48 protein-coding genes and 1 pseudogene are annotated in these 57,671 nt (G+C 63.6%); 19 read left to right on the top strand and 30 right to left on the bottom strand.

Going from position 1 to position 57,671, the window contains the following annotated elements; all coding sequences use genetic code 11:
- Nucleotides 1-64: 64 nt before the first annotated feature.
- Together ACNJX8_RS02615 and ACNJX8_RS02610 are read left to right on the top strand one after the other, a co-directional pair.
- On the top strand, nucleotides 65-988 hold the full coding sequence (locus ACNJX8_RS02615) for a polyprenyl synthetase family protein (protein WP_128930779.1): 924 nt from the start codon (nucleotides 65-67) through the stop codon (nucleotides 986-988).
- Between the two features lie 171 nt (nucleotides 989-1,159).
- On the top strand, nucleotides 1,160-1,843 hold the full coding sequence (locus ACNJX8_RS02610; RefSeq protein WP_091896586.1) for a DUF1345 domain-containing protein: 684 nt from the start codon (nucleotides 1,160-1,162) through the stop codon (nucleotides 1,841-1,843).
- 157 nt (nucleotides 1,844-2,000) lie between these two features.
- Here the strand turns inward: ACNJX8_RS02610 and ACNJX8_RS02605 are convergent, their stop codons facing one another.
- Together ACNJX8_RS02605 and ACNJX8_RS02600 are read right to left on the bottom strand one after the other, a co-directional pair.
- Nucleotides 2,001-3,818, bottom strand: a complete 1,818-nt coding sequence (locus ACNJX8_RS02605; RefSeq protein WP_439359465.1) for a caspase family protein — start codon at nucleotides 3,816-3,818, stop codon at nucleotides 2,001-2,003.
- A gap of 170 nt (nucleotides 3,819-3,988) precedes the next feature.
- A pseudogene (locus ACNJX8_RS02600) lies at nucleotides 3,989-4,416 on the bottom strand (GFA family protein).
- Between the two features lie 91 nt (nucleotides 4,417-4,507).
- Here ACNJX8_RS02600 and ACNJX8_RS02595 point away from each other — a divergent pair.
- The 3 genes from ACNJX8_RS02595 (at nucleotide 4,508) to ACNJX8_RS02585 (ending at nucleotide 7,615) form a co-directional block, all read left to right on the top strand.
- Nucleotides 4,508-4,882 (top strand): nuclear transport factor 2 family protein, encoded by a 375-nt coding sequence (locus ACNJX8_RS02595; protein WP_128930775.1) that lies wholly within the window; start codon nucleotides 4,508-4,510, stop codon nucleotides 4,880-4,882.
- A gap of 222 nt (nucleotides 4,883-5,104) precedes the next feature.
- The gene (gene bla, locus ACNJX8_RS02590) at nucleotides 5,105-5,959 is read left to right on the top strand and encodes a class A beta-lactamase (protein WP_439359463.1); all 855 of its coding nucleotides are present in this window, start codon (nucleotides 5,105-5,107) and stop codon (nucleotides 5,957-5,959) included.
- A gap of 48 nt (nucleotides 5,960-6,007) precedes the next feature.
- Nucleotides 6,008-7,615, top strand: coding sequence for a Na+/H+ antiporter (locus tag ACNJX8_RS02585; RefSeq protein ID WP_439359461.1), 1,608 nt, complete (start codon nucleotides 6,008-6,010; stop codon nucleotides 7,613-7,615).
- Nucleotides 7,616-7,713: 98 nt separating this feature from the next.
- Here the strand turns inward: ACNJX8_RS02585 and ACNJX8_RS02580 are convergent, their stop codons facing one another.
- The 5 genes from ACNJX8_RS02580 to ACNJX8_RS02560 form a co-directional block, all read right to left on the bottom strand.
- Nucleotides 7,714-8,412 (bottom strand): N-acetylmuramoyl-L-alanine amidase, encoded by a 699-nt coding sequence (locus ACNJX8_RS02580; RefSeq protein WP_439359459.1) that lies wholly within the window; start codon nucleotides 8,410-8,412, stop codon nucleotides 7,714-7,716.
- Nucleotides 8,413-8,522: 110 nt separating this feature from the next.
- Complete coding sequence (locus ACNJX8_RS02575; RefSeq protein ID WP_439359457.1) at nucleotides 8,523-9,419, bottom strand: TauD/TfdA dioxygenase family protein; 897 nt, start codon at nucleotides 9,417-9,419, stop codon at nucleotides 8,523-8,525.
- A gap of 260 nt (nucleotides 9,420-9,679) precedes the next feature.
- Nucleotides 9,680-10,963, bottom strand: coding sequence for a flavodoxin-dependent (E)-4-hydroxy-3-methylbut-2-enyl-diphosphate synthase (gene ispG / locus ACNJX8_RS02570; protein WP_249759137.1), 1,284 nt, complete (start codon nucleotides 10,961-10,963; stop codon nucleotides 9,680-9,682).
- A 12-nt stretch (nucleotides 10,964-10,975) separates the two neighbouring features.
- On the bottom strand, nucleotides 10,976-11,929 hold the full coding sequence (locus ACNJX8_RS02565; RefSeq protein WP_439359456.1) for a DMT family transporter: 954 nt from the start codon (nucleotides 11,927-11,929) through the stop codon (nucleotides 10,976-10,978).
- Nucleotides 11,930-11,964: 35 nt separating this feature from the next.
- The gene (locus tag ACNJX8_RS02560) at nucleotides 11,965-12,459 is read right to left on the bottom strand and encodes a Fur family transcriptional regulator (protein WP_439359454.1); all 495 of its coding nucleotides are present in this window, start codon (nucleotides 12,457-12,459) and stop codon (nucleotides 11,965-11,967) included.
- 157 nt (nucleotides 12,460-12,616) lie between these two features.
- Between ACNJX8_RS02560 and ACNJX8_RS02555 the strand changes: the two genes are divergently transcribed.
- The 3 genes from ACNJX8_RS02555 to ACNJX8_RS02545 are packed head-to-tail and all read left to right on the top strand — an operon-like array spanning nucleotide 12,617 to nucleotide 15,824.
- Complete coding sequence (locus ACNJX8_RS02555) at nucleotides 12,617-13,099, top strand: MarR family winged helix-turn-helix transcriptional regulator (RefSeq protein ID WP_091896610.1); 483 nt, start codon at nucleotides 12,617-12,619, stop codon at nucleotides 13,097-13,099.
- Nucleotides 13,092-14,255, top strand: coding sequence for an HlyD family secretion protein (locus tag ACNJX8_RS02550; RefSeq protein WP_439359452.1), 1,164 nt, complete (start codon nucleotides 13,092-13,094; stop codon nucleotides 14,253-14,255). Before ACNJX8_RS02555 ends, ACNJX8_RS02550 begins: the two co-directional genes overlap by 8 nt.
- 12 nt (nucleotides 14,256-14,267) lie before the next feature.
- A complete protein-coding gene (locus ACNJX8_RS02545) occupies nucleotides 14,268-15,824 on the top strand; it encodes an MDR family MFS transporter (RefSeq protein WP_439359450.1) in 1,557 nt (518 codons plus the stop codon).
- 169 nt (nucleotides 15,825-15,993) lie between these two features.
- Here the strand turns inward: ACNJX8_RS02545 and ACNJX8_RS02540 are convergent, their stop codons facing one another.
- From ACNJX8_RS02540 to ACNJX8_RS02510, 7 genes are all read right to left on the bottom strand, one after another.
- Complete coding sequence (locus ACNJX8_RS02540) at nucleotides 15,994-17,085, bottom strand: phosphotransferase (protein WP_439359449.1); 1,092 nt, start codon at nucleotides 17,083-17,085, stop codon at nucleotides 15,994-15,996.
- A gap of 49 nt (nucleotides 17,086-17,134) precedes the next feature.
- The gene (locus tag ACNJX8_RS02535; RefSeq protein WP_439359448.1) at nucleotides 17,135-18,823 is read right to left on the bottom strand and encodes a methyl-accepting chemotaxis protein; all 1,689 of its coding nucleotides are present in this window, start codon (nucleotides 18,821-18,823) and stop codon (nucleotides 17,135-17,137) included.
- Between the two features lie 201 nt (nucleotides 18,824-19,024).
- The gene (gene pcaG / locus ACNJX8_RS02530) at nucleotides 19,025-19,627 is read right to left on the bottom strand and encodes a protocatechuate 3,4-dioxygenase subunit alpha (RefSeq protein WP_128930763.1); all 603 of its coding nucleotides are present in this window, start codon (nucleotides 19,625-19,627) and stop codon (nucleotides 19,025-19,027) included.
- Nucleotides 19,628-20,329, bottom strand: a complete 702-nt coding sequence (pcaH, locus tag ACNJX8_RS02525; protein ID WP_439359447.1) for a protocatechuate 3,4-dioxygenase subunit beta — start codon at nucleotides 20,327-20,329, stop codon at nucleotides 19,628-19,630.
- A gap of 252 nt (nucleotides 20,330-20,581) precedes the next feature.
- Nucleotides 20,582-22,045 carry a trehalose-6-phosphate synthase gene (locus ACNJX8_RS02520; protein ID WP_128930761.1) on the bottom strand — a complete coding sequence of 488 codons (1,464 nt, stop codon included), beginning with the start codon at nucleotides 22,043-22,045 and terminating at the stop codon, nucleotides 20,582-20,584.
- Nucleotides 22,046-22,276: 231 nt separating this feature from the next.
- A complete protein-coding gene (gene otsB, locus ACNJX8_RS02515) occupies nucleotides 22,277-23,098 on the bottom strand; it encodes a trehalose-phosphatase (protein ID WP_128940946.1) in 822 nt (273 codons plus the stop codon).
- 3 nt (nucleotides 23,099-23,101) lie between these two features.
- Nucleotides 23,102-24,586 carry an MFS transporter gene (locus ACNJX8_RS02510; protein ID WP_439362057.1) on the bottom strand — a complete coding sequence of 495 codons (1,485 nt, stop codon included), beginning with the start codon at nucleotides 24,584-24,586 and terminating at the stop codon, nucleotides 23,102-23,104.
- A gap of 182 nt (nucleotides 24,587-24,768) precedes the next feature.
- Here ACNJX8_RS02510 and ACNJX8_RS02505 point away from each other — a divergent pair, with 182 nt between their 5' ends.
- Entirely contained in the window at nucleotides 24,769-25,143 is a 375-nt protein-coding gene (locus ACNJX8_RS02505; RefSeq protein ID WP_439359446.1) for a DUF3175 domain-containing protein, read from the top strand.
- Nucleotides 25,144-25,374: 231 nt separating this feature from the next.
- On the opposite strand, the gene ACNJX8_RS02500 is transcribed toward ACNJX8_RS02505, so the two are convergent.
- Both ACNJX8_RS02500 and ACNJX8_RS02495 read right to left on the bottom strand, forming a co-directional pair.
- Nucleotides 25,375-27,408: a methyl-accepting chemotaxis protein gene (locus ACNJX8_RS02500; protein WP_128940948.1), complete on the bottom strand. Its 2,034-nt coding sequence runs from the start codon at nucleotides 27,406-27,408 to the stop codon at nucleotides 25,375-25,377.
- Between the two features lie 417 nt (nucleotides 27,409-27,825).
- Nucleotides 27,826-29,865: a methyl-accepting chemotaxis protein gene (locus ACNJX8_RS02495; protein WP_439359445.1), complete on the bottom strand. Its 2,040-nt coding sequence runs from the start codon at nucleotides 29,863-29,865 to the stop codon at nucleotides 27,826-27,828.
- 258 nt (nucleotides 29,866-30,123) lie between these two features.
- Between ACNJX8_RS02495 and ACNJX8_RS02490 the strand changes: the two genes are divergently transcribed.
- Nucleotides 30,124-31,290 carry an FIST N-terminal domain-containing protein gene (locus ACNJX8_RS02490; protein ID WP_439359444.1) on the top strand — a complete coding sequence of 389 codons (1,167 nt, stop codon included), beginning with the start codon at nucleotides 30,124-30,126 and terminating at the stop codon, nucleotides 31,288-31,290.
- Nucleotides 31,287-32,645, top strand: a complete 1,359-nt coding sequence (locus ACNJX8_RS02485) for a hybrid sensor histidine kinase/response regulator (RefSeq protein WP_439359443.1) — start codon at nucleotides 31,287-31,289, stop codon at nucleotides 32,643-32,645. The genes ACNJX8_RS02490 and ACNJX8_RS02485 overlap by 4 nt, the downstream gene beginning before the upstream one ends.
- Before the next feature lie 147 nt (nucleotides 32,646-32,792).
- Here the strand turns inward: ACNJX8_RS02485 and ACNJX8_RS02480 are convergent, their stop codons facing one another.
- The 5 genes from ACNJX8_RS02480 to ACNJX8_RS02460 form a co-directional block, all read right to left on the bottom strand.
- Nucleotides 32,793-33,485, bottom strand: coding sequence for a response regulator (locus ACNJX8_RS02480; RefSeq protein ID WP_439359442.1), 693 nt, complete (start codon nucleotides 33,483-33,485; stop codon nucleotides 32,793-32,795).
- A gap of 103 nt (nucleotides 33,486-33,588) precedes the next feature.
- Nucleotides 33,589-34,275, bottom strand: a complete 687-nt coding sequence (locus tag ACNJX8_RS02475) for a response regulator (protein WP_439359441.1) — start codon at nucleotides 34,273-34,275, stop codon at nucleotides 33,589-33,591.
- Between the two features lie 123 nt (nucleotides 34,276-34,398).
- Entirely contained in the window at nucleotides 34,399-35,589 is a 1,191-nt protein-coding gene (locus ACNJX8_RS02470; RefSeq protein ID WP_439359440.1) for a c-type cytochrome, read from the bottom strand.
- A gap of 139 nt (nucleotides 35,590-35,728) precedes the next feature.
- Nucleotides 35,729-37,444: a PQQ-dependent methanol/ethanol family dehydrogenase gene (locus ACNJX8_RS02465; RefSeq protein WP_439359439.1), complete on the bottom strand. Its 1,716-nt coding sequence runs from the start codon at nucleotides 37,442-37,444 to the stop codon at nucleotides 35,729-35,731.
- Between the two features lie 413 nt (nucleotides 37,445-37,857).
- Entirely contained in the window at nucleotides 37,858-37,956 is a 99-nt protein-coding gene (locus ACNJX8_RS02460) for a hypothetical protein (RefSeq protein WP_439362056.1), read from the bottom strand.
- A 560-nt stretch (nucleotides 37,957-38,516) separates the two neighbouring features.
- On the opposite strand from ACNJX8_RS02460, the gene ACNJX8_RS02455 reads away from it, so the two are divergent.
- The 5 genes from ACNJX8_RS02455 (at nucleotide 38,517) to ACNJX8_RS02435 (ending at nucleotide 44,011) form a co-directional block, all read left to right on the top strand.
- Nucleotides 38,517-39,017: a (2Fe-2S)-binding protein gene (locus tag ACNJX8_RS02455; protein ID WP_439359438.1), complete on the top strand. Its 501-nt coding sequence runs from the start codon at nucleotides 38,517-38,519 to the stop codon at nucleotides 39,015-39,017.
- A gap of 83 nt (nucleotides 39,018-39,100) precedes the next feature.
- Nucleotides 39,101-41,443 carry a xanthine dehydrogenase family protein molybdopterin-binding subunit gene (locus ACNJX8_RS02450; protein WP_439359437.1) on the top strand — a complete coding sequence of 781 codons (2,343 nt, stop codon included), beginning with the start codon at nucleotides 39,101-39,103 and terminating at the stop codon, nucleotides 41,441-41,443.
- 15 nt (nucleotides 41,444-41,458) lie between these two features.
- Entirely contained in the window at nucleotides 41,459-42,259 is an 801-nt protein-coding gene (locus ACNJX8_RS02445; protein ID WP_128930750.1) for an FAD binding domain-containing protein, read from the top strand.
- A 210-nt stretch (nucleotides 42,260-42,469) separates the two neighbouring features.
- A complete protein-coding gene (locus ACNJX8_RS02440) occupies nucleotides 42,470-43,594 on the top strand; it encodes a CaiB/BaiF CoA transferase family protein (protein WP_128943425.1) in 1,125 nt (374 codons plus the stop codon).
- 105 nt (nucleotides 43,595-43,699) lie between these two features.
- Nucleotides 43,700-44,011, top strand: a complete 312-nt coding sequence (locus tag ACNJX8_RS02435) for a DUF1272 domain-containing protein (RefSeq protein WP_128930748.1) — start codon at nucleotides 43,700-43,702, stop codon at nucleotides 44,009-44,011.
- Between the two features lie 122 nt (nucleotides 44,012-44,133).
- Here the strand turns inward: ACNJX8_RS02435 and fahA are convergent, their stop codons facing one another.
- From fahA to ACNJX8_RS02410, 5 genes are all read right to left on the bottom strand, one after another.
- On the bottom strand, nucleotides 44,134-45,408 hold the full coding sequence (gene fahA, locus ACNJX8_RS02430; RefSeq protein ID WP_439359436.1) for a fumarylacetoacetase: 1,275 nt from the start codon (nucleotides 45,406-45,408) through the stop codon (nucleotides 44,134-44,136).
- A gap of 178 nt (nucleotides 45,409-45,586) precedes the next feature.
- Nucleotides 45,587-46,933, bottom strand: coding sequence for a homogentisate 1,2-dioxygenase (gene hmgA, locus ACNJX8_RS02425; protein ID WP_439359435.1), 1,347 nt, complete (start codon nucleotides 46,931-46,933; stop codon nucleotides 45,587-45,589).
- Between the two features lie 2 nt (nucleotides 46,934-46,935).
- The gene (locus ACNJX8_RS02420) at nucleotides 46,936-47,892 is read right to left on the bottom strand and encodes an MBL fold metallo-hydrolase (protein WP_439359434.1); all 957 of its coding nucleotides are present in this window, start codon (nucleotides 47,890-47,892) and stop codon (nucleotides 46,936-46,938) included.
- Between the two features lie 24 nt (nucleotides 47,893-47,916).
- On the bottom strand, nucleotides 47,917-48,141 hold the full coding sequence (locus ACNJX8_RS02415) for a DUF2783 domain-containing protein (RefSeq protein ID WP_128930744.1): 225 nt from the start codon (nucleotides 48,139-48,141) through the stop codon (nucleotides 47,917-47,919).
- Between the two features lie 8 nt (nucleotides 48,142-48,149).
- Nucleotides 48,150-49,763 (bottom strand): FAD-dependent oxidoreductase, encoded by a 1,614-nt coding sequence (locus ACNJX8_RS02410; RefSeq protein ID WP_439359433.1) that lies wholly within the window; start codon nucleotides 49,761-49,763, stop codon nucleotides 48,150-48,152.
- Nucleotides 49,764-49,873: 110 nt separating this feature from the next.
- Here ACNJX8_RS02410 and ACNJX8_RS02405 point away from each other — a divergent pair, with 110 nt between their 5' ends.
- Nucleotides 49,874-50,416, top strand: a complete 543-nt coding sequence (locus ACNJX8_RS02405) for a MarR family winged helix-turn-helix transcriptional regulator (protein WP_439359432.1) — start codon at nucleotides 49,874-49,876, stop codon at nucleotides 50,414-50,416.
- A 112-nt stretch (nucleotides 50,417-50,528) separates the two neighbouring features.
- Here the strand turns inward: ACNJX8_RS02405 and ACNJX8_RS02400 are convergent, their stop codons facing one another.
- From ACNJX8_RS02400 to ACNJX8_RS02390, 3 genes are all read right to left on the bottom strand, one after another.
- The gene (locus ACNJX8_RS02400) at nucleotides 50,529-50,969 is read right to left on the bottom strand and encodes a hypothetical protein (protein WP_439359431.1); all 441 of its coding nucleotides are present in this window, start codon (nucleotides 50,967-50,969) and stop codon (nucleotides 50,529-50,531) included.
- Between the two features lie 189 nt (nucleotides 50,970-51,158).
- A complete protein-coding gene (locus ACNJX8_RS02395; protein ID WP_439359430.1) occupies nucleotides 51,159-51,821 on the bottom strand; it encodes a phytochelatin synthase family protein in 663 nt (220 codons plus the stop codon).
- A 287-nt stretch (nucleotides 51,822-52,108) separates the two neighbouring features.
- On the bottom strand, nucleotides 52,109-54,670 hold the full coding sequence (locus ACNJX8_RS02390; RefSeq protein ID WP_439359429.1) for a GAF domain-containing protein: 2,562 nt from the start codon (nucleotides 54,668-54,670) through the stop codon (nucleotides 52,109-52,111).
- Nucleotides 54,671-54,896: 226 nt separating this feature from the next.
- Between ACNJX8_RS02390 and ACNJX8_RS02385 the strand changes: the two genes are divergently transcribed.
- Both ACNJX8_RS02385 and ACNJX8_RS02380 read left to right on the top strand, forming a co-directional pair.
- Complete coding sequence (locus ACNJX8_RS02385) at nucleotides 54,897-55,295, top strand: hypothetical protein (protein WP_439359428.1); 399 nt, start codon at nucleotides 54,897-54,899, stop codon at nucleotides 55,293-55,295.
- A 284-nt stretch (nucleotides 55,296-55,579) separates the two neighbouring features.
- On the top strand, nucleotides 55,580-56,053 hold the full coding sequence (locus ACNJX8_RS02380) for a hypothetical protein (protein WP_128942590.1): 474 nt from the start codon (nucleotides 55,580-55,582) through the stop codon (nucleotides 56,051-56,053).
- Nucleotides 56,054-56,566: 513 nt separating this feature from the next.
- On the opposite strand, the gene ACNJX8_RS02375 is transcribed toward ACNJX8_RS02380, so the two are convergent.
- Nucleotides 56,567-57,373: an N-acyl homoserine lactonase family protein gene (locus ACNJX8_RS02375; RefSeq protein WP_439359427.1), complete on the bottom strand. Its 807-nt coding sequence runs from the start codon at nucleotides 57,371-57,373 to the stop codon at nucleotides 56,567-56,569.
- Nucleotides 57,374-57,671: the final 298 nt, after the last annotated feature.

The raw sequence follows: 57,671 nt of genomic DNA, 5'->3' as shown, positions 1-57,671 counted from the left end.
CGATTGACTGAGGCGGGCGCATAAAGGATTGTCCCGCCGAATTTTAGTTCTGGAGCCCTTCTTGATGACCGGCACGTCCCCGTCCGATTTCGCCAAACGTCTGGACAAGACCGCTGATGACACCGAGGCCCTGCTCGGGCGCCTGCTGTCGGACGACATCCTGCACGACGAGATCGCCCGGCCCAAGCGACTGATGGACGCAATGCGCTATTCGAGCCTGAACGGCGGCAAGCGCCTGCGGCCGTTCCTTGTGGTCGAGAGCGCGACCGTGTTCGGCGTTCCGCGCGAAGCGGCACTGCTCGTGGGCGCCGCGCTCGAATGCATTCACTGCTATTCGCTGATCCATGACGATCTGCCGGCCATGGACAATTCGGACCTGCGCCGCGGCCGCCCCACCCTGCACAAGCAGACCGACGACGCCACCGCGATCCTTGCCGGCGACGGCCTGTTGACGCTCGCCTTCGACATCGTCACCCGCGACGAGATCCATCGCGATGCCAATGTGCGGCTGCTGTTGACGCGCGCGCTGGCGCGTTGCGCCGGCATTGGCGGCATGGTCGGTGGCCAGATCCTCGATCTCGCCGGCGAAGGCCGCTTCGGCGGCAACGAACCGATCGATGTCGCCCGTATTCAGCAGATGAAGACCGGCGCACTGCTGCGCTATGGCTGCATCGCCGGTGCGATCCTCGGCCAGGCCTCGCAGAAAGAATACCAGGCGCTCGACGATTACGGCCGTGCGCTCGGCGAGGCCTTCCAGATCGCGGACGACCTGCTCGACGTCGAAGGCGATGCGGCAGCGCTCGGCAAGCCTTCGGGCCAGGACGCCGCGCTCGGCAAGACCACCTTCGTCACCCAGCTCGGCATCGAAGGCGCCAAGCAGCGCGTGCGCGACCTGCTCGCGCGCGCCGACAGCGCCGTGTCGATCTTCGGCGACCGCGCCGCCGTGCTGCAAGCCGCGGCGCGCTTCGTCGCCGAACGGAAGAACTGACGTTGGGTTTTCACCTCTCCCGCTTGCGGGAGAGGTCGCGCCGAAGGCGCGGGTGAGGGCTCTCTCCTCTCGGGGTTTTCGCTTGTGGAGACACCCTCTCCCCAACCCTCCCCCGCAAGCGGGGGAGGGAGCGCACCAGCGATGTCGCTCAGGACTTACCGGACGATCTGCATGCAAAAAGAAGATCCCGTCCTCGTCCGCTTCCGCCAGATGTCGCGGCCGATGCGGCTGCTTTATGCCCGGCCGCGAACGTTCATCGCGCTCGCTGTCGGCGTCCTCGTCTGCCTGCTGCTGCCGGGCACGCACCGACTGGTGACGCGGCTCTTGTTCGGCTGGGACGCGCTGATCGCGGTCTATCTCGTGCTGGTCTATGCGATGATGCTGTGCAACGACCACCAGCACATCCGCCGCGCCGCCGCGATGCAGGACGACGGCCGCTTCGTGATCCTGCTGGTGACGGCGACCGGCGCCTTCGCCAGCATCGCCGCGATCGTCTCCGAGCTCGGCACGTCGCATCGCGGCGTCCTGGAGCTGACGATCGCGATCACCACGATCGCGCTGTCATGGGCTGCGGTGCACACGACCTTCGCGCTGCATTACGCGCATGATTATTATCGGCACGGCACGGCAGGAGGCCTTCAGTTTCCGAGCGGCGACAAGGAAGACCACGCCGATTATTGGGATTTCGTCTATTTCTCGTTCGTGATCGGCATGACCGCGCAGGTCTCCGACGTCGGCATCACCGACAAGACCATCCGCCGTACGGCGACGGCGCACGGCATCGTGTCCTTCATCTACAACACGGCGTTGTTGGCGCTGACGGTGAACATCGCTGCAAGCGCGATTGCGACCTGAACTCACTCCAGGGAGTCGTCCTGGCGAAAGCCAGGACCCATTACCCCAGGGAGAAGTTGCTGCGCTGAGTTGCCAACCACAAGTCTTCGCAAAACCAAGGCCGGTGGTAATGGGTCCTGGCTTCGCCAGGACGACCATGTGGGGGACACCGCGATCCCTAGTAACAGACCTCGGCATTGGCGTCGTTGCCGGGGCCGCCGCCGCCGCGATATTCGAGACGGCAGCCGCGATGCACCGGACGGCAGCCACCGCTATTGCAGTAGACCTGCCCGCCACCCGTCGCGCGGCCGGCGCCAGCGGCAGCAGCAACGCCGGCAGCGGCGCCATAACCGCCTGCTGCGCCGGCGGACTGCCGACGCGGTCGTGCCGGACGCTCATCGCCGTCGTCGCGCTTGGCAGTTACACGCTTGGCCGTTGCGGGCTTGGCGGCACGCTGCTTCTCGCACTCATTATCGTCGTTGACCGCATAGCCGTCACGACAGACGATCTTGCTGCACTTGTCGCCGTCGGCCTTGAAGCCGTGCTCACAGACCAGTGGGCAGACACGCGACGGCTTCGACTTGACCGCATCGAGCGCATCGGTGCTCGCCACCTTCACGTCGAGCTTGGTGCCGGCATACCGGTTGAACTGCGACAGCGACCGCTGCGACGACGCATTCCAATTGCCGTCGGCCTGCCCGGAGAAGCAGCCGACGCGACCGAGCTCGGTCTGCACCGAGCGGCTGAGATCGGCCGGTGCAGTCGCAGGCGTCAGCGCGGCGACATTGGTGCCGGCCGGAGCGACCGTGCTGGCCGGCGCTGCGCCCGGTGCCGCAGCGGCGAGGTCGACGCGCTGCTGCTCAGCCACGGCGGCCTGCTGCTGCGCCTGCTCCTTCGCTTTCTGGGCGGCAAGCTGCGCCTGTTCGGCGGCTTTCGCATCGGCCGCAGCCTTGGCCTGCGCATCCTTCTGCGCGCCGAGGGCGGCGAGACGATCGCGCTCGGCCTCGGCCTGCTTCGCCTTCGCGATCGCCGCGGCATGAGCCTGCTCGGCGCCGATCTTCTCGACCTGAAGCTTGGCAAGGCTCGCATAGAAACCGTCGGGATGCTGGGCGAGGAAGGCATCCCACGCCGCTCTGTTGCCGACCTGGAGCGCGAGTTCGTAATCGCGGCGGATATCGGCCTGCGGGTTCGCAGCAGGCGCGGCCGCCGCAGCCGTCATCTTCACCGGCACCAGCGGAACATCCTCGCCGCCGAGCGAGCCATAGACGAACGGCTCCTGCTTGTTGCCGGTCGACTTGAGCACGTCGTCGCGCACGAAACCGAAGGCGCGGCGGACGTCGAGGCCCGGCGTCGTCAGATGCTTCGACAGCGCGACCGTGAACGGGCTGTTGGCGCCGTCACCGTCCTGCGCCGTGAAACCGGCCTTGGCCGAATAGGCGATCAGCGTATTGGGGCTGGTCGGCTCGACCTGAGCGAGGCCCCGGCCAATGCCGCGCGAGGCAATCGTGCGCTTCATCCTCTTGCCGAACGGATTGTCGCGGCAGGCATCCAGGATCACCAGACGGAGCTGCTTTGCGGGCTCGACCGCGACCAGGATGCGATCGAGCGAAAGCGCCTCGTCGTAGACGTCGGTGTCGCGCTCGAGCTTGGCATCGACCGGGATCAGATAGTTGGAGCCTTCGACCTCGATGCCGTGGCCGGCATAGTAGACCACGGCGATGTCGGCATCGCGGGTTGCATCCGCGAAGTCGCGGAGCACGCGCCGCGTATCCAGCGCCGACAAATCGTGCCGGGAATCGACGACATCGAAGCCGGCCTCCTTTAGCGTCTTCGCCATCACCGAACCGTCATTGACGGGATTGGCCAGCGACGGCGCGTACTGATAGGCCGAATTGGCGAGCACCAGCGCAACGCGCTTGCCGGCGAAAGCAGGTTGGGCGCCGAGCAGCAGCGCGAGGGCGAGGAGAAGCGGACAAAGTCTGAGCAAATTGCGCATGACACGACTTCCGAAATTCGGGGCCGCTTGAGGCCATTTGGGACCGCTTTAGCAAGATCCGCCGCGGGCGCTTGTGATGGAGGTCACGAAGGGTACCAACGACAAGCGGAAAGGCCACTTTTGTTTGTCGCACCAGCGGGATCGCGGTTCGCCGGGAGGATCGGGTTCCCTCAGACAACCCCGATGTGCTCCCGATATTGCGGCAGATTGTCCGTAATTTCATGCCAGGGCGCCTTCGAGCCCACGAAAATGTGGGCGCTCGGCCGGATCGAGGGGGTATCGACCAGGGTTCCCATGGCAACATGGACCCATCCTCCTCCACGCACCCGGGAATAGAGCAGCGAGCCGCATCGGGCGCAGTGCGCGTCAGGGTGGTCTCGTCACCGAAAATGATTCGCTGGTCGCCGCCGCTGACGATGCGGAGCTGGTCCTGGGCGATGCCCGCGAACGGCTTGAAGGCGGCGCCGGTGGTGCGGCGACAGTTCGAACAGTGGCAGTTCATCGCATAGGAGAACGCATCCGTCACCTCGAAGCGCACGGTGCGGCAATAGCATTCGCCGATCAGGATACGGGCGTTCGATTTCTCTGATGCGGTCATTTCAGCGTCCTCGCAATTGGCGAGACACCCATAGCGCATTTTGATGCGCACGACTAAGTTCACCCCAAGCCATCATTCGAAGGGATGACCCATGAGCCCAAATCGTTCAAGTGTCGAAGCCGTCGTGCAATCCTATTTCGACGGCCTCTATGAGGGCGACGCCGAAAAGCTCGGCGCCATCTTCCATCCCTCCGCCGACCTGCGCTGGGTCGAGAAGGGCGAATTGCAGGTGCTGACCGTGCCGGACTGGCTCGACCGCGTGCGCAAGCGCCCCTCCGGCAAGGCCGAAGGCAAGCCGCGCGAGGATTTCATCGTCACCATCGACCGTTCGGACGACAACACCGCCTTCATTAAGGTCCGGTGCCAATTGCCGCCGCGCTATTTCACCGACTATTTGGTGGCGATGAAGCTAGCCGACGGCTGGCAGATCGTGTCGAAGTCGTACCGGTACGACCTGAGGGAGTGAAGGGTCTCTCGACCCTCCGCTGCCCGAAATTCGGACTCGCTCTCTTCCATTCTCCGTCAGGCGAGCCCAACTCTCGCCACACGTCATTGCGAGGAGCCCTTGCGACGAAGCAATCCAGAATCCCTCCGCGGAGAGACTCTGGATTGCTTCGCTGCGCTCGCAATGACGGTGCGGATGGAGCATAGGCTACATCTCCCTGCCACACTCGCCCGAAAGTCCCCCATGCTGCTCGATCGTCGCTCCCTGCTCGCCTCGCTGTGCTGGATGGCCGCTTCTCCCGCGCTTGCCGCGGATGGGCCGCCTGAGCTCGAAACCTACGAACGCGAGAGCGGCGGACGGATCGGGGTCTATGCAGAAAATCTCGCAACCGGCGCAAAACTCGCCTGGCGCGCCGACGAACGGTTCGTCATGTGCTCGACATTCAAGGCCTCGCTCGCCGCCTGTGTACTGGCGCGGGTCAATCGCGGCGAGGAGCAGCTTGCGGCCATGATTCCTTACGGCCAGGCCGACCTCTTGGAGTACGCGCCGGTTGCCAAGCAAAATCTCGCGGCCGGCGCAATGTCGGTCACTGAGATGTGCAAGGCGATCGTCGAGCTCAGCGACAACACCTGCGCCAATCTGCTGCTGGCGCGGATCGGCGGGCCGGCCGCCCTCACCGCGTTCTGGCGATCGATCGGCGATACCACCTCGCGGCTCGACCACAACGAGCCCGAACTCAACCGCTCCCGGCCGGGCGATCCCCGGGACACCACGACGCCGGCGGCGATGGCCGGAAACCTGCGCCGCCTCGTGCTGGGGGAAGCATTGTCACCGACCTTGCGCGCGCAGCTCACCGAATGGATGGTGAACTGCAAGACCGGCGCAAACCGGCTGCGCGGCGGCCTGCCGGCAGGCTGGAGGATCGGCGACAAGACCGGCAACAACGGCAAGGACGCATCGGGCGATATTGCGGTGGTGTGGCCGCGGCCGGATGCCCCGATCCTGATCGCGGCCTATACCCAGGGCGGCACGCCGAGCGCCGCACAGATCGCGGCGGCGTTCGCGCGGATCGGGCGGATGGCCGAGCGGCTGGCGTGAGCCGCGCGCATTGACGCAGCAGTCGCTTCCGGGTCAAGACAGACCGTCATGGAAGCGAAGTTTCAGACCTTTCTCATCCTGCTGGCCGTGCTGGCAGGCGTGGCGCTGACCGCACGCCGCTTCAACGTCGCCCCCGCCATCCTGCTAATGCTGGCCGGCGTCGGCCTCGCCTTCGTGCCGGGGATGCCGTCGGTGGAACTGCCGCCGGAGTTGGTGCTTCTGCTGGTGCTGCCACCGCTGATCTACTCGGCAAGCGTCGCCATGAGCTGGCGCGAGTTCAAGAAGAATTTGCGTCCGATCGTGCTGCTCGCGGTCGGCGCGGTGATCTTCACTGCGGCCATGGTGGCGGCCGCCACGCATTACATGATCGGCCTGCCGTGGACCATCGGCTTCCTGCTGGGGGCCATCGTCGCGCCGCCCGACGTGGTGGCGCCGCTCGCGATCGCGCGCCGGCTGCACATGCCGCGCCGGATCCTGGTCGTGCTCGAGGGCGAAGGGCTCGCCAACGACGCCACCGCGTTGATCCTCTACCGCTTTGCGCTCGCCGCGATCATGGTCGGGCATTTCTCGCTGCCGCTGGCGGCCGGCGAATTCCTCCTCATCATCGCCGGCGAGATCGCCTTCGGCATCGGCGTCGGGTGGCTTTCCCTGCGTTTCCGCAAATGGTCGGGGGATCCGCAGGTCGAGCTCACGCTGTCGCTGATCACGCCTTACGTCTCCTACTGGCTGCCCGAGCATGTCGGCGGCTCCGGAGTGATCGCAACGGTCGCCTGCGGGCTTTATGTGAGCTGGAACGGCCCGCTGCTGATTTCTTCCGCGACGCGCCTGCAGGGCATCTTCTTCTGGGACCTCGTGATCTATTTGATCGAGGGCCTCTTGTTCCTGCTCACCGGCTTCCAGATGCGCGCGCTTTACGAGAAGTCGAAGGCCTTTCCGCTCGACGACATCCTGATCGCGACCGCCGTGGTTCTGGTGATCGTCGTGATCGCGCGCTTCGCCTGGCTCTATCCCGCGACCTATCTGCCGCGGATGCTCAGCAAATCGCTGCGCGAGCGCGATCCGTCGCCGCCCTGGCAATGGGCGTTCACGCTCGCCTTCACCGGCGTGCGCGGCGCGGTGTCGCTGGCGGCGGCACTGGCGCTGCCGTTCACGCTTCCGGACGGCGAAGCATTTCCGTACCGTGACCTGATTCTGTTCGTCGCCTTCGGCGTCATCTTCATCACGCTGATCGGCGTCGGCCTGACGCTGCCGCCAGTGGTGCGCTGGCTCGGCATTGCCGAGGCCGGCCGCAACGAGCATGTCAGCGAGCACGAGGCCGAGATCGCAGCACGCCGCCAGGCGCTCGAGGCCGCGCTGAAGTCGCTCGATGCGTTGACCGCGGAAAAGGAGATCTCCGACGAGGTGATGCGGCTCCTGCGCGCCCGCCACGAGATCCGCGTCAACCAGCTGCCCGATTCACTCGATCCGACCCATCACGACGTCTCCGCCGCAGGCACCGCGCTGACCCGCAGCCTGATCGAGGCCGAGCGCAAATTCATCCACGACCTTCTCCGCGACGGCCAGATCACCGACGAGACGCGGCGGCGGATCGAGCGCGATCTGGATCTGGAGGAAGCGAGTCTGGCGAATAGGGAGTATCGGGGCGGGCCGCTATAACCTCTCGTCATTGCGAGCGCAGCGAAGCAATCCAGACTGCCTCTGCGGAAAGATTCTGGATTGCTTCGCTGCGCTCGCAATGACGAACGCCGAAACAGCTACCGCCTCTCGCAAAACTCCCCCACCGCCGCAGCCACCGCTCCTGCGATCAGCTCCTGCCGCTCCGCCGAGTTCATCTCCATCTCTTCGTCGCGATTGATGATCGAGCCGGCTTCGAGCAGCACGGCGGCGCTCCGCGTCCGCGACAGCACGACGAGCCCGTCATAGCGGTAGACGCCGACATCTTTGTCGAGCAACTGGCGCCGGTAGCGGCCCATCACCGGCAAGGTGTATTGGCTGGCATAGTGCAGGCCCTGCTCCTTCAGCCGTCGGCCGATCATCCGGGCCAGCTTCAGGCTGGTGGCGAAGTGCGGATTGCGCTCGGAGACGAACAGCGAGTGGCCGGAAAAACGATCGCTGAAATAGCTCTTTGCGCCGTCGAACTCCCAGGTTTCGAGCAGCTTGTCCGGCACCGAATCGTGATGGACCGAGAGGAACAGATCGGTCCGGCCGTCATTCGCGGCACTGACGCGCTTGAACAGGCTCGCCCTCGCCTTGCCGTCCGTGACGAGCAGGCGGGTTGCGGCAAAGCCTTCGGACTTGAGCTTTGCTGCGATCAGACTTGCGAGACGGAAGTTGAAGCCGAACTCCGGATCATTGCGCGCGCTCAACGCGCCGTAGGAGTCCGGGGTGTGTCCGACATCCACGACGATCCGGAATTTCGGCATCTCGCATTTGGCCGGCGCTGCCGCCATCATTTGCGTCTTTGCAGCCTTCCGCGTCCTGGCCGCCTGGCTATCGTCAACCGACAAGAGCAAGAACGGGATCAGCGAAATGGCGATAGCGGCGATGGAGCGCCACGACCTCCTCACACCGGCCGCTCCCCCTTCACCGTCACCCGCGTGCCGGAGCGCGTATGCGGCCAGTAGTCCCACATCGCGCGGTGCTGGGTGCAGCGGTTGTCCCAGAAGGCGATGGCATTCTCGGTCCAGCGGAAGCGGCACTGGAACAGCGGGTTCTCGGCGTGCTGGTAGAGATAGGCGAGCATCGCGTCGCTCTCGTCGCGCGGGATGCCGTTGATGTGGCGGGTGAAGCCGCGGTTGACGTAGAGCGCCTTCCTGCCCGTGACCGGATGCGTGCGCACCACCGGGTGCTCGGCATGCGGATAGGAGGGACGGTCGGCGACGCCGTAATTGGCGTAGAGGCCGCGATAGATCGGCTCGCCGTCATGCAGCGCGGTGAGCCCGTCGAGATAGGCCTTCATGCGTTCCGAGAGAGCGTCATAAGCCGCGTACATGTTGGCGAACAGCGTGTCGCCACCGCGCGGCGGACATTGCTTGATGTAGAGGATCGAGCCCATCGGCGGCTCGAGATCGCAGGACACATCCGAATGCCAGCCCTCGCCATTGGCGCGCGGCGAGTCCTTGTCGGCGTAGATCTTCATCAGCGCCGGGTCTTCGTCCTCGTGCGGTGCGGCCGGATGAAAATGCAGCTCGCCGAACTTGCGGCCGAAGGCGAGATGCTGTTTGGGCGTGATGTGCTGATCGCGGAAGAAGATCACGAGGTTTTCGGCGAGCGCGCGGTGGATTTCGTCCATCTGCCGGTTGGAGCGGCTATCGCCCTCGACGAGCCTGCCGATGTCGACGCCGGAGATTTCCGCGCCGATGATGGGCGTGAGCTTTTCGACCGCGATGGTCTCATAAGGGGCGCCGTCATCGGCCATGTGGCGATAGCGCGGACCTTGCTTGCCGGCGAGTGAGCTCATGGCGTGTCTCCCGATCATTTTGATTGAGAGCATGGTAGCGCGCGGCGATGGATGTGCAATCTGCACTGCAAACACGGCCGTCGTCCCGGACAGCGTAAGCGCAGATCCGGGACCCATAACCAAAGGGTTAGGTTTGGCGAAGACTCGGAGTGACGACCTGCCATAACCACAGACTCTGTGGTTATGGGTCCCGGATCTGCGCGCGCTTGAGGCGCGCTTGTCCGGGACGACGGAGGTGTGTGGGGCGAGAGTAGAGAAAACTACTCCGCCGCCGTCACCGGCACCTTGGCGCCCTGGCCGTAGCGCTGGTCGATGTAGTCGATCACCAGCGCCTTGAAGTCGGCGGAGATCGTGGGCCCGCGCAAGGTGCGGAACTTCTTGCCGTCGACGAACACCGGCGCGGCCGGCGCTTCGCCGGTGCCGGGAAGCGAGATGCCGATATTGGCGTGCTTGGATTCGCCGGGACCGTTGACGATGCAGCCCATCACCGCGACGTTGAGCTCTTCCACGCCGGGATATTTCGTCTTCCAGGTCGGCATCTCGTCGCGGATGAAATCCTGGATCGAGCGGGCCAGTTCCTGGAACGTGGTCGAGGTGGTGCGGCCGCAACCGGGACACGCCGCGACCAGCGGCACGAAGGTGCGGAAGCCCATGGTCTGCAACAGCTCCTGGCCGACCTGCACCTCACGGGTACGGTCGCCGCCGGGCTCCGGCGTCAGCGAGATGCGGATGGTGTCGCCGATGCCCTGCTGCAGCAGGATGCCGAGCGCGGCCGAGGACGCCACGATGCCCTTCGAGCCCATGCCGGCCTCGGTCAGACCGAGATGGATGGCATAGTCGGAACGGGAGGCGAGATCCTGGTAGACCGCGATCAGATCCTGCACCGCCGAGACCTTGGCCGACAGGATGATGCGGTTCTTCGGCATGCCGAGCTCTTCGGCGCGCGCGGCTGACAAGAGCGCCGACTGCACCATGGCCTCGCGCGTCACCGCGCGCACGTCGCGCGGATCGGCCGAGGCCGCGTTCTCGTCCATCAGCTTGGTGAGCAGTTCCTGGTCGAGTGAGCCCCAATTGGCGCCGATGCGCACCGGCTTGTTGTTCTTGTTCGCGATCTCGATGATGTCGGCGAACTGGGTGTCGCGCTTGTCCTTGAAGCCGACATTGCCGGGATTGATGCGGTATTTGGCGAGCGCCTCGGCGCAGGCCGGATAGGCCGCAAGCAGCTTGTGGCCGATATAGTGGAAGTCGCCGATCAAGGGCGTGGTGATGCCGCGCTTGGCGAGGCCGTCGCGGATATGCGGAACGGCGGCAGCGGCTTCCTCGCGGTCCACGGTGATGCGAACCATTTCGGAACCGGCGCGCGCGAGCGCTGCGACCTGGGCGATGGTGCCGTCGATGTCGGCGGTGTCGGTGTTGGTCATCGACTGCACGACGATCGGTGCACCGCCGCCCACTGAGACGTCACCGACCTTGACCTGGGTGGTCTTGTGCCGGGGCGCGGGGCCCGCGAGGTCGGAATCGATGGTGTTTTCGAGCTTGTTCATGGGGTCCAAATATCAGGTTTTGGTGACGTTCAGCAATGCATCGCGCGGCGCCGCAGCCGTTTGGCTCGGACGGTTAACCAGAAAAAGCCCAACAATTACAAGGACCGCAGCGGCCCCGAATGTCAGGCTTAAGGTGTCGTGCATGATGAAATAGCTACCGACCACGCCAAACAAAGGGGTGATGAAGGTAAAAGCCGACAATTTGCTGGCCGAATAAGCCTTCACCAGCGCGAACCAAAGCGTGAACGTGGTTCCCACCACCCAGATCGCCTGGAAGGCCATGAGGGCGAGCGATAGTGGCGCCGGCGTGTGCGTGATGGATTCGCCGAACAGCCAGGCTGCCAGCCCCAGGATCGGGATCGAGGTCGCGACCTGGTAGCCCAGCGCCTTCTCGGGCGCGGCGAAGCGCAGCCGCGTGCCCTTGGCGACCAGCGTGGTCGCCGCCCACAACGCCGCGCCGCCGACGATCATGAGGTCGCCGAGCAACACCTTGGCATCGACATCCGGCTGCGGCACGCCGATGGCGAGTGCGACGCCGGCAAAGCTCACGGCGAGCCCCAGCCATTGCGTGGCACCGAGCCGCTCGCCGAGCACTTGGTAGGAGCCGAGCGCGACGAAGAACGGGGCGGTGTAGAGGAACACGACCGCGCGCGACGCCGGCGTGAAGCGCAGGCCCTGGAAGATCAGAACGAACTCGATGCCGAACATCAGTCCGGCGATGAGGCCGGGCTTCCAGGTGCCGTCACGTTCGAAGAAATTGACGCCACGCAGGGTGCCGATGATGAACAGCACCGGCAGCGCGCCCATTGAGCGGATCGTGGCCTGGAGCATCGGCGGGATGTCCGGCAGCACCAGCTTCACCGCAATCTGGTTGAACCCCCAGGTCAGGCACAGCATCAGCATCAGGGCGATGGCGCCGGCACTGAGGGGACGTGCGGCGGATGGTATGGCTTGTGGCGAGGACATCTCTTCCCGAATACCGGCTTTGTGCCGTTGTTGCTTTAAGCAGCTTTCTGACAATGGGTGCAGACGCCCGTGATCTCCACCACGGACAATTTGGGGGCGAAGCCTGAGCTGCGCGCGGCGGCATTGAGATCCTTGGCGAAGGAGGTCGACGGGATCTCGCCGACCAGGCCGCAGCGCTCGCAGATCAGGAACGCGACGGCCGAGGTCGCGTCGTGGTCATGGGCGGCGCAGGCGAGATAGGCATTGCGGCTCTCGATGCGATGCACGAGGCCGTTGGCCATCAAGAAATCGAGGGCACGATAGACCGTGATCGGCGCCGGTCGCGCCATCGACTTGGCGAGCTCGTCAATCACCTCATAGGCGCCGAGTGGACGGTGGCTGGAGAGCAGCGCCCCGAGCACCTGACGGCGTATCGGCGTGAATTTCTGCGCGCGCTGCTCGCAGACCTGTTCGGCATGCGCCAGCGCATCCGCAGTGCAGCGGCCGTGATCGTGGTCAGGCGCGGGGAATGCCGGCTTTGCGAGGGTCATGCGGCCCATCTTCTAGCATTTCGGCGAGGGAACCCAAAGCGCGACACTTCGGATGGCTGTCAGCCATGCTCTCGCTGCGGGACAGCGTCGCATCAATCTGCGCTGGAATAATCATAAGCTTGCTTATTATATTGCAGGCTCATTGGAGATTAAGCTCATGACCCGCGGGTCTGTCGACCAGAACTTCCTGTTCACGCTCGCCGAGCTCTATCGCCTGCTGCGCGTCTATGCCGACAAGGAGGCGTCGCGCTTCGGCATCACTCGCGCGCAATGGGCGGTGCTGGCCAAGGTGGAGCGCAGCGAGGGCATGAAGCAGTCGGAGCTCGCCGAGCTCCTGGAGGTGCAGCCGATCACGCTGACGCGCCTGATCGACAAGCTCTGCGACAATGATTGGATCGAACGCCGCAGCGACGCCTCGGACCGCCGGGTCAAGCGCCTGTACCTGAAGAAGGCCGGCCGGCAGCTGCTCGGCCGGATGAGCGGGCTCCGGTCCGAAATCACCGCCAACGCGCTCGATGGCATCGCCCCGGCTGATGCGCACCGCCTCCTCACCCAACTCGAAACAATCAAGGAAAACGTGCGGAACGCGACCCAGACCAGCGGCGCGGAGCAAGCGCGTAGGGAGCAGCGCTATGGCTGATCAGGTTCTCAAGTTCCAGCCCGAGCAGAAGAGCGACAGCGGCAAGCCGACCAAGAAAGCCGGCAGCGATCCGCGCCGCCGTCTGGTGGCGGGCCTGCGCCGCTATCGCCGCTTCCTGCTTCTGGTCGTCCTGCCTGTCATCGTCGCCATCGGCGGCATCACCTTCTATCTGAACGGCGGCCGCTATGTCGGCACCGACGACGCCTATGTCGGCGCGCAGAAGGTGCTGGTGACGCCCGACATCTCCGGCAAGATCCAGAAGGTGGTCGTGAAAGAAGGTCAGGTCGTCAAGCAAGGCGACGAGCTGTTCGAGATCGACCCCGTTCCCTTCCGCCACGCGGTAGATGAAGCCAAGGCACAGCTTGCCCAGGCCCGCACGACCTACGACAACCTCGTTGCCAACATCAAGATCTATGGCGACATGCTCAACCTTGCCCAACAGGGCGTCGACCTCAAGCAGCGCGACGTCGAGCGCAAGCAGGCGCTGGTGAAGAACAATTACGGCTCCCAGCTCGATCTCGACAACGCGGCGAATGCGTTGGTCACCGCGGGCGCGCAGGCGCAATTCATCAAGCAGCAGCTCTCCAATGCCAAGACGCAATTGCTCGGCGATCCCGCGTTGCCGCTGGAGCAGTTCCCGCCCTACGCGCAGGCGAAAGCCAAGCTGGACGACGCCCAGCGCAACCTCGACCACACCGTGCTGCGCGCGCCGATGGACGGCGTGGCGACGCAGGTCGAGCAGATTCAGCTTGGCCGTTACGTTGCCGCCGGCGCGCCCGTGTTCTCCATCATCGACGTCGCGCATCCCTGGGTCGACGCCAATCCGAAGGAGAGCGACCTCACCTATGTGGCGGAAGGACAGCCGGTCACGCTCGAGGTCGACGCGTTCCCGAACCACGTCTTCAAGGGCAAGATCGGCTCGCTCTCGCCCGGCACCGGCGCGCAATTCGCGATCCTGCCGCCGCAGAACGCCACCGGCAATTTCGTCAAGGTGGTGCAGCGCGTGCCGGTCAGGATCTATTTCGACGAGACCGACAAATACGTGCGGAAGCTGAAGGCCGGCATGAGCGTCTACGCCACCATCGACACCGGCCACCGGCGCTCACTCGCCGGCCTGTTCGGCCTGTCGGCGACAGCGGGCCAGGACAAGGACTAAGGATCCGCCACGATGTCCGGCCCCAACGCCAACCTGATGGTCCCCGGCCTGCGCCGGAACATGGTGACGATCTGCGCCATGACCGCGACCATCATGCAGGCGTTGGACACCACCATCGCCAATGTCGCTTTGCCCTACATGCAGGGCACGCTCTCGGCCTCGCAGGACCAGATCAACTGGGTGCTGACCTCCTACATCGTCGCCGCCGCGATCATGACGGCGCCGGTGGGCTGGATCGCCAACCGCTTCGGCCGCAAGCGCATTTTCATCATCTGCTCGGCCGGCTTCACCATGGCGTCGGTGCTGTGCGGCCTCGCGCAGGACATCAACCAGATGGTGCTGTTCCGCCTGCTGCAAGGCGTGTTCGGCGCCGCCCTGGTGCCGCTGTCGCAATCGGTGATGCTGGATTATTACACGCTCCAGGAACGCGCCAAGGCGATGTCGATCTGGGGCATGGGCGTGATGATGGGCCCGATCATGGGACCGTCGCTGGGCGCCTGGCTCACCGAGACCTATTCCTGGCACTGGGTGTTCTTCGTCAATCTGCCGTTCGGCGCCATCACCGTCCTCGGGCTGATCGTCTTCATGGACGAGACCCGGAAGGATTTCAGCCTCAAATTCGACTGGTTCGGCTTCGCCGCGCTGGCGATCGCGATCGGCGCGCTCCAGCTCGCGCTCGACCGCGGCGAGCAGCTGGGCTGGCTGGAATCCAACGAGATCCTGGCGGAGTTCATCGTCTCCGCCATCGCCTTCTACTTCTTCCTCGCACATTCCTTCACGACTTCGACGCCGTTCATCCGCTTCGCGCTGTTTCGGGATCGCAACTTCGTCACCGGCTGCGTGTTCATGATCGTGATGGGACTCGTGCTGTTCTCGACCATGGCGCTGGCCTCGCCTTACATGCAGAACGTGATCGGCTATCCCATCATCACCGCCGGCCTGCTGCTGGCGAGCCGCGGCTTGGGCACCTTTTTCGCCATGATGCTGGTCGGCCGCATGATGCGCTATTTCGAGGCGCGCACGCTGATCATCACAGGGCTGGCGCTGACTGCAGGCTCGCTGTTCCAGATGACCGGCTGGACCGACCTGACCCAGGTGCCGGAGATCGTCACCGTCAGCGTCATCCAGGGCTTCGGCTTCGGCCTCGTCTTCGTGCCGCTCTCGACCGTGGCGTTCCTGACGCTGTCGAATGATCTGCGCACCGACGGCACCGCGATGCTGACCCTGATGCGCAACGTCGCGAGCTCGGTCGGCATTTCCGTCGTCATCGCCGAGTTGACGCAGGGAACACGGCGGACCTACGCGATCCTCTCCGAGCACATCAACCCGTTCAACCACGCGCTCCAGATGCCCAGCGTCAGCGGCATGATCAATCTCTCCACCGACGCCGGCCGCGCCATGGCCGACAGAATGGTCAGCGTGCAGGCGCAGATCATCGCCTTCGCGCACGATTACCAGCTGGTGATGATCTTCATCCTCTGCACCATCCCGCTCGCTTTGCTGATCGGCTCGACCAAGGCCACACTGCGCAAGCAGGCCGCGGGACCGGAGCACGCGGTGATGGAGTAGGCAGCTATAGTTTCCGCTGTCGTCCTGGACAAGCGAAGCGCAGATCCAGGACCCATTACCCCCGGCGGAAATTTGGCAAAGACTCGCGGTTGCCAGCTCGTGCCACAACCTCTCCCTGGGGTAATGGGTCCTGGCTTTTGCCAGGACGACATCGGATTTGCGGGACGAGTTACCCCAACAACTCCTCGCACCCCAGATCCTCGACCGCCATCATGATCCGCTCCAGATGGTGCCACCAGATCACCGGCGGGATGTTGATGGCCCATTGCCAGACCGGCTTAGTGATGTGCCAGAGCACCGACAAGCGGTAGTCACGATCGAGCGCGCCGCGCGTGTATCCGGTGACGCCGCTTGCGAGCAATGCCTCGTGATAGAGATTGAGCAGGGGGCGCTCGAGCGCCTGCCGGCGCTCCGGAAACCAATGAAGCGCCATCATGTAAGCGAGGTCGTTGGTCGGGACATTGACGCCCCACAGGTCGAAATCGAAGATGCGCACGGTGTCGGCAACGCCAGCGCGCGGCAGGAAAAAATTCCAGGTATGGGCATCGCCATGGGTGATGCTGAGGTTACGGCGCGAATGGTAGCGCTCGGATAGCCGGGCCGACTGGTCGATCAGGCGACGATAGAGGAGCCGGCGTTCTTCGCTGAGGCGATCGCCGAGCAGATCGGCGAACCGGTCGTAATGGCCGGCAAAGGTCTCCATGTGCTGCGCGCTGTCTTCGGGGCTCGCCCAGGTGCCGATCGTGTCGCCGAGATCGGGATGGTCCCACCAGGCCGCATGCCAACGCGCGAGCGTGGTGACGATCGCGACTATTTGCTCGCGCGACGGCGGCAGTGGCCATTGGGTTGCGATCTCATGGCTATCGGTGAGGTCCTCGAGCAGGAGATGCCAGGTCCCGCCCGGCTCGTCGAAACGTCCGTCGAAGCAGCGCGGCACCAACCCCCACGGCATGTTCGGAGCGAGCTTCGTATAGAAGGCCACCTCGTGCCGGCCGCCATCGGCGAGCGTCTTGGCAAAATCGGCATGTGGCGTCTTGAGGATCAGCGATTGCGGCGCGCCGGCCGATTCGCCGACATAGCGCAGTCCAAGGCGGGCAATGTGCGACACCACGGTGTCACGCTGATGCAGCACCTTCACCTCGCGGACTGCGCCAGCGTCCAGCACGCCGCCTCTGCGTAGCGCGGCCGTCAGTCGGGCGGGCTCAATGACCGCCGGCAATTGTGGGGATGTCATAACCACGATGCCCCTGTCCCGCGCCATACTGCACGATCATAACCCCACACACCAGCGGCCGAGTTGATGCCGGGCGTCAAGCAGCGGCGGTCGAGTCCCGTACGGTCCGCACCACCACCGACCGCAGCTGTTCGAGATTGGCCGCCATGCCGGCGATCGCCTGCCTGACCTCTGCGGCGCGCTCGTTCACCGCGGCGGCGTCGCGGCTGACATTGCCGATCTTGGCCGAGACCTCCTGTGCCGCGGACGCCGATTCGGAAATCGACCGCGTGATCTCCCGCGTCGCGGCATCCTGTTCTTCCATCGCGGCGGCAACCGAGGTCGCGACGCCGTCGATCTCGACGATGTGGCCTCCCATGGTCTCGACGGCATCGACCGCGGCCTGCGTCGAGGTCTGGATTTCGGCAATCAGCCGCCCGATCTCCTCGGTGGACTTGGCGGTCTGATCGGACAGGGATTTCACCTCGGCGGCGACCACCGCGAAGCCGCGGCCGGCCTCGCCGGCGCGCGCCGCCTCGATCGTGGCGTTGAGCGCGAGCAGGTTGGTCTGGCCGGCGATGCCGCCGATCAGATCGGAGACCTCGGCGATCTTCTTCACCGAACCGGCCAGCGCCTGGATGGTCGAGCGCGCCTGCTCGCGGCCGGCGACCGCAGATTTGGTAACCGTGCTGGTCCGCGCGACCTGGCTCGCGATCTCGCGGATCGATGCGCTCAGCTCTTCCGCCGCAGCCGAGACGGTCTGCGAGCTGCCGAGGGCCTGGGTGGAGGCCGCGGCGACCGCCTGCGATTGCGCGGAGAGCGAACTTGCGATCTCGGACAGGCTGGTGGCGGCGCGCTCCACGCCATGCGTCGCCGCGCTCGCGGTGTCGACCGACCGGCCGGTCTCGCGCTCGACGGTTTCGGCCATCTGCTGCAGGGCGCCGCGTTTGGCGAGTGCGGCTTCCTGTTCCTGCCGCAACTGCTCCTCGCGCAGGCGGGAATTTTCGACCGCCGCCTGCTTGAACACCAGGAGTGCACCGGCCATCGAGCCGACCTCGTCCCGGCGGTGCGCGAAAGGAATGTCGGCGGCGAGATCGCCGGTCGCGAGCTTCTGCATCGTGTCAGTCATGCGCACGATCGGGCGGACCACGCCGAGTGCAACGCCGAGCAGGCCTGCGGCAATGAAGGCGAGGACAGCGGCGGAGACGCCGAGGAGGATGTAGAGCATCGAGCTGTCGCGATCCGCGGCCAGCTTCTCCATGGCGGCATTCTGCTTGTTGGCGTTCTCGACGATGCTGTCGATGACGGTGCGATGCGCGGTGTAGGCGTCCTTGAGCTGCGCATAGGCGCGCTCAGAAGCGGCCGCGTCCTTGGCCTTGAGGGCCGGCAGGAGCTGGTCGGACGCCTTCCAGAATTTCTGCACCTCGGCATCGGATTTCGACACCAGCGCGGTCTTCAGATCAGCCGAGAGGCTGGAGGAGACCCAGAATGCCTTGCGCTCGTCGTAATCCTTGCGGAGCTGAACCAGGCGCTCGCCATGGGCCGCGAGCTGGTCCGGCTCGCGCATGGCGAGGGTGGCCTCGAGATAGGCTTCGATGACGTATTCCGGCGGCGGCAGGATGTCGGCGATGAGGTCGTTGCCGAGCTTGATGTCGGAATAGAGCGGGCCGCCGACCTTGAGCTCGCGCAGCGCATAGAGACTGGTGGAGACCACGGCCGTGAAACCGAGGGCCAGGACGATGCCGAATGCAATGATCGCAGAAGAAAGCGAAAGACGAATTTTCATGGAACAATCCAATGCCGCACGTCAAAATCCAAATGGATCCTAAACGACTGCGGTAAACACGGGATTGCTACGCGCGGAAATTGCACCGCGCGAACTCCGGGAAACTACGGGAAAACGGTCGGGAGGCTTCCGATATCCCGCTCGGCCGTCGTCCCGGACAAGCGCGCCTCGGGCGCGCACAGATCCGGGACGACGCGGGAGTTAAACGTCGAAGAACACTGTCTCGTCGTCGCCCTGGAGCCGCAGGTCGAGGCGGTAGACCGCCTTGCCGCCCTCGCGCGTCGCAACCAGCGTGGCGCGCCGCTCAGTGGGCACCAGCGCCAGCACGGGATCGGCGGCGTTGCCGGCCTCGTCGCTGAAATAGATGCGAGTATAGAGATGCCTGAGCATGCCGCGCCCGAACACCGCAAGCAGGATGTGCGGCGCCTGCGGCTTGCCCTCGGGATCGGGCACCGCGCCCGGCTTGATGGTGTCGAAGGAATAATTGCCGTCCTTATCCGTGCCGCAGCGGGCAAAACCGCGGAAGCTCGCATTCGGCAGCGCACGCTTATCCTGCGGGTCGGCAAAGCGGCCCTGCGCGTCCGCCTGCCAGATCTCCAGCATGCAATCCGGCACGGCGATGCCGTCGCCGTCGAACACCCGGCCCTCGATGCGGACACGGTCACCCGTGACGTCGGGCGTCAGCGTCGAGTTGGTGAACGCGTCGTTCCAGGCGTATTCGCCGTTTGGCGTCAGCCCGTATTTGAAGAACGGTCCGACGGTTTGCGATGGGGTGATACCGTTTGGCTTCACAGAATCCTGCACTTAATGGTTCTCCATAGGCGTGGCGTTCTGGCCGCGCAGCACGATGTCAAAGCGGTAGCACAGCGCCCATTCGGGCTTTGTGTTCTCGAGATCGAACGAGGAGACCATCCGCGCCCGCGCCTTCTCGTCCGGCACCGAATTGAAGATCGGGTCGAACGGGAATAGCGGATCGTTCGGGAAATACATCTGCGTCACGAGGCGCGTGACGAAGGAATGGCCGAAGACCGACAGGTGGATGTGCGCGGGCCGCCACGCATTGTGATGATTGCCCCAGGGGTAGGCGCCCGGCTTGATGGTGACGAAGCGGTAGTAGCCAGAGGTATCGCTCACGGTGCGGCCGGCGCCCGTAAAATTTGGATCGAGCGGCGCCGGGTGCTGGTCGCGGACATGGACATAGCGGCCGCAGGAATTGGCCTGCCAGATCTCGACCAGCGAGCTCGGCACGCCGCGGCCGTCCTCGTCGCGGACGTGGCCGTGCACGATGATGCGTTCGCCGAGCGGCTCGCCACTGTGCTGACGGGTGAGATCATTGTCGCCCTGGCGCACCGTCTCATGACCATAGACCGGACCGGTCAGCTCCGACAGGGTGTGGCGCATCGGGATCAAAGGCTTGTTCGGCGCGCGCTTGATCGAGCTCTTGTACTCGGGCGACAGCGGCAGCGGATGCGCCTTGTTGCTGTCCGTGGGATAGATGAATGTCATTTGGCGAACTCCTCCCCGGCCATTGTGGACCGGCCGGTCAACGCTTCCGCCAATCATTATAGGATATAACTAATTTGGGGAAGCGGGTTTCGCGGGCTTCCTTTCTTCACCTCGCCCGCAAGCGGGGACGGGTCGGATCGTCCCGGCGATGCGAAGCATCGTCCGGCGCGATCCGGGTAAGGGGGGGTACAGCCCCCTTCGACAAATCGCGTGCAGACCCTCTTCCCGTAAAAACCGGGCGAGGGAGCAAAACTAGATCAACCGCACACCTGATATCGCCGACTTCAGCCAGCGTAGCGCCTGCGGCGGCTGCGCTGCGAGCGGAGCGACGACGGCCTTCTCGGTCCGGCATTTCTCGAGCTCAGCCACGAAGTCGGTCGACCATTGCTGGATGGTGTGGCCGCGCAGCTTCTTCATCATTGCGTCCCAGCGCATCTTGCGTTCGGTGAGCGGCATTGAGGCCGCGACCGCGATCGCGCGCGCCATGCCATCGATGTCGTGCGGATTGACCATCAAGGCGGTGTCGAGCTCATTGGCCGCGCCGGCGAACTTCGACAGTACCAGCACGCCGGGATCGGCCGGGTTTTGCGCGGCGACGTATTCCTTGGCGACGAGGTTCATGCCGTCATGCAGCGGCGTCACCACGCCGATTTGCGCCGTGCGGTAGAGCCCCGCGAGCACGGTCTGGCTAAAACCCTTGTTCAAATAGCGGATTGGCGTCCAGTCCACTTCGCCGTGACGACCGTTGACGTCGGTGACGAGGCGCGCGACCTCGTTCTGGAGATTGCCATAGGCCTCGATGCCACCTCGCGAGGGGTTCGCGATCTGGAGCAGCGAGATGCTGCGCGCAAACTGCGGCTGCTCCGTCCAGAGCCGGTCGAATGCACTGATGCGGTTGACGAGGCCTTTCGAATAGTCGAGGCGGTCGACGCCGATCGCGAGGCGCTCGCCATTGAGGCTGCGCCGCAGCCGCGACACGTCGGGATGCGAGGCCGACTTCGCCGCATATTGCGCGAACTTTTCCGCATCGATGCCGATCGGAAACACTTCACAGCGCGTGCGGCCATGCTGAGAGATCGCAACACCGTCCTCGATGGCGAGGCCGAGCTCGCCGCCGACATAAGCGAGGAAGTTCTGGCAGTCCTCATTGGTCTGGAAACCGAGCAGATCGTAGGCCAGCATCGCCGTGATCAGCTCGCGATGATTGGGCACGCCCTGCACCACCGCGGCGACCGGCCACGGCGTATGAAGAAAGAAACCGATGGGATCGCCGACGCCGAGACTACGCAGTTCTGCGCCGAGCGCCAGGAAGTGATAATCCTGCACCCAGAACGCAGTTTTTGTTTTTCGAAAACGCATCAAGGCGCGCGCCATGAAGGCGTTGACCTCGCGATAGCTGACATAATCTTCGCGCGAGACCCGGATCAGATCGCTGCGCGAATGCAGTGCCGGCCACAACGCTGAATTAGCAAAGCCTTCGTAATAGCCGCCGTAATGTGCCGCCGGCAGATCCAGCGTCGCAATCGCGCCCGAACCCAGTGCTTCGATCTCGGCGAACGGTTCCTTCTGATGGCCATCACGCACGCGGCCTGAAGAACCCACCCAAATGGCCCCCGAATGTTCCACCACCGGCAGCAAGGCCGCCGCGAGGCCGCCCGTCATGGGTTCATTAGGTTTGCCGCGCGCGACGCGATTTGAAACGACAACTAAGTTCACAGGTCGTCCCCTCCTGTTTCATTCCAGCCCGTTTAACTGCCGTTCATCAATATGGTTCCGGATCATCGTTTCAACGAATTGAAACCAAAATCGGGCGTGCGCGTTGGAACTGGCTTCCTTCGCGGAACCCGACGATTCATCAGCTTTTTGCGATTTGTGTAGCGCAGCATGCATTGCGATGCGCAACGATGCTGGCGCGTATTATGTCCGCGAGGTGGCGCTGCCTTTGTTTCACCTCGGATCGAGCAAGCGCGCAAGGAAGGCACGCACATCGCTCGGCGCATCGAAGTGACCATTCACACCCATGGCGCGGCGGCCGACCGAGAAGGCGAGCCCGTCCATATCAGGCATGATCGCGAACACAGTTTCGTCCGTGACGTCGTCACCGATGAACAGAGGACGACGTCCCCTGAACGGCTCATGCTTCATCAATTCGTGCACGCCGCTCGCCTTGGTGAAGCCGGAATGCTTGATCTCGCAGACGAATTTGCCAGGCAGCACCTCGATCGGCGCATTGGGCAGATCGGCGCGGATCAGCGACACGGATTCGTAGATCGCCTTCTCCGCATGCGGCGCAAGGCGGTAATGCAGCGCCAGCGAATAGCCCTTGTCCTCGAGCAGAATTCCCGGGCTGAGTTTGGCGATCGCAGCCAGCCGCCGCTTCAGCTCCTTGTCCAGCGGCGGCGCGTGGACGTCATCGGCTTCACTGTCCACCGACAGCCGCATCTCGGCGCCGTGACCGGCGACGGCGCGAAACACGTCGGGCGCGAAGATCAGGTCGATGTCGTTAAGCGAGCGGCCGCTGACCAGCGCCAGCGCGCCGGAGGTGCGTTCCACCAGACGATTGAGCGTGTCCGACAGCCCCGGCGGCACCCACACCTCGCGCGGCGTCGGCATCAGGTCGAGCAGCGTTCCGTCGATGTCGAGCAGGATCGCGGTCTCGTCCAGATGCGGCACGAGCGCATGCGGCACCGGCACCGTTTCCGGCGTCTCGTCGTCACCAGGGATGGTGAGCTTCTCGTCCAATGCCATTTCCGCAAGTTCCGATTTCATAGTCTACTCCATAAAGGCAAGCGGCCGTGCGATTTGTTCGAGCGATTTGCGCTCTGCCGAGACGGCATAGCGCCACGCCACGATCGCAGCCGCGATCATCAGGAACGCCCCCAGCAGATAGCCGGCGAACACGCTGGTACGTGATCCCGTGTCGATCAGCGCGCCGAATAGTGCCGGCCCGATCACGCCGCCGATGCCGGTGCCGACTGCATAGAACACCGCGATCGCCAGCGCGCGAACCTCCAAGGGAAAGTTCTCGCTGACGGTGAGATAGGCCGCGCTCGCGGCCGGCGAGGCGAAAAAGAAGATTACCATCCAGGCCACGGTCTGCCCCTGCGCGCTGAGCGCGCCGATCGAGAACAGATAGCCTGACAGCGCCAGCAGCAAGCCCGATACGCCATAGGTGAACACGATCATGGTGCGGCGGCCGAGCGTGTCGAACAGGCGGCCGAGCAGCAGCGGACCCAGGAAGTTGCCGGCGGCGAAGGGCAGCAGGTACCAGCCGACATGATCGGCGCTGATGCCGTAGAAATCGGTCAGCACCAGCGCGAAGGTGAAGAAGATGGCGTTGTAGAAGAACGCCTGCGCGCTCATCAGCACGAGGCCGACCAGCGCGCGCTGACGATAGGCAGAGAACAGCGTGTGGACGACCTCGGGGATCGGCGTGTGATCGCGCATCTTCAGACGGATCTTCGCAAAGCGTCCGTCGCTCGTATCCTGGCCTTGTCCGATCACCGAGCATTCGATTTCGTCGACGATGGCATGCGCCTGGTCGGGTCGGCCGTGAATCATCAACCAGCGCGGACTCTCCGGAATCCACATCCGCATCAAGAGCACGACGAGGCCGACGGTCGCCCCGATCAGATAAGCGAGGCGCCAGCCGATGTCGGGACCGATCACGGCTGGATCGAGCAGCATGATGGCCGCCACCGCGCCCATCGCAGCGCCGATCCAGAAGCTGCCGTTGATGATGAGATCGGTCCAGCCGCGATAGCGCGCCGGCACCAGCTCCTGGATGGTCGAATTGATCGCGGTGTATTCGCCGCCGATGCCGGCGCCGGTGAGGAAGCGAAACAGCGCGTAGCTCGCGACATCCCATGACAGAGCAGTCGCAGCCGTCGCCGAGAGATAGAGCGCAAGCGTGATAAAGAACAATTTCTTGCGGCCGATGCGATCGGTGAGCCAACCGAAACCGAGTGCACCCAGCACCGCGCCGGCAAGATAGGCGGAATTGGCGATGCCGAGATCGAGATTGGAGAAATGCAGCGAGGGACTCTGCTTCAGCGCGCCCGAGAGCGCACCGGCCAGCGTCACCTCGAGTCCATCGAGGATCCAGGTGATGCCGAGCGCGAGCACGACGCGCGTGTGAAAGCCGCTCCACGGCAGCGCATCGAGGCGCGAGGGAATGCTGGTCTCGACGACGCGATCCGTCGCCACCGCCGAGATCGCAGATTCATAATTCAGCGCTGGGCTTTGCTGCAATTCCATCGCGTTGTTGTGTCTGATCAATGGAAGCGGCCCCGGTTCACATAGCGTGGACGGGGTCGATCCGATGATGGGGATGCGGCATTCCGCCTGCCACCTGCGACAACGTTTGCGACGAGGCTGGGTTCCCATAGGAACAGCCGCCGAGAACATCCGTTTTCGATGGAGCTGCAAGGAGTTGACGCATGGCTCAGGTCAGAAAGACGACACATTCACGGAAGACAGGCGCGCGCAACACCACGCGCCGCAAGGCCAGCACGACACGCAAGAGGTCAAGCCGCCGCGCAGCGCCGAAGCGATGGTCGCAGCGTGTGACGAAGGAGAGCGACGCGCTCGATCTCAAGCGCGGTGTGTTCAAGCTCAAGGACCCCAAGAAAATCGCAGGCTCCCTGAAGCGTTCGGCCGAGCACAGCGCGCGCCGCAAGGCTGGCGCCTATCGCTCCGCGCTGTCGATGCTGACGTTCTACATCAACCGCGCCGGCAAGACGCTGCCGAAGACGCAGCGCACGCGACTGGAGCGCGCGAAGGTGGAGCTGAAGCGGGCGTTCGGGCGGGAGTGAGTTACAAATTTCCGCTGTCGTCCCGGACAAGCGGAGCCCTGGCAGCGCGAAGCGTTGTCAGGCGCGGAGCGCAGACCCGGGACCCATACTCCGCAGCAATCGTTTTGCGAAGATTCGGAGTTGCCAGCTCGTGCAGCAACGCAATTCGGTGGTTATGGGTCCCGGATCGACGCGCGCTTGAGGGCGCGCTTGTCCGGGACGACTGCGGAGGGTGGTGCAACGGCGGTGCCCTTACGCCGCCCGGATATTTGCCATGAAGCGGTCGAGCTCGGCGCGCAAGCGGGTGCTTTCGCTCGACAGCGTCTTGGCCGAGTTCAGCACCTCTTCCGAGGCCGACCCGGTTTCGGCGGCGCCGCGGTTGACCTCGCCGATATCGGTGGCCGCGGTCTGGGTGCCCTGGGCGACGGTCTGGACGCTGCGGGCGATCTCCTGCGTTGCCGCGCCCTGCTGCTCGACGGCGCTCGCGATCGAGGTCGAGATCGACGAGATCTGGCCGATGGTCGCGCCGATCTCCTTGATTGCGGCGACCGATTCGGCCGTGGCGCCCTGCATGCCGGTAATATGCGAGGAGATTTCATCCGTCGCCTTCGCCGTCTGGCTCGCCAGCGACTTCACCTCGCTCGCAACCACCGCAAAGCCGCGGCCGGCTTCACCGGCGCGCGCCGCCTCGATGGTGGCGTTGAGCGCCAGAAGATTGGTCTGCTCGGCAATCGCCGTGATCAGCTTGACCACCTCGCCGATTTGCTGGGCGGCATGCGACAGTTTGCCGATGCGGCCGTCGGTCTCCTTGGCCTGCACCACGGCGGCCTCGGCAATGCGGCTGGAATCGCGAACCTGGCGGCCGATCTCCTCGACCGAGGCCGACAGCTCTTCGGTCGCGGTCGCGACCGACTGCATGTTGGAGGAGGCCTGCTCGGAGACGCCGGCGACCTGGCTCGACAGGCTCTGCGTGGTCTCGGCGGTGCGGGTCAGCGTGGAGGCGGCCGATTCCAGCTGCACAGCGGAGGCCGAGACGTTGGAGACGATGGCGCCGACCGCGCTCTCGAAATCGTCGGCAAAGCGGATCAGCTCGGCGCGGCGGCTTGCCGCCTGCTCCCGGTTCTGGACTTCGCTGGCGGCGGCATCGCGCTCGGCCTTGGCCACCGCCTGAACCTTGAACTCCTCGACCGCGCCGGCCATCTCGCCGATCTCGTCCTTGCGGCCAAGTCCCGGCAGCACCACGTCGAAATTGCCCGAAGCCAGCTCCCGCATCGCCTTGCACATCGCGATCATCGGACGCGAGATACCATTGCCGAGCATCCAGGCCAGGACGGCACCGACGGCAAGACCGCCGAGCGCCATCATCAGCATTAGCCGCTCGGTCTCCCCGATGGTCGCATTGGCGCTCGCCTCGATGCGCTGCTGGTCGGCGGTGAGGTCCGAACGCAGCTCGGCCGAGAGTTTGAGGATCGACGCGGCCGTCTTGGTCATCTCACCGTTCAGCTTGACGATGACCTTCACGTTCTCGGTCAGCTTCGCGAAAGAGGTGCGGTACTGCTTCAGGAGATTGCCGATCTCGGTGACGCGGTCGGTGATCTTCTGGTCGTTCGCATAGATCGAGACCAGCAAGGTCTCCAGAAACTTGATGCGGGCGATCACGCCATCGGCGGTCTTCGGCTCCGGCTTGGCGACGAAGGCGCTGACCGAGGTGGAAACGGCCAGATATTGCGAGGTGACGTCCTTGGCCGTGGTCTGGACCGATGCAAGCCCCGCCAGCGCAGCCGTGTCGGCGAGATCGTCGAACTTGAAGCGGATCTTGTTGCCGACGCTGTTGAGCTCATCGGCCGCGATCTTGTTGTTCTCGCGGGTCAGGGTGATGATCTCACCGAACACCTTTGTGAAGCGCTGGAATTCGGCCTCGAGCTTACCGACCTGCTCACGGCGGGCGGCCCCGGTCGTGGCGGATATCGACTTGCCGATCGCGCTCCTCAAATTCTCTTCGGCGGCCTTGGCCGCGGTCTCGTCATCCGCCGTGCCGGTCAACGTGTAGGCCCGCGCCAACCCCTGATAGGCGATCAGCTCGCGATCGACGGTCCGCGCGAGGTCGGCTTCCGAGACGCTTGCGCGGTAGGAGCCCACGGCGGCCTGGATCCGCTCGAAGCCGAAATAGGCGAAAGCCATGCTGACGGCGAGGATGGCGAGCACCGCCACGAAGCCAAGGATGATTTTTGCGCGAAACCGTAGCGTTGGCAGCTTCGATTGCTGCGACTTCGACTTGACCGACATTCCCCCACCCCATTCCATTCGCGGAAAACCAGGCGCAGCCGGAAGCAGTCCGCTCCCCGACTCCGCGGCACGTTACGGGGCAAAGGATAAGCTGTGGTAAATTTGTGGCACCGCAACTGGCGGTGAGGTGACGCGGGGATTTCTTAAGGCGGGCTTTCCCGCGCCGCTACAAATTGAAGGCCGGCGCGCAAATCCTCCACCGTCGTCCCGGACAAAGCGGAGCCCTGGCAGCGCGAAGCGTTGTCAGGAGCGGAGCGCAGATCCGGGACCCATACTCCGCAGCAATCGTTTTGCGAAGATTCGGAGTTGCCAGCTCGTGCAGCAACGCAATTCGGTGGTTATGGGTCCCGGATCGACGCGCGCTTGAGGGCGCGCTTGTCCGGGACGACTGCGGAGGGTGGTGCAACGGCGGTGCCCTTACGCCGCCCGGATATTTGCCATGAAGCGGTCGAGCTCGGCGCGCAAGCGGGTGCTTTCGCTCGACAGCGTCTTGGCCGAGTTCAGCACCTCTTCCGAGGCCGACCCGGTTTCGGCGGCGCCGCGGTTGACCTCGCCGATATCGGTGGCCGCGGTCTGGGTGCCCTGGGCGACGGTCTGGACGCTGCGGGCGATCTCCTGCGTTGCCGCGCCCTGCTGCTCGACGGCGCTCGCGATCGAGGTCGAGATCGACGAGATCTGGCCGATGGTCGCGCCGATCTCCTTGATTGCGGCGACCGATTCGGCCGTGGCGCCCTGCATGCCGGTAATATGCGAGGAGATTTCATCCGTCGCCTTCGCCGTCTGGCTCGCCAGCGACTTCACCTCGCTCGCAACCACCGCAAAGCCGCGGCCGGCTTCACCGGCGCGCGCCGCCTCGATGGTGGCGTTGAGCGCCAGAAGATTGGTCTGCTCGGCAATCGCCGTGATCAGCTTGACCACTTCACCGATCTGCTGGGCGGCATGCGACAGCTTGCCGATGCGGCCGTCGGTCTCCTTGGCCTGCACGACGGCGGCCTCGGCAATGCGGCTGGAATCGCGGACTTGGCGGCCGATCTCCTCGACCGAGGCCGAGAGCTCTTCGGTCGCGGTCGCCACCGACTGCATGTTGGAGGAGGCCTGCTCGGAGACGCCGGCGACCTGGCTCGACAGGCTCTGCGTGGTCTCGGCGGTGCGGGTCAGCGTGGAGGCGGCCGATTCCAGCTGCACAGCGGACGCCGAGACGTTGGAGACGATGGCGCCGACCGCGCTCTCGAAATCGTCGGCAAAGCGGATCAGCTCGGCGCGGCGGCTTGCCGCCTGCTCCCGGTTCTGGACCTCGCTGGCGGCGGCATCGCGCTCGGCCTTGGCCACCGCCTGAACCTTGAACTCCTCGACCGCGCCGGCCATCTCGCCGATCTCGTCCTTGCGGCCAAGTCCCGGCAGCACCACGTCGAAATTGCCCGAAGCCAGATCCCGCATCGCCTTGCACATCGCGATCATCGGACGCGACATGCCGGTCCCGAGCAGGAAGGCGAGGACCGCACCGAGCAGCGTGCCGCCGACGGCGAGGATCAGCACCAGTTGCTCGGTCTGTCCGATGGTCGCTTCCGACTCCGCTTCCAGCCGCTGCTGTTCGGCGACGAGGTCCGCCTTCATGGCGGTGGCGCCCTGAAGGATCGCCCCGGCCGAGCCGCTCATTTCGGTCACGAGGTCATCGATCATCTTGGCGTTGGCGATCAGCTTCTCCAGCGCTTGCCGATAGGCTCCCAGCAGCGCCTTGGCGTCCTTCAGCCCGGCGACGATCTTGTCGTCCATGGAATAGACCGCACCGAGCGAGTTATCGACGAATTTCAGCCGCGCCAGCGCGCTTGCCGCGACCGCTTGGTCGGAATTGAGGATGAAATTGCTCGCGGCAGAACTTGCGGTCTGGAACTGGGCATTGACCTGCTTGGTGCCGAACTCGATCGCCTGCGCTTCCGCGTCGGAGGCGTTGTTGCCGATGTCGTCGAGCTTGTATTTCAGGAGATTGGCGTTGCGCTGGAGCTGGTTCTGGACCAGCAGCGCGCTGTCGCGCTTGGCCTGCAAAATCTTGGCAAAGGTCGCGGAGAAGTTGGAAAACTCCTTGGCGAGCTTGTTGAGGCCCTCCTGCCGCGCCGGCTTCTTGGCGCTCTTGATGGCCTGGTCGATCGCGCCCTTCAGGTTGGCTTCCGCCTCCAGCGCCGCCTTGGCGTCGTCCTCCTTGCCGGTCACGACAAAGTAGCGGGCGGCCGAACGATAGCCGAGCAGCTCGCGGTCGATGTTGCGGGCAAGGTCGGCCTCGGAAACGCTGGTGCGGTAGGATCCGACCCCGGAGGAAACCCGCTCGAAGCCGAAATAGGAGAAGGCCATGCTGCCGGCGGAGATCACCAGCACTGCGGCGAAGCCCAGAATGATCTTGGTACGAAATCTGAGGGTCGGAAATAGTGTGCGCTTCGACGGCGATGCGGTACGCCCGGACATTCCAACCCCCAAGATCTGTTCTTGCACGTGCAACGCGGCCTGGAAGCAGCCCCCTCCGGACCGGCGATGAAAATTAGGGCAGAATCGTCAAGGGGCGGTAAATTCGTCCGCCCCTCCTCCGCAACGGCGGCTTGGTGCGGAACACGCGCCCCGCGGACCTGGCCGCCGAGTTGCGACCGGGCGAAAAAGGCCATACTCTTTGGACACTTGTCAGGCACTTGGCATTAGACCGAGCGGGTCCTCGAGGGGAGAAACGGAGTGGGGCAAACCGACTTTCGGTTTGGCGGTGCGTCTGGCGTTGCTGTCGCGAAGTCGAAGGCCGCGGGCGCCGAGCAAGCCGTTGCCGACCTCGCCGGCCAGCTCCCATCCGACGAGCTGGCGCTCATTCTGCTCTTCGTCTCCCCGAGCTACGATCCACACCAATTCATCGCCGAGATCAGCCGACAATTTGACGGGGTCCCGGTCTGCGGTTGCACCACTGCCGGCGAGCTTGCCCCCGACGGCTGGGACGAGAACAGCGTCGTCGCTCTCGCGTTCAGCCGAGCCGACTTCTCGGCCGTGGTGCGCCCCATCCTCAATCTCGACAGTTTTCACGTCGAGGACGGCCGCAGGATCGGCGCCGAGCTTCGGCAGGAGCTGCTGCGGGTGTCCTCCCAGGTCGAGCGCGGAAATCCGTTCGGTCTGGTCCTGATCGACGGCCTGTGCCGCCGGGAAGAAGCGGTGATGTCCGCGATCTATGCCTCGCTGGACGACATTCCGATCGTCGGTGGATCTGCGGGCGACGGGATGCGCTTCGAGAGGACCTGGGTGTTCCTCGACGGCAAGGCGTACACGAATGCCGCTCTCCTGATCCTCTTGAGCACGTCGCTGCCGTTCCGGGTGTTCAAATGTGACAATTTCGAACCGCGGCTGCAGAAGATGGTGGTCACCGAGGCCGACATCGAGAATCGAACGGTCAGGGAACTGAACGCCGAGCCCGCGGCCCAGGAATATTCCCGCGTCGTCGGGATCATGGACGCCAAGCTCGATCCGTTCTCGTTCGCCTCGCATCCGGTTCTGGTCCGCGTCGGCGGCTCCTACTACGCCCGGTCGATCCAGCGCGTCGAACCGGACGGCTCGCTGCACTTCTTTTGCGCCATCGACGAGGGCATGGTGCTGACGGCGGCGACATCGCGCAGCCTCGTCGGCACGACGCGCGAGGCCTTCGCGGAAACGCGCGACCAGATCGGCGAGGTCTCGCTCTATATCGGTTTCGAGTGCCTGTTGCGCCGGCTCGACGCCGAGCAGCACCAGCTCGCCCGCGACATGTCCGAGCTCTACCACCAGAATCGCGTGGTCGGTTTTCATACCTACGGCGAACAGTTCGGCTCGATGCATGTGAACCAGACGTTCACGGGCGTCGCCATCGGCAGGCGCTCCTCGTGACCGGGCTATGGCAGGATGCCGAAACGGTCGAACAGCTGCAGCGGGAAACCGCGAAGCTGAGGAAGATCAATGCCGCGCTGATGTCCCGCGTCGAACGCTCGATGGACCAGCAGCTCAATGCCTTCTCGTTGTTCGAGACAGCCATCGCGCTCGACCGCCAGGTTCGAGACCGGACGCACCAGTTGCGCGAGGCGCTGCATTCGATCGAACGCGCCAATGAGGGTCTGTATCGCGCCAAGCAGCAGGCCGAGGCCGCAAGCTCGCTCAAATCGTCCGTTCTGATCTCGGTCACCCACGACCTGTTACAGCCGCTGAACGCGGCGCGCCTGACGCTCTCAGCGCTGGCCGAGATGATGGAGACGCAGGAGGCCGGTCTGCTGATCGACCAGGTCGACCGCTCGCTGGTGACGCTGGAGGACCTGTTGCGGTCGTTGCTGGAGATCGCCAAGCTCGACGCCGGCGCGCTCAGGCCCGACGTGCGTCCGTTGGCGCTCGCGCCGCTGTTCGAGCAGCTCCGCAACGAATTCGCGCCGATCGCCGCACGGCAAGGCCTGACCTTGCGGATCCGCAACTCGCCGCTCGCGGTGTCGTCGGACGTGATGATGCTCCGGCGCATCCTGCAAAATCTGCTTGCCAATGCCATCCGCTACACCCGCAGCGGCGGCGTCGTAATGGGATGCAGGCGCCGGAACAACCGCATCTGCGTCCAGGTCTCCGACACCGGACCGGGAATTGCGCAGGCGCAACAGGAGGCAATCTTTCGCGAATTCCAGCGCGGTGAGGCCAGCGCAACCGACCAGGCCGGGTTCGGGCTCGGTCTCTCCATCGTTCGCCGCTTCGCGACGGTGCTCGGACATGCGGTGCAGCTGTCGTCGCAGGTCGGCAAAGGATCGACGTTCGTCCTGGAGCTCGAGCCGGCCGATCTTGCCGAGGTCAGCGACGAGGTGCACGAGACCAAGCTCGCCGAACATCAATATGGCGGCCTCGAAGGCGCCAAGATCCTGCTGGTCGAGAACGATCCATCCGGCTCCGAGGCCATGGCCGCCTTGCTGGAAGGCTGGGGCTGCGATGTCGCGACCACGCGATCGGCTACGGAAGCGCTGCTGCGTCTCAGCGAGCTGGGCGGCGCGCCCGACGCGGTCATCGCCGATCTTCATCTCGATCACGGCGAAAGCGGATTGTCGGCGATAGCCGACATCCGGCAGCAACTGAAGCTCGACGTGCCCGCGATGATCATCACCGCCGACTACTCCGAGAAGGCCGCCAAGCAAGCGAGCCTCTCCGGCCTCGAAGTGTTGAAGAAGCCGGTCAAGCCTGCCGAGATGCGCGCGCTGCTGTCGTTCTTGCTGAGCTAGCTGGTGCGACGGTCACACAAAATATCGAAAAACAACCCCATGCACAGTAGCGGTAACAAATTACATTCCGCCAAGACATTGATTCTTAAATAAAATAACCGACAGGAACGACCGCCAATCGATGGGACGGGACGGAAGAAATTCGCGTCACTGCTGATCCGGTTGGGCACGCTCGCGCCTCAGCGTAGTGCCCTCGCCTGCCAGCGTCGCGAAATCGATCTGCGACATTTCGACGATCGCCTTGGTGCGGCTCAGCACGTTCAGCTTGCGCAGGATGTCCGAGACATGGACCTTCACGGTGGTCTCGGAAATCTTCAGCTCATAGGCGATCTGCTTGTTCTGCAGGCCGCGCTTGAGCATGTCGAGGACCCGCAATTGCTGCGGCGTCAGGTCATGCAGCCGTTTCAGCAGGTCATGCGCGGGACTTGGGGCCCGCCGCGGCCGGAGTGCGCGATAGGCGTCGGGAATACAGACGAGACCCTGCAGCGCCTCGCCGATCGACTGGGCAAGCTCCTGCTTGGACGAGGATTTGAAGATGTAGCCGGCCACCCCGAGCGACAAGGCGCCGGAGATGATGCGTGGATCCTGATGCCCCGACACGATGACGACGGGAACCTTCGGGAATGCCTTGCGGATGCGAATGACGCCCGAGAGGCCGGTCGTGCCCGGCATCGACAAATCGAGGAGGAGGAGATCGAGCTCGGCGCCCGCGCACAGCTGTTCGAGCGCGCCGTCGATCGACGTCGCCTGCAGGATCTCGGCCCCGGGCGCCACCATTTGCAGCGCGCCTTCGAGCGCCTCACGAAACAACGGATGGTCTTCGACAATCAGAAATCGCATCACGCGTGAGCCATTCCCAAATCGTTGCCGGGTTCGAGCTTGAACCGAGCATGTATCAGCCGGCCCGCGCCGGGTTGATCCAGGTCAAGAACGGCGGCGCGGATCATTGCGGCCTCCCACGATCGACCCTCGCATAGGGCCGGCTCCTGGGATCGGGCAGGTCCATCTTGCCGATTTCGATGATCGCCTTATTGCGGCTGAACAGTCCGAGCTTGCGCAGGATCTCGGTGATGTGCGCTTTCACTGTGGATTCGGCAAGCTGTAGCTCCTGCGCGATCTGCCGGTTCGGATAACCGCGGCGAAGCAGGTCCAGCACCCGAAGCTGCTGCGGCGTGAGCTCGCGGAGCTTGACCACGAGGGCCTTGCTGGTCTCGGCTTTTCGCCGCGGCGGCGTCTGCACGAAATCCCGGGGCACCGATACCGATCCGGACAGCACGCCCTCGATCGACTGGGCCAGCTCGCGCTTCGACGTCGACTTCGGGAGATAGCCGGCCGCGCCGAGCGCCAGCGCTTCGCGGACCACATGCTGGTCCTCCTCGCTCGATACGATGGCGACCGGCAGGCGCGGATAGGTTTCGCGCAAGCGGAGAAAGCCGGAGAAGCCGGTCGCATCCGGCAGCGACAGATCGAGCAGCGCGAGGTCGATCCCCTGTTCGGCCGACAGGATGTGCAGGGCGTCCTCGATCGACATTGCCTCCAGGATGCGGGCCTCCGGCAAGGCGAGCCGCACTGCATTGCCCAGAGCTTCGCGAAACAGCGGATGATCGTCGATGATCAGGAAGCTGGCCATGGCGCCTTCCAAAGGATCCACCGCACGCGCGGCGGCAGCGCACCCATCCTGCGCCGGTCCGGCGTCGGAAAGATGCATGATGGACGCTACCACATCTTCCCGATCCCGTCCGGTCAAGGCCGTTCAGTCGTTCGATTCGACCTGGACGGTCAGCAGGAAGGAATAAATGCTGTCGAACTGGTCGTCGGTGTAGACCTCCTTCCAGGCCGGCATGCCCTTGGCGGGACGTCCCTCGTGCACGGTCTTCCAGAACGTGTCGCGCATGTCGTCGCCGTAGCGGTGACGCAAGAGCCGCAGATCGATCTTCCGTTCACTCTGGATGGCGTCGGGGCCATGGCAATGCGCGCAAGTACCGTTGAAGATCTCCTTGCCCGCGCCGATGGTCTCCGCATTCGGCGCAGATGCATCGCCCTTGATCTCGGTTGCCACCACATTTGCGACCTGCCTCACGCTCGGCCCAGGGCCCGCTCCTGTCGTGGTTCCCGCCGGCACAGCCTGGGCCGCGCCAAAGCGGACAGGCTGTCCGGCCGGCAAGCCGTATTTCACCGCGAGATCGGCGATTGTGCTCTGAAGCGTCGGCAGGATCGCATCGACCCGATCGCGCAGCTCGGTCGAACCCTTCGCAAAGCCGATGGCGGCATCCCATGACAGGCCTTCGCCTTCGGTGAGCCGGATTTGATAGCGGTCATGATAGGCGGTCATGTTCAACCAGCCGGCGACGGGCCCCCAGATAAAGGCGACGTCGGCCCTGCCCTGATCGAGCGCCTGCATGGCCTCCTCGGGCGAGAGCACGGTCACCTTCTGGATGTCGTCACGTGTCGCAAGGAGGTTTTGTGGTGTGCTGGCGTACTGGACAGCGATGCGCTTGCCCCTGAGGTCGTCCACGCCGCCGATCGCCTGACCTTTCGCCGCGACCAGGGCGTAGCCTTCCTTCGCAAAGGTGCTGGAGAAGATCACGGCAGGTCCCATGAAATCCTCGGAGCGTGGCAAGCCGATCATGGCGTCGCATTGCTTGCCCAGCAGCGTGACCCTCACGGTGCGCTTGCCGAAATAGGATTTGTACCAATCGTAAGTGATCGGTTGGCCGAGCGCCTGCGCCAGCGCCTGGCCAATTTCGACATAGAAGCCCGGCCGCGACGGATTATCGCTCGAGAACGGCAGATTGGTCGGATCGGCGCACAGACGGAACGGCTTCGCCTCGTCTGCGTGAGCGGTTGCGGCCGACGCAATCAGCGCGGACGCGGCGGCCCATGCGAGCAGTCCCGCGATGGTGCGAAGTCCGCTGTTGCCATTTCCTGGATTGATCGGACGCATCCTCATCTCCGGCAGGTGGGAATTGTTGGACCAAGCGTGGCAACACAGGATCTGGCCCGAGATCTGGCCGATGCCGTCGCCGCGCGATGTCGAGAAAGCGCGCGCGTATCCCGTTCCTCCGGGATACGCGCGCGAGTCGTCACTGGACGGAGAACACGAAGAGCGAACCGCCCTCGGGGGCTGCGGCCGTCATCTTCTTCCCAACCTCGCCCAGGAACGCGGGCAATGCAGCCGTGCGGCCGACGACGATGGCGACGTACTGCTTGCCGTCGACACTGTAGGTCACCGGGCCCGCACCGATACCGGAGCCGAGATTCTTGCTCCACAGCACCTTGCCAGACTTCGCATCGATGGCGCGGAAGTCACCATGGATGTTACCGGCGAACACGAGGCCGCCGCCGGTGGTCAGCGTGCCGCCGTTGAACGGCAGATCTTCCTTGATCGACCAGACCTTCTTCTGGGCGATGGGATCCCAGGCCACGAGCTCGCCGAGGAAGCCGCCGGGGCCTTCCTTGGTCGGAAATTCGGCGCCGAGATAGAACACGCCGCGCTTGTAGGCGACGTCGGACACCGACCAGTCCATGCAGACATTGTTCGAGGGGATGTAGACAAGCCCGGTCTGCGGATTGAACGACATCGGCTGCCAGTTCTTGCCGCCAATCAGGTTCGGACAGATGTCCTTGGCGGGATGGCCCGGCCCCGGACGCTTGTCCGGATCTTCGACCGCCCGCATGGTGTTGACGTCCCACTTCTTCGCCCAGTTGGAGAAGACGTATTTCTCCGCCGAGACCACCTTGCCGGTCTCACGGTTGGCGACGAAGAAGTAGCCGTTGCGATCCGCCTTCATCAGCGCCGGCACCGTGCTGCCGCCGATCTTGAGATCCGCGAGCACGGCTTCGTTGACGCCGTCATAGTCCCAGGCATCGGCCGGCGTGGTCTGGATGTGCCACTTGATCTTGCCGGTGTTGGGATCGAGCGCGAGCGTCGAGGCGGTGTAGAGATTGGTCAGCTTGCCGAAATTGCCGTCGCCGGTCGAACGAACGCCGGTGTTCCACGGACCGGGATTGCTGGTGCCCCAATAGACGGTGTCGCTCTTGGGATCGTAGGAGCCGACCAGCCAGGCCGCACCGCCGCCATGCTGGGCGGAATCGCCCTTCCAGGTGTCGCCGCCGGGCTCATCCGGACTGGGAACCGTAAAGGTCTGCCACAATTGCTTGCCGCTGTTGATGTCGAAGGCCTGGAGCGAACCGCGCACGCCGTACTCGCCGCCGCCGAAGCCGGTGATGACCTTGTCGCGCACCACCAGCGGCGGCGAGGTGATGACCGAACCCTGCTTGTAATCGACGACCTTCGTCGTCCACAGCGCCTTGCCGGTCGCGGCATCGAGCGCCGTCAGCTTGCCATCGAGCCGGCCGACGAAGATCTTTCCGTCCGCATAGGAGACGCCGCGGTTGTTCACGTCGCAGCAGGCATATTGCAGCACGTCATCGGGAATTTCGGGCTCCCAGGTCCATTTGCGCGCACCGGTCGCGGCATCGAGCGCATAGACGTATTTCGGGCCCCAGGAGCTCGAGACGTACAGCGTGTTGCCGACGACGATCGGCGAGGCTTCGTTCGAGCGCAACGACGCCAGCGAGAACGAATAGGCGAGCGTCAGCTTGCCGGCGTTCTCGGTATTGATCTGCTTGAGCGGGCTGTAACGCGTATTGCCGTAGTCGTGGCCGGCAACGGCCCACTGGTTCGAATCGGACTGTGCCTTGATCAGCGAGTCGTTGGCACGGACGCCTGATGTGCCGGCGGCCAGCATCGCAACCATCGAAATACCAGCCAAAAAACCCTTCGTTCCAAAGGTCATGTATTCCCTCCGCGGTGTTGTTGTGTACGCCGGTTGGGCGCTGGAACGCATTGCGCTCCCGATGCGCAGTTTGCCTGCGAGCCATCGCGCAAATTACAGCATCGGCTTTTCGCGCTTAGTATAGGCGGAAGGTAGTAGTGCAAATCGTCGGCGGCTTTCGCCGCGCATCTCGTTGTCGAATCTCGGCTCCTTGCCTTGATTTTCAGGTGGAAACGCACCAAGCGAGTGTGGGGACCGACGACATCGCCTCACTCTCGGTCGTCGTCCCGGACAAGCGAACGAAGTGAGCGCTGATCCGGGACGACAGGGGAGCTGTGTTGACCTTGCCTCGTCCCACTGCTTCGTCAGCTTGGCAATGTCGCGCGCAAGCCGGCCGCACGCATCGGGCATCGCGCAACGATCGTGCGCCGCAGTCACGATGATGGCGCTACCACCGCCGCGAAGTTTTCGAAGAAGTTCGCGGCAAGTTTTCGCGACGTCGAATCGATCAACCGCGAGTCGAGCTGCGCGATCTTGCCGCCGATCTGCGCCTCGGCTTCGCAATGCAGGGTAGTGACGTCGGTGCCTCTCCCTCAAGCCTGGCCTTCGCGCCGCGCTTGGCGAAGCCCCCCACGCCGCCGGCCCTCGCCGACGTGGCGCGAGGGCCGGCACAGCGACATCAGGCGCTCGGCGCACCCCAGGCGCACCCGCAATAAAATCAATGGCTTAGCGTCCCGCCGCCTACTACCAAGATCGCGATTGCAAAGCCGCGAGCGCGTGCTCCTATTCACACTAGGGAACAAGGCATCCAAGGGAGAACAACGTGCGGGAGGGCTGAGCTCGCAGGCGAGCGACGGCGGTACGCGGCTTCGACGATGCGACGTTGTCCGCGGACGCGATGAGAACTTTCCGAACCTAGCTTGCGGTCGCGCCATGCGTTGGCGGCGGCGTGGCGCATCATGATCGAATCGCGCGCCGTGACGGCCGCCACGATGACCTTTCCATGACGCGAGGTCACCAAAATGCCAGTTGCAAAGTTCCGTTGCGCTGTTTCTAATTAGAACCAATCAAAATCATTCTGGGAGGACTTCACGTGTCTACAGTCAAACTGACGGTCAACGGCAAGGCCGTTGCTGTCGACGTCGAGGACCGCACGCTGCTGGTCCACCTCTTGCGCGATCACCTCAACCTCACTGGGACCCACGTCGGCTGCGACACCAGCCAGTGCGGCGCCTGCGTCGTGCACATGGACGGCCGCGCCGTGAAATCCTGCACCATGCTGGCGGGACAGGCGGACGGCGCGAGCGTCACCACGATCGAAGGCATCGCCAAGGGCGATGAGCTGCATCCGATGCAGGCCGCCTTCCGCGACAATCACGGCCTGCAATGCGGCTATTGCACCCCGGGCATGATCATGTCGGCAATCGACATCGTGCAGCGCCATCAAGCTCAAGGATCTGGCGGCCAGCTCGACGAAGCCACCGTACGTCAAGAGCTCGAGGGCAATATCTGCCGCTGCACCGGCTACCACAACATCGTCAAGGCCGTGCTGGATGCGGCCGGTCGCATGAACGTTGCGCAGGCGGCCGAGTAAAGCGGGCCGCCGCGAGCAAGAAAACCACTGCCGCTTTCGATGGAAAGCGCGGGTCAACAAATTTCCGGTCGGGAGGACCAGACATGGGTGTTGAAGGCATCGGTGCGCGCGTCGTGCGCAAGGAAGACAAGCGTTTCATTACCGGCAAGGGCCGGTACGTCGACGACATCAAATTGCCGGGCATGACTCATGCCTATTTCATCAGAAGCCCACACGCGCATGCCAAGGTGAAGGGGATCGACTCCTCTGCCGCCTTGAAGATGCCGGGCGTGGTCGCGGTGCTCACGGGACAGCAACTCGTCGACGACAAGGTCGGTAACCTCATCTGCGGCTGGGCCATCACCTCCAAGGATGGCAGCCCGATGAAGATGGGCGCATGGCCGGCGATGGCGCCGGAGACGGTGCGGTTCGTTGGCCAAGCCGTCGCGGTCGTGGTCGCCGAGAGCAAGAATCTCGCGCGCGACGCGGCGGAAGCTGTCGTCGTCGATTACGAGGAGCTTCCCGCGGTCGCCGACATGCACGCCGCGATCAAGGCCGGCGCGCCGCAGCTGCATCCCGAAGCCCCTGGCAACCAGGTCTATGACTGGGTGCTCGGCGACGAGGGTGCGGTCGATGCAGCCTTCTCGAAGGCCGCCAATGTGGTCAAGCTCGACGTCACCAACAACCGCCTCGCCCCGAACGCGATGGAGCCGCGCGCGGCGATCGCCGATTACGACGCGGCGGAGGAGCATTTCACGCTCTACACCACGTCGCAGAACCCGCACGTCGCCCGCCTCGTGCTGTCGGCGTTCTATAACATCGCGCCCGAGCACAAGCTGCGCGTGATCGCGCCCGACGTCGGCGGCGGCTTCGGCTCGAAGATCTTCATCTATCCCGAGGAGATGGTGGCGCTGTGGGCCTCCAAGAAGGTCGGTCGTCCCGTGAAGTGGACCGGCGACCGCACCGAGGCCTTCCTCACCGACGCGCATGGCCGCGACCATGTGACCCATGCCGAGATGGCCTTCGACGCCAACAACAAGATCACCGGGTTGAAGGTGAAGACCTACGCCAATTTCGGCGCCTACATGTCGCTGTTCTCGTCGTCGGTGCCGACCTATCTCTACGCGACGCTGCTGTCGGGCCAGTACAACATCCCGGCGATCCATGCCGAGGTGATCGGCGTCTACACCAACACCACGCCGGTCGACGCCTATCGCGGCGCCGGCCGACCCGAGGCCAGCTACCTGCTGGAGCGGCTGATGGAGACGGCGGCACGGCAGCTGAAGGTCGATCCGGCCCAGCTGCGCCGGACCAACTTCATCACCCAGTTCCCGCACCAGACGCCTGTGATCATGGCCTATGACACCGGCGACTTTAACGCCTCGCTCGATGCCGCGATGAAGGCGATCGACTATGCCGGCTTCCCTGCCCGCAAGGCACAAGCCAAATCACAAGGCAAGCTGCGCGGCATCGGCGTGTCCTGCTACATCGAGGCCTGCGGCATCGCGCCGTCAAAAGCCGTCGGCAGTCTGGGTGCCGGCGTCGGCCTGTGGGAATCGGCCGAGGTGCGCGTCAATCCGGTCGGGACCATCGAGATCCTCACGGGATCGCACAGCCACGGCCAGGGCCACGAGACCACGTTCTGCCAGCTCGTCGCCGACCGCCTGGGCGTTCCGATCAGCCAGGTCTCGATCGTCCATGGCGACACCGATAAGGTGCAGTTCGGCATGGGCACCTACGGCTCGCGCTCCGCAGCCGTCGGTCTTACCGCGATCCTGAAGGCGATGGAGAAGATGGAATCCAAGGCCAAGAAGATCGCTGCGCATGCGCTGGAGGCCTCGGAGGCCGACATCGTCATCGAGAACGGCGAGTTCAAGGTCACGGGCACCGACAAGGCGATCGCCTTCCCGATGGTCGCGCTCGCAGCCTACACCGCGCACAATCTGCCTGAGGGGATGGAGCCGGGCTTGAAGGAGAGCGCCTTCTACGACCCCACCAACTTCACCTTCCCGGCCGGCGCCTATATCTGCGAGCTCGAGGTCGATCCCGGCACCGGCAAGACATCCTTCGTCAACTTCGTCGCGGCCGACGATTTCGGCCGGCTGATCAACCCGATGATCGTCGAGGGACAGGTCCACGGCGGCCTCGCCCAAGGCATCGGGCAGGCGCTGCTCGAGCACGCGATCTACGATGCCAACGGCCAGCCGGTGACGGCCTCGTTCATGGATTACTCCATGCCGCGTGCCGACGATTTGCCCTCGTTCAACCTCTCCCACACCACGACGCTGTGCCCGGGCAATCCCCTGGGCATCAAGGGTTGCGGTGAGGCCGGCGCGATCGGCGCTTCTGCAGCCGTGATCAACGCGATCACGGATGCGATCGGCAAGAACAATCTGGAAATGCCCGCGACCCCCGACAGGGTGTGGCGCACGATCAACGCCGCTTAAGAGGGAGGAACGAAGATGTACCAGACCACCTATCATCGTGCTTCCTCGGTCGACGAAGCCGTGAGCCTGTTCGGCAAGAGCAGCGAGGCGAAATTCCTGGCCGGCGGACAAACCCTGCTGCCGGTCATGAAGCAGCGGCTCGCCAATCCGTCAGACGTCATCGACCTCGGCAAGATCAAGGACATGATCGGCGTCGAGGCCTCCGGCGACACGCTGACCATCAAGGCCGCCACGCCGCATCATGACGTCGCCACTAGCGATGCCGCGAAGAAGGCGATTCCGGCACTCGCCTATCTGGCGTCGCTGATCGGCGACCCCGCGGTGCGCTATCGCGGCACGATCGGTGGCTCGATCGCCAACAACGATCCCGCTGCCGACTATCCCGCCGCACTGCTCGCGCTCGGCGCCACCGTGAAGACGAACAAGCGGTCGATCTCGGCGGATGACTTCTTCAAGGGTCTGTTCACCACGGCGCTCGAAGATGGCGAGATCATCACTGCGGTGTCGTTCCCGGTTCCGGCGAAAGCGGGCTACGCCAAGATGCGGCATCCGGCCTCGCGCTTCGCGCTGACCGGCGTGTTCGTGGCGCAGACCAAATCGGGCGAGGTGCGGGTGGCCGCCACCGGCGCCTCGCAGAACGGCGTGATGCGGGTGGGCGCCATCGAAGCCGCGTTGAAGGCGAACTGGTCGCCATCGGCGATCGACAGCGTCAATATTTCTGCGAGCGGATTGCTGGCTGACATTCATGGCACTGCCGAGTACCGCGCCAACCTCGTCAAAGTGATGGCACAGCGCGCTGTGACCGCTGCGGGCTGACAATCGCGCTTTAGCGCCTCAACACAAATTTTTCGCGGCGCGCACTTCGGTGCGCGCTGTTTTTATTTTGGCCATGCGGCATGAAAATCGCTTGCCTCGCTGGTGTGAAGGCGAGAAAAGTTAATCAGCCAATTAACTCGCCCCAAAGAGCAATGTCCGAGGCCATTGCCGGATCACCGGCATCCGCCCGCGACCCGAGGAAACAACAACGTGCTCGATAAACCAGCCCAAGAAAAATCAGATGGCTCCTCCGTCCGCGCCTCCGGCCCGCTGTCGGGCTTCCGCATCGTCGAATTCGCCGGCATCGGACCCGGCCCGTTCGCCTGCATGATGCTGGCCGACATGGGCGCCGACGTCGTCACGCTCGATCGCATCGGCGCCAGGAAGAGCATGAAGTCGGTGGCGGGCCGCGGCCGCAAGGTGATCGAGCTCGACCTCAAGGACAAGGCGGCGATCGCACAAGTGCTCGACCTGCTGGCCAGCGCCGATGCGCTGGTCGAAGGTTTTCGTCCCGGCGTGATGGAGCGGCTCGGGCTCGGGCCTGACGTGGTGCTCGCGCGCAACCCGAAGCTGGTCTACGGCCGCATGACCGGCTGGGGCCAGGAGGGCCCGCTTGCGAACGCCGCCGGCCACGACATCAATTACATCTCGATCACCGGTGCGCTCGCCGCGATCGGACCTAAGGAGACACCGGTGCCGCCGCTCAATCTGGTCGGCGATTTCGGCGGCGGCGCGCTCTATCTCGTCGTCGGCGTGCTTGCGGCGCTTCTCGAAGCGCAAAAATCCGGCAAGGGCCAGGTGGTCGATGCCGCCATGTGCGACGGCGCGGCGTCGCTGATGTCGTTCTTCTTCGACATGACCACGATGGGACGCTGGACCGAGGGGCGCAACCAGAACTTCCTTGACGGCGGCGCGCATTTCTACGGCGTCTACGAATGCGCCTGCGGCCATTTCGTCTCGATTGGGTCGATCGAGCCGCAATTCTACGCGCTGCTGCGCCAGCACGCGGGCCTGACCGACGCCGATTTCGACGCGCAGATGGACCGCAACGCCTGGCCGGCGCTGAAGGAGAAGCTGAAGGCGGTGTTCAAGAGCAAGACGCGCGAGGACTGGTGCAAGATCATGGAAGGCACCGACATCTGCTTCGCGCCGGTGCTGACCATGTCGGAGGCCACGCAACACCCGCACATGGTCGCCCGCAATGTCTTCGTCGAGCGTCACGGCGTGAAGCAGCCCGCGCCCGCGCCGAGATTCTCACGCACGCCTTCGGCCGTCCGCGAGCCGGAGGCGGCGGAGATCGGGGCTGTGACGGCTGCGTGGAAGGCCGGGCGCTAGCGGCGCTAGGCAATCGCCTGGAGCCCGGCTGAAATCGAGGGAACTACGTCATTCGCGCCGCGGGCGCGATCTGCGATGATCCCGGTCAATCCGGGAGATTCAACCATGGCCCTCCAGCTTCGACCGAACTGCGAATATTGCGACCGCGACCTGCCGCCTGATGCAACCGACGCGCGGATCTGCTCGTATGAATGCACGTTCTGTGCGGATTGCGTGGAGACGAAACTCTTCAACGTCTGCCCGAACTGCGGCGGCGGTTTTGCCCCGCGCCCGATCAGGCCCGCGCAGGAATGGCGGCCGGGCGTGTGCACGACCAAGCAGGTGCCGTCCGACAAGCGGGTGCATCTGAAGTACAGCCTGGACGACGTCGCGGCACATTGCGCGCGGATACGCGAGGTGCCGCCGGAGAGACGGTGAACTGCTGCCACACCGTCATTGCGAGGAGCCCTTGCGACGAAGCAATCCAGAATCCCTCCGCGGAGAGATTCTGGATTGCTTCGCTGCGCTCGCAATGACAGAGGTCGTGGCGGCGGCGCGCGCTACTCCGCCGCCAAAATCGTCCCCTCGACCTCGCCGAACCCGACGCGATAGCCATTGCCCTGACACCAGCCGCGCATAACGAGGCTGTCGCCGTCTTCCAGGAACGACCGCTTGATGCCGCCGGGCAATTCGACCGGCTCGGTGCCGTTCCAGCTGATCTCGAGCAGGCTGCCGCGCTGATCCTTTTCCGGGCCGGAGATGGTGCCGCTCCCCAGGAGATCGCCGACATTCATGGCGCAGCCGCTGGAGGCGTGGTGCATGAGCTGCTGCACCGAGGACCAGTACATGTATTTGAAATTGGTGCGGCTGATGCTGGCGGGGGCGTTGGCGCCGGCAGCGCGCAAGGACACGTCGAGTGCAATGTCGTAGTTCTGCGGCTTGTTCTGCTTGAGGTAGTCGAGCGGCGCCGGCGCCTGCTCCGGCCCCTTCAGCCGGAACGGCTCCAGCGCCTCGCGCGTCACCACCCACGGGCTGATCGAGGTCGCGAACGCTTTGGCCAGGAACGGACCGAGCGGCACATATTCCCATTGCTGGATGTCGCGCGCGCTCCAATCGTTGAGCAGCACGAAACCGAAGATCATCTCCTCGGCTTGGCTCTCGCTCAGCATGCCGCCCATCGGCGATGGCTGGCCGATCACGACGCCCATCTCTAGCTCGAAATCGAGTCGCTTGCACGGAGCGAAGTTCGGCACCTCCACGTTCGGCGGCTTCAGCTGCCCGCGCGGCCGCTTCACCTTGGTGCCTGATACCACGACGGTGGAGGCGCGGCCGTTATAGGCGATCGGCATATGCAGCCAGTTCGGCTGCAGCGCATTGTCCTTGCCGCGGAACATCACGCCGACATTGGTGGCGTGTTCCTTGGAGGAATAGAAATCGGTGTAGCCGGAGACCGCGAACGGCAGATGCAGCTTTGCATCGCGCATCGGCACCAGCGCGCGGCTGCGCAGCTCCTCGTTGTCGCGCAGCTCCGGATGATCGTGACGCAGGAGCTCGCTGATCCGCGCCCGCGTCTTGGTCCAGACTTTTGGTCCGAGCGCCATGAAGGGATTGAGCGAGGCCCCGGAGAACACACCGAGCGGACCGACATCGAGCCGCGAGTCCTGCTCGAACTCCCAGAGATCGAGCACGTAATTGCCGATCGCAACACCGATCCGTGGCGTTGGATTGCCCGCAGTCGAGAACACGCCATAGGGCAGGTTCTGGATCGGAAAGTCGGAGGCAGGATCGACATCGATGAAGGAGCGGAGGCTGGGGTCGTTGGGGTGGGTTGTCACGTTCGGCTCGATTCTTTCTTCCTTCTCCCCTTGTGGGAGAAGGTGGCGCGAAGCGCCGGATGAGGGGTTCTATCCGCGTATCCGAATGTGAGAGGCTCACTCGCGGAGACAGAGCCCTCACCCGTCTCGCCGCCATGCGGCGAGCCACCCTCTCCCACAAGGGGAGAGGGCAAGAAAGCTACGGCCTGTTCGGATCGAACCGTTTCTCCAGGCCCTTCCAGCACTCCGCGTAATCGTCCTGGAGCGTCGATGATTTCGCGGCATGCGCGGTGACACGCTGCGGGTAGCGGGTCTCGAACATGAAGGCCATGGTGCCGGTCAGCTTCACGGGCTTCAGTTCGCCATTGCTGGCATGCTCAAACGCATCGCGATCCGGGCCGTGCGGCAGCATGCAATTGTGCAGGCTGATGCCGCCGGGGACGAAGCCTTGCGGCTTGGCATCGTAGACGCCGTAGATCAGGCCCATGAACTCGCTCATGATGTTCATGTGATACCAGGGCGGGCGGAAGGTGTTATCGGCGACCATCCAGCGCTCGGGGAAGATCACGAAGTCGATATTCGCGGTGCCAGCCGTCTCCGACGGCGAGGTCAGCACCGTGAAGATCGAGGGATCGGGATGATCGAAGCTGATCGCGCCGACCGGCGAGAACGTGCGCAGGTCGTACTTATAGGGCGCGTAATTGCCATGCCAGGCGACGACGTCGATCGGAGAATGCGGCAACGTGGTCTTGAACAGCGAGCCGCCCCATTTCACGTAAAGCTCGGTCGGTGTGTCCTTGTCTTCATAGTACGCGACCGGCGTGAGGAAGTCGCGCGCATTGGCGAGGCAATTGGCGCCGATCGGCCCGCGCTCCGGCAGTGTGAAAGCGCCGCCATAGTTCTCACAGAGATAGCCGCGCGCCGGACCGTTCGGGATTTCGACGCGGAACTTGACGCCGCGCGGGATCACCACGATCTCGCCGGGCTCGGCATCGATGCGGCCGAACTCGGTGACGAGACGCAAGACGCCCTGCTGAAGCACGAACATCAGCTCACCGTCGGCATTGTAGAAATGCTGATCCAGCATCGATTTGGTGATGAGATAGACATGCGCCGCCATGCCGGCCTGCGTGTTGACGTCACCCGCTGTCGTCATGGTCTGCACGCCCTGGAGGAAGGTCACCTCCTCCTTCGGGATCGGCGTCGGATCCCAGCGCAGCTGCGCGATCGGCAGATCGTATTCGTGGCACGGTGCCGAGCGCCACAGCCCGGCATCGATCTTCTCGAAGCGGCCGGAATGCTTCACCGACGGACGGATGCGATAGAGCCAGGAGCGCTCATTGGTGCCGCGCGGCGCGGTGAAGGGCGAGCCCGAGAGCTGCTCGGCATAGAGGCCATAGGCGCAGCGCTGCGGCGAGTTGCGCCCGATCGGCAGCGCGCCCGGCAGCGCCTCGGTCTCAAAACTGTTGCCGAAGCCGGACATGTAGCCCGGCGTCACCTGTGCGGAACTGCGAACGATCTGATCGGGCGAGGTGTTGATGTTCATGACTATCCTCCTCCTTGCAGGGCAGACCACATCTCCTGGTCGCGCTTGTCGGTCCAGATCACGGGGTCGTCGATCCCCGACGCTTCATCATAGGCGCGCGACACGTTGAACGGCAGGCAGTGCTCGTAGATGGCAAAACTCGAGAATTTCGGATCCATCACCTCGCGCGTCGCCGCCATCGTCTCCTTCAAGGTGCGACCCTTGGCGACGGAGATTTCGGCCGCGCCATAGAGCGTGGAGACGAATTCGCGCGTCATCGCGATGGCCTCGCGCCCGGTGGCGAGGCCCTTCAGGGCATCGCCGCGGCCCGGCGCGATGGCCTTGGGATTGAAGTTGCGAATCTCGTTCAGCGTCAGCGGCCATTCGCGCAAATGCGCATCGCCGCAATAACAGGCCGAGTGATATTCGATGAGATCGCCGGAGAACATCACCTCGGCATCCGGCACCCAGGCGACGATGTCGCCGGAGGTGTGGCCGGCCCCTAACTGCATCAGGCGCACCTCGCGCTTTCCCAGATAGATCGACATCTCGCCTTCGAAGGTCAGCGTCGGCCAGGTCAGGCCGGGGATGCTCTGCGCGTCCTGGAACAGGCGCGGGAAGCGGCCGTATTCGGAATCCCAATCCTGCTTGCCGCGCTCTTCGATCAGCCGATAGGTCTCCTGTGAGGCGACGATACCTTGCGCCTTGTAGGCGGATGCGCCCAGCACGCGCACCGCATGATAATGCGACAGCACGACATATTTGATCGGCTTGTCGGTGACGGTGCGCACGCGCTCGATCACCTTGTTCGCCATCGCGGGCGTTGCCTGCGCATCGAACACGAGGCAACCGTCGTCGCCGACAATGACGGCCGTGTTCGGATCGCCCTCGGCGGTGAAGGCATAGAGATCGGCGCCGATCTCGGAGAAGGTGATCTTCTTCTCGGAGAGATCGCCGGTGGATGCGAAATTCTTCGCCATCAATTCGTCCTTCAAGTCATTGGGTTATTGTTGTTGCTGTTGTTGCTGCTGGCCGTCGATCATGCGCCGCTTGGCAAGGCCGATCGCCTCGCGCAGCACGTCGATGTCGCCGATATGGTTGGCGAGGATCAGCACCAGCGCCGCGTCGAAATCGGCGCTCTGCTCCTCGGTGAGGCCGCGATGCGCCTCGACGATGGCGCGAAAGGCATCGTCGGGACGCGCGAAGTTGGAGTTGGTGGAGAGCGGCATGCGAAACCTCAATACAAACCTTCGGCCCGCGCCAGCGCCGCCGCGATCGTCGCGCGCGTCGGGTGGCGGAAGCGCGCCGCGACATAACCGTCGGGCCTCAGCAGATAGGCGGCACCCGGCTCGGCGCCGTAGCGCTTTGCGGCCAGGCCCGAGGGATCGGCAAGTCCGCCTTCATCTCCAATGCAGATGCCCCTGATGCCATCGGGCACATCGATCGGCGCGCCATTGCTGAACGACAGCAAGGTGAAGTCCGTTCCACCCTCGCGGAAGGCATCCGTCAGATAGATCTGCTCGCCGGCACGCGTTGCGACGGGCGCGTCGAGCATGGAACAGCCGGGCGACGGTCCGCCGCGCCACGTATCCGCATCGAGCGAGGACAGCGGCGAGTCGTAGCTGCACGGCACCGACAGCCGGCCAGCATTGACCATGCGCTTGCCGAACTCGGTCTCCTTGGCGAGCGACAGCACCGCCTTGCGCAGCCGCGCTTCCTGGTGCGAGTTCGGCGCCATGAAATCGGTCGAGCGGGTGGATTCGCGGATGTTCTCATCGGCCGCCATGCTGCGCTCGGCATGGTAGCTCTCGAGCAGGCTCGCGGGCGAAGTCCCGCGCAGCACGCGATCGAGTTTCCAGGAGAGGTTTTCGGCGTCCTCCAGTCCCGAGTTGGCGCCGCGCGCACCGAACGGCGAGACCTGGTGCGCGGAATCGCCGGCAAAAATCACGCGGCCATGGATGAAGCGGTCCATCCGCCGGCATTGGAATTTGTACAGCGAGATCCACTCGAACTCGAACTTGTCATGGCCAAGCATGCGCGCGATGCGCGGCTGCACGTTTTCCGGCTTCTTCTCGAGAACCGGATCGGCGTAGCGATTGAGCTGGAGATCGATGCGCCAGACGTCATCGGGCTGCCGGTGCAGCAGCGCCGAACGTCCGGCATGGAACGGCGGATCGAACCAGAACCAGCGTTCGGTCGGGAATTCTGCGGTCATCTTGACGTCGGCGATCAGGAACTGGTCCTCGAACACCTGTCCCGCGAACTCGGCGCCGACCATCTGTCGCAGCGAGGACCGCGCGCCGTCGCAGGCGATGACATATTGCGCGTGCAGCCGATAGGCTCCCTCCGGCGTTTCGATCGTCAGCGCGACCGAATCATTGCGCTGCTCCAGCGCCGTCACCTTGTTGCGCCAGCGCAGGTCGATCGCAGGCAGATCCTGAATGCGATCGACCAGATAGGCTTCGGCGTAATATTGCTGGAGGTTGATGAAGGCCGGGCGCTTGTGGCCGTCCTCGGGTAGCAGGTTGAACTGGTAGAGCTGCGACTCGCCGTGAAAGATGCGGCCGACGCTCCACACCACGCCCTTCTCGACCATGCGGTCGCCGACGCCGAGGCGGTCCCAATATTCCAGCGAACGTTTCGAGAAGCAGATCGCGCGCGAGCCTTCGCCGATACGGTCGGCATCGTCCAAAAGCACGACGCGCTGGCCACGCTGGGCAAGATCGATCGCGAGCGACAACCCCACCGGGCCCGCACCGACGACCACGACCGGATGCGCGGCCGGGTCTTGGCCCGGACGATCCTGATCGGGGTGGCGGCGATAGCCGAACTGGGATTTGGCCTGCGCCATGCGCTAACCTTTCGCTCTGGTCAGGAGAGGACTGATCTGCTAGATAGTCTCATGTGCAACTATTTTGGACCGGAGCCGGCCGGCCGTCAACTGAATTCGGAGCGCTTTCCTTGGCGAGGACATCCAGCGACATCGCGCTGAAGGCACGGCAAGCCGACGAGGCTTCGCCGCGGCCAAAGTCTCGGCTCGACCTGTTCAAGTTCGTGCCGTTCCGCCTCAACCGGCTCGCGGCGGAGGTGAGTTCCGCGCTCGCGGTGGAATATCAGGAGCGGCATGGCCTCGACATTCCGGCATGGCGCGTGATCGCCACGCTCGGCTTCCGCAATGATGCCTGCAGCGCGCAATTCATCTCGCAATGCACCCGCACGCACAAATCGACCATCAGCCGGGCGGTGACGATGCTGCTGCACCAGGGATTGATCGAGCGGGTCGAGAACGAAGCCGACCGCCGCGAATTCCGCCTGCAACTGACGAAGAAGGGCCGCGCGCTCTATGAGGAGCTGTTTCCGCAATTGCTGCGGCGGGAGGATGAAATTCTCGCCTGCCTCTCCGTGCAGGAGCGCAAGCAGCTCTCGGCCCTGCTCGGCAAGATCGAGCAGAGCCTCGACCTGATCCAGACCAGCGAAGAGGCGGACGCCAAGCAGGCGTATTAGGGTGGGCAGCTATAAAGTGGAAATCGACGAAACATAGGCCGAGGTCTGCTACGGGCCAAAGGCGACATTCCCTGCTTGGCCTGATATGAAAGAGGCCGCTACGTGGCATCGGTCAAAATTGAAACGGACTGACCGAAACGGAAATCTTGCCGTCTGCGGTTAGTTCCACCTCGAAGTCCACCTCCTTTTGCGCTGTCACATCCTCAACGGTCGCAGACAATAACGCGGTACAGGTAACTGCTCGCTTGGCTTTGCTTCTTGAATTTGTGCTTGTCGCATCATCCAACCTATAAGCGGCACCTTGTCTCGCCTTTTCCCAAATCGCTAGTTTTTCGGCCTCTGTGGTCGCATGACTTATCATCGCCGCAACCGCGCTCGAGTTCATAACGGCGTAGTTGACAAGCGCGTTGTTGCTGTCGCCCGAAACGATCTTAATCACTGTATTACGCGCATCCAAAGAATTACATTCGGGCATCGTTCCGGCACACCCGCCCAGCAAAAGTAAAACAGGGAGAGGCGCTAAAACCGACTGTCCTTCCAGAAAATGCTTCATCGGAATCCGGACCACATCAGACAGCCGACGTCGTGACGGCTGCAGTGCTGTTCGACTCAGGGCCACGAGCAGACCCGTCGCAAGGCAGCCGCTCGCAGCCTTGTTTTATTCGATCGCCTGGTCACCTCCACCGCCTCGCTCGCCTTCTTCAGCCCAGGGCTGTACGTGACAGGCCGCAGGGATTTGCAATTACTCGATCAGCAGCAGCCCGCGCTTCTTATCGCCATCGTACGTATTCACAGCTGCGAACAGCCGCTTTCGCTCGACTAGCCATGGCTGGTAATTGGAATTGACATCGAGCACGAAAACTAGATCTTCGGCTTCCAGATAGCCGCCAATGGGCGAATGATGTCCAACACCAGCACCAAAAATTTGCGCGCGATTGAAATTCACGATGTAGCGTCGGCCAGGATCGTTGGAGCGACGCAAATGTTGCAGAAACTGGCCCTCGCTGAGATTACGCAAGACCGTGACTTTGCGGCTCGTGTTGGTCCGCGCCACCTCGGCCAGTTCGTCGAGCGTGAGACCCAGGATGCATAAGCCCGTCCAGCACCGCCCGGTGCCGGCCAACACCTTACCCTCCGTGCTTGCCGTCTCGCCGAGCGACCTATACGCATTCGCAACAGCTGCAGGTCCGCAACGAGAGCTATTTGATTGCCAGTTCACGTTCCCATGGAATGTGGCGGCCACTGGCAGGTGCCACGCGCGTTCCATAAGCTCCGGTGTACGTGTTACGGAGGATGCAATGGCTTCTGTCGGCACGCGTGACTGGCCGACGACAAGGGCCCCGGCACCCAGCAGGCCCGCAGTGACAACCATGCAGATAATGCTGACTGAGCGCCACCGCTTCATGGGTCTGAACCTGGCAGCAGTCCGATTGGAGGCTGGCCAGATTATATCCTTAAGCTAATTGGCGGAAGCGACCCCAAGTAAACGTCCGTTGAAGGTCATTCTCATCGATTTGGCCGCGTCGCCACCACGTCCGGTCTGGCGTCAGCTGCTGACGGCCGGGCGCTATCGCGATCTTCGCCTTCGGGTCAAACTGAGAAGAGCTCAACGAGAGCAATTCGCGTCCGCTAGACCCTGCGAAGCAGAACTCTAAAAGGCTATCCCCAGTTTCGCCGATGGGCCAAAAGAGGTCATCGCGGCAGCGTGATAATGAACTCGGTAAACACACCCAGCTCGCTCTCGACATCGAGGGTTCCGCCGTGTTGTTTGACAATGATGTCATGGGTCATCGACAGACCGAGCCCCGTGCCTTCGCCAGCTGGCTTGGTAGTAAAGAAGGGATTGAACATTTTTTCCTTCACCTCGACCGAAATCCCGGTGCCGTTGTCGCGAATGCGAATTTCGACCTTGTCGTCAAGGTTGTTCGTGGTCGCACTCAGCACAGGCTCAAAGGTCTCGTCTCCCGCCTCGGACTTGCGCCTGGTCGCGGCATAGAAGCCGTTGGAGATCACGTTGAGCAGCGCGCGCGTGATCTCCTGCGGATATACCTCGATTTCGCCCGCGTCGGGGTCGAGGTCCTGCGTGAGCGTGATGTTGAAGTCGGACTTCTCTGCGCGCGCGCCATGGTAGGCTAGATTAAGACTCTCCTGGACCAGGGCATTGATGTCGGCGAGGCGGCGCTCGCCCGGTCCCTCGCGTGAGTGCAGCAGCATGTTCTTGACGATGGAATCGGCCCGCTTGCCGTGCTGCACGACCTTTTCGAGGTTGCTCTTCAAAAGCGCCGTCAGCTCATCGACTTCGGTGCGGATCTTGTCGACGAGTTCGGCGGGCTTGAGGGCCTCGTTCAACTCCTCGGTCAACTCCGCTGAAAGGGTTGCGAAATTATTGACGAAGTTGAGCGGGTTCTTGATCTCGTGCGCAATGCCCGCGGTGAGCTGGCCGAGCGAGGCAAGCTTTTCGGTCTGCACCAGGCGGTCCTGTGCGGTGCGGAGGTCGTCGAGGGATTGCGAGAGATCGTCGGTTCGCTGCCGCAGCTCCTTGAGCAGTCGTGTGTTTTCGATGGCGATCACCGCTTGTGCCGCAAAATTTTCCAGCAACTCGACCTGCTTGTCGCTGAACTCTTGCACTTCCTTGCGGTAGACAGCAAAGCCACCGACAAGCTCGCTCTCCTTGAGCATCGGCACAATCAGAACGGTGCGGGCTGCGGCGACCTTGTAGATCAGATCGTCGGGATGCTCTGTGGCGATATCGGCAATGTGAACCAGCGCCTTGGTCTCGACGAGGCGCCCCAGCGAAGGCGCCCCATCAAACGGCGCGATGAAGTGTGGCGGCGTTTCCTGGTCGGGCGTGTACAATTGCGGCACGTTTTGCGCGGCCATTCGCGCCACCCGCCGCAACCTGTCGCCTTCGTATAGGAGCAGCGTCCCAAAACTGGCACGGCAGATGCGCACGGCATTTTCCAGCATGGCCTCGAACACCGGCCCAAGTCCGCCAGGCGAAGTGGATATGACTCGTAGCACTTCCGACGTCGCAGTTTGCCGCTCCAGCGCTTCCCTCGTTTCATTGAACAATCGCGCGTTCTCGATCGCAATCACCGCCTGGTCGGCGAAGGACTGTAGCAAGGCAATCTGCTTCTCATTAAATGGCTGCACCTCGGTGCGGCGAAGCAGAATCGCGCCAATGCTCTCCTTTTCGCGCAGCAACGGAACAGCCAGAATGCTGTGAATAACCCCAGTGCCGGTATGCTGGGTCAATTTCCGACCATCTGGAAATTCGGCGCCTTCGTCTGAGAGGAGGTCGCGCACGTGCACCGGCGTCTGATCGAGGAACGCACGCCCCGAGACCCAGCCGCGATTGATCGGCCACTTTCCTACATCTATCGAAATCGGGCCATGATGTGCGCTGAAGCGCAGTTCGTCGCCGTCCTTCAAGAGCACGGCAGCATCATCGGCCTCACAAAGTTGGCACGCACTTGCGACGATTGCTTCGAGAACTGGTTCGACGTTAGTCGGTGAGGACGCTATGACCCTTAAGATATTGCTGCTGCCGGTCTGGTAGGTGAGGGCTTCGGAGAGATCGCGGGTCTTGGCCTGCACCTCGTTGATCAGCCGCGCGTTTTCGATGGCGATCACGGCCTGGTCGGCGAAGGTCTGTAGCAATTGCACGTGATGGTCCGCGAATGAACCGGTCTCGACTCGCGTCACGGTGATCAAGCCGATAGGCACCCCATTGCTCATCAACGGCGTGAACAACATGCTGCGAAAGCCGCGCAATCGCGCCAAATCCCTGGCCAGTATGTTTGGCGAGGATTCGGTATCGACAATCTGCGTTGGTTTGCCATCACGCAGCAACTCGAAGGGCGCCGAAGTCGTTGTGAGATGCCGCGGGAACGAAGCTCGCAATGCTTCGTCAGCGACCGGATTGGTCGGCGTGAACGCCTCCAGGTGTTGCATGCCGTCGATATAGCGAAACACTGCCGTAGAGAAACCGCCAATCAGCCTGTTGGCGCTGATCGCAATCGCCTCGAATACCGGCTGCACATCGTCAGGCGAACTTGCGATGACCTTCAATATTTGGGCCGTCGCCGCCTGCTGCTCGCGGGCCTCCTTCAGGTCTTTGCTCGAACCGGCGACCGAACGACGCTTCGCTCGGCTGGCCGCTGGCGCAATGCGGCGCTTGCTCTTGGTGGTCTTGCGGCCCTTGCGGGTCTTCGCCTGGCTCGTCTTGCCGCCCGTTCTTGATGGCCGCGTCATATCCGCCCCCAAAGGGTCAAGAAGGTATCTTATCGGTCCAAACCATCATTCAGGAAGGGCCGGGATAGCCTGAATCGCATGTCACCGGGCCGGGCTGATGTCCGAGAAGGGGTCACAAGCAGACGGTCGGCGAGCTGCGCGACAAGGTCTGCCACGGGCCCAAGCAGACATACAGGCGGGGAAATGGTAGAACGCCCCTGCCTGATTGGTGCCACCCGAGCAAGCCATGCCTAAGTATTTTCCGATCGACGCAGGCGTGACGTTTGACTGCGATAAGAGCGACCTGCTCGCGATCAAGTGGAAGGCAGAAAGCCTCTCGGCGGACTTCGTTCTTCCGAGCGCTGAGGGTCAGGCGCTTCGCGTTCGTTTCAACGGCGCCACTATAGTCCGCCTTTTGGACGAAATGCCGCTCAGTACTGAGCAACAGCCTACGAAAAACGAGGGGTTAGTTCCAAGGCACTTCGCTTATCGCGTGGAGGGTTCGACCTTCGCGGACAGCCAGTCGGAGACCTGGAAGGAGATTCATCGTCCCGTTCGACAGTACGAATTCATCACCGGGTGGGGCTGCATGGATGTGCTCTCTGGAGTGGAGTCATCCTTTGAAGTTGTCGATATCACAGCCTGACGAATGTCGGCTTGGAGGCATTCGCGGACGTTCGCTCAAGGCATGCGAAAGGTCAGCTAAGGGGCCAGTAGGCGACATCGCGGCGACGCGCTGAGGAGGCCGACACTGAGGTAGCCTCAATCGTCATCCTGCCAAGGGAACGGCGGGTCCGAGTATTTGGGCCCTAAAACCCGGCATGAGAATCAAGTACGCAGCAAGCTGGACCTAAACTTTTTAGCGCATCGGAACGAAGGCTCTCTGAGGCGGTTTAGCGCGAATGATGCGTCGCTTCAGAGGAGCTGAGCATGAAGAAAACCATTCTTGTTGGTCTTGCTATCCTCACTGTCTCCACTTCTGCCGCTTCGGCATGGACTCATCAAAGCTACCGGAATAGCCACCGGCCTCACTATGGTTCCGCCTACGGCGCGACCAGGGCCGTCCAACGCGAAGCCATGAACAACCGCGCTTATAGCGCTTACAACAACGGCTATTATGGTCCGGGTTATGCGCGTTCAGGCTTTTGGCCGGCCGATGCAGCCGGCGCCGCGATTGGAACGGCCGGAGCGATCGCCGCTGGCGCAGTCAATACCGCAGGCGCGATTGCAACGGCACCATTCCGGCCGGCTAATTCCTATGGCTATTACCCGGCTAATTCCTACGCCATGGCTCCGGGCGGTGTGAACAGCAAGGACCACGCTCAGTATATGAAAAATTTGCACGACTCCGGATATGATCGGAAGAACGACTTCAATGCGAACGGGACCATGAAGGCGCAATAGCGCCAAGTCTCGTCGAACACTGAAACTAGCGATCGCCAAGACAATTAAAAAAGCCCGGAGGCGGAAGGCCTCCGGGCAATGGGCTTTGCGTGCGCAAAGCCTTTGCCGATGCTGCGCCTTAAAGCCTTTGCCGATGCTGCGCCTTGTCATAGGCGCGACTGTCAATCCCGGCGTCAAGAAACGGCAACAGGCTCAAAGCGTCGGCAGCTATCGGTGACCGCACAAGCAACTGGTTCCCGCATCCTCGGCTGGTATGTAGCACTCCGAGCAATCGATGTCTCTTGTGGGTCATTCGCGTCGATTTGGCCGCGTCGCCACCGCGTCCGGTCTGGCACCGGCTGCTGACGTCCCGGGCGCCGCCCTAGTTCGATCCCGGAGGTGCGCAAGCGCCGTCTCGCGGGACGATGCTTCGCATCGCCGCGAGAACCATGAAGGCCCCTCAGCTGCATCTCGGCCTTCATCCTTCGAGACGCGCGCAAGAGCGCGCGCCTCAGGATGAGGGTCTGCGTCAGGCTATTTCGCAAACGATCTCAACGGCGGCAGGTGCAGCGCCCACGCATCGACCTTGTCGCTGGCGCGGGGATAGATTTCCGTCACGATCGGATCATGGCCGGGAATGAATCGATCAGGGTGACCGGCGAGGCGCTCGATGGTCTCCCAGCCTTGCGCCATATCGCCGACATTGTAGACGATCGGGAACGGGCTCTTGCGCTGGAGATTGGCGTAGTAATGCGCGGCATCGGACGCCAGCACCACCGGTCCGCGCGCGGTCTCGACCCTCACCACCTGCAAGCCGTCGGAATGGCCGCCGACGCGGTGCACGGTGACGCCGGGCGCGACTTCGCCATCGCCGGAATAGAAGATGACGCGCTCGCCATAGACGTGGCGCACCATCTGCGTGACGTGCTCGACCGAGAACGGATGGCGCAAGAGGCCGTTGCACATGCAGCGGCCGGTCGCGTAGGCCATCTCGCGCTCCTGGAGATGGAAGCGCGCATGCGGGAAGCGATCGAGATTGCCGGCGTGGTCGTAATGCAGATGCGTCACGATGACGTCGCGAATCGCGGCCGCGGCGACGCCGAAGCGCTCCAGCGCGTCGACCGGATTGAGCGTCAGCTTGCGCGCCCGCGCGCTCGCCTCCTCGGCGTTGAAGCCGGTGTCGACCAGGATGTCGCGACCGTGCCCTCGGATCAGCCAGACGAAATAGTCGAGATCCTGCGCCGCGCTGTCATGCGGGTCGGGCACGAGGAAGTTCATGTGGGGGGTGCGCGGCGACATTGTCGCATAGCGCAGTGCGTAGATCTCGTAAACGTTTCCCATGACTCTGCTCTTTGTTTTGCTTTTTTCTGAGTGGACCTGCGGAGACGAGCCGGCGGACCAAGCCATTGTCCGCCGCAAAGGTCAAACACCTGAAGTTGCGGCTACCGCTGTCCTGCAATGTGAGACCAATCACATTTTAGTCGCCCTGGCTGTCCTAACGTCCCGCGGACAGGATCGAGCCAGATCGCATCGGGTGCAACCATGACAGCCTCCTTATTCCCCTCGCAGCGCGGCCATGCCTTGCGGTCGATCGTCGCGATAAAGTCGAATCTCCAAGCGGTTGACGCCCCCCATCCCG

The sequence above is a fragment of the Bradyrhizobium sp. SPXBL-04 genome, from assembly GCF_051853035.1.
Taxonomy (GTDB): domain Bacteria; phylum Pseudomonadota; class Alphaproteobacteria; order Rhizobiales; family Xanthobacteraceae; genus Bradyrhizobium; species Bradyrhizobium zhanjiangense.
This window is presented reverse-complemented; position numbering and strand designations above follow the sequence as displayed.

Coding starts and splice junctions, on each gene's coding strand:
- ACNJX8_RS02410 (WP_439359433.1), bottom strand. CDS start 49,763: ATGGCGCAGGCCAAATCCCAGTTCGGCTATCGCCGCCACCCCGATCAG.
- pcaH (WP_439359447.1), bottom strand. CDS start 20,329: ATGACATTCATCTATCCCACGGACAGCAACAAGGCGCATCCGCTGCCG.
- ACNJX8_RS02500 (WP_128940948.1), bottom strand. CDS start 27,408: ATGTCGGTCAAGTCGAAGTCGCAGCAATCGAAGCTGCCAACGCTACGG.
- ACNJX8_RS02510 (WP_439362057.1), bottom strand. CDS start 24,586: ATGGAATTGCAGCAAAGCCCAGCGCTGAATTATGAATCTGCGATCTCG.
- ACNJX8_RS02535 (WP_439359448.1), bottom strand. CDS start 18,823: ATGAAAATTCGTCTTTCGCTTTCTTCTGCGATCATTGCATTCGGCATC.
- ACNJX8_RS02550 (WP_439359452.1), top strand. CDS start 13,092: ATGGCTGATCAGGTTCTCAAGTTCCAGCCCGAGCAGAAGAGCGACAGC.
- hmgA (WP_439359435.1), bottom strand. CDS start 46,933: ATGAACATCAACACCTCGCCCGATCAGATCGTTCGCAGTTCCGCACAG.
- ACNJX8_RS02580 (WP_439359459.1), bottom strand. CDS start 8,412: ATGATGGCGGCAGCGCCGGCCAAATGCGAGATGCCGAAATTCCGGATC.
- ACNJX8_RS02605 (WP_439359465.1), bottom strand. CDS start 3,818: ATGCGCAATTTGCTCAGACTTTGTCCGCTTCTCCTCGCCCTCGCGCTG.
- ACNJX8_RS02545 (WP_439359450.1), top strand. CDS start 14,268: ATGTCCGGCCCCAACGCCAACCTGATGGTCCCCGGCCTGCGCCGGAAC.
- ACNJX8_RS02560 (WP_439359454.1), bottom strand. CDS start 12,459: ATGACCCTCGCAAAGCCGGCATTCCCCGCGCCTGACCACGATCACGGC.
- ACNJX8_RS02450 (WP_439359437.1), top strand. CDS start 39,101: ATGGGTGTTGAAGGCATCGGTGCGCGCGTCGTGCGCAAGGAAGACAAG.
- ACNJX8_RS02385 (WP_439359428.1), top strand. CDS start 54,897: ATGCCTAAGTATTTTCCGATCGACGCAGGCGTGACGTTTGACTGCGAT.
- ACNJX8_RS02380 (WP_128942590.1), top strand. CDS start 55,580: ATGAAGAAAACCATTCTTGTTGGTCTTGCTATCCTCACTGTCTCCACT.
- ACNJX8_RS02540 (WP_439359449.1), bottom strand. CDS start 17,085: ATGGCGCGGGACAGGGGCATCGTGGTTATGACATCCCCACAATTGCCG.
- bla (WP_439359463.1), top strand. CDS start 5,105: ATGCTGCTCGATCGTCGCTCCCTGCTCGCCTCGCTGTGCTGGATGGCC.
- ACNJX8_RS02435 (WP_128930748.1), top strand. CDS start 43,700: ATGGCCCTCCAGCTTCGACCGAACTGCGAATATTGCGACCGCGACCTG.
- ACNJX8_RS02505 (WP_439359446.1), top strand. CDS start 24,769: ATGGCTCAGGTCAGAAAGACGACACATTCACGGAAGACAGGCGCGCGC.
- ACNJX8_RS02610 (WP_091896586.1), top strand. CDS start 1,160: ATGCAAAAAGAAGATCCCGTCCTCGTCCGCTTCCGCCAGATGTCGCGG.
- ACNJX8_RS02445 (WP_128930750.1), top strand. CDS start 41,459: ATGTACCAGACCACCTATCATCGTGCTTCCTCGGTCGACGAAGCCGTG.
- ACNJX8_RS02555 (WP_091896610.1), top strand. CDS start 12,617: ATGACCCGCGGGTCTGTCGACCAGAACTTCCTGTTCACGCTCGCCGAG.
- ACNJX8_RS02395 (WP_439359430.1), bottom strand. CDS start 51,821: ATGAAGCGGTGGCGCTCAGTCAGCATTATCTGCATGGTTGTCACTGCG.
- ACNJX8_RS02420 (WP_439359434.1), bottom strand. CDS start 47,892: ATGGCGAAGAATTTCGCATCCACCGGCGATCTCTCCGAGAAGAAGATC.
- ACNJX8_RS02400 (WP_439359431.1), bottom strand. CDS start 50,969: ATGAAGCATTTTCTGGAAGGACAGTCGGTTTTAGCGCCTCTCCCTGTT.
- ACNJX8_RS02375 (WP_439359427.1), bottom strand. CDS start 57,373: ATGGGAAACGTTTACGAGATCTACGCACTGCGCTATGCGACAATGTCG.
- ACNJX8_RS02575 (WP_439359457.1), bottom strand. CDS start 9,419: ATGAGCTCACTCGCCGGCAAGCAAGGTCCGCGCTATCGCCACATGGCC.
- ACNJX8_RS02565 (WP_439359456.1), bottom strand. CDS start 11,929: ATGTCCTCGCCACAAGCCATACCATCCGCCGCACGTCCCCTCAGTGCC.
- ACNJX8_RS02615 (WP_128930779.1), top strand. CDS start 65: ATGACCGGCACGTCCCCGTCCGATTTCGCCAAACGTCTGGACAAGACC.
- ACNJX8_RS02470 (WP_439359440.1), bottom strand. CDS start 35,589: ATGCGTCCGATCAATCCAGGAAATGGCAACAGCGGACTTCGCACCATC.
- otsB (WP_128940946.1), bottom strand. CDS start 23,098: ATGAAATCGGAACTTGCGGAAATGGCATTGGACGAGAAGCTCACCATC.
- ACNJX8_RS02585 (WP_439359461.1), top strand. CDS start 6,008: ATGGAAGCGAAGTTTCAGACCTTTCTCATCCTGCTGGCCGTGCTGGCA.
- ispG (WP_249759137.1), bottom strand. CDS start 10,963: ATGAACAAGCTCGAAAACACCATCGATTCCGACCTCGCGGGCCCCGCG.
- ACNJX8_RS02480 (WP_439359442.1), bottom strand. CDS start 33,485: ATGCGATTTCTGATTGTCGAAGACCATCCGTTGTTTCGTGAGGCGCTC.
- ACNJX8_RS02495 (WP_439359445.1), bottom strand. CDS start 29,865: ATGTCCGGGCGTACCGCATCGCCGTCGAAGCGCACACTATTTCCGACC.
- ACNJX8_RS02595 (WP_128930775.1), top strand. CDS start 4,508: ATGAGCCCAAATCGTTCAAGTGTCGAAGCCGTCGTGCAATCCTATTTC.
- ACNJX8_RS02475 (WP_439359441.1), bottom strand. CDS start 34,275: ATGGCCAGCTTCCTGATCATCGACGATCATCCGCTGTTTCGCGAAGCT.
- ACNJX8_RS02390 (WP_439359429.1), bottom strand. CDS start 54,670: ATGACGCGGCCATCAAGAACGGGCGGCAAGACGAGCCAGGCGAAGACC.
- ACNJX8_RS02415 (WP_128930744.1), bottom strand. CDS start 48,141: ATGCCGCTCTCCACCAACTCCAACTTCGCGCGTCCCGACGATGCCTTT.
- ACNJX8_RS02465 (WP_439359439.1), bottom strand. CDS start 37,444: ATGACCTTTGGAACGAAGGGTTTTTTGGCTGGTATTTCGATGGTTGCG.